Source organism: Klebsiella sp. 2019SCSN059 (assembly GCF_021739525.1).
GTDB lineage: Bacteria > Pseudomonadota > Gammaproteobacteria > Enterobacterales > Enterobacteriaceae > Klebsiella > Klebsiella quasipneumoniae.
Map to the genome: position 1 here is coordinate 1 of NZ_JAKKOM010000037.1, position 46,007 is coordinate 46,007.

Consider the following 46,007-nt stretch of genomic DNA (forward strand, 5'->3'; position numbering starts at 1 on the left):
CGGTAGTTCAGTCGGTTAGAATACCTGCCTGTCACGCAGGGGGTCGCGGGTTCGAGTCCCGTCCGTTCCGCCACTTAATAAGAGCCCTGAGCATCTGCTCAGGGCTTTTTTGTTTGATCTGTTTCCGATTATTGCTAAATCAGCAAAAATCCTCTGCATTAATCGCTCTTTTTCCCCACCACACCATCAGCCATAATTTCATTCGTTAACCGAAATGAACAAATAACGAGGAAAAACATGGCAATCCCTGCATTTGGTCTTGGCACCTTCCGTCTGAAAGATGATGTTGTTATCGCATCCGTAAAAACCGCGCTGGAGCTGGGCTATCGTACTATCGACACCGCGCAAATCTACGACAACGAAGCCGCGGTGGGTCAGGCTCTCGTTGAGAGCGGCGTGCCGCGTGATGAGCTGTTCATCACAACCAAAATCTGGATCGAAAACCTGAGCAAAGACAAGCTGATCGCCAGCCTGCAAGAGAGCCTGCAGAAGCTACGCACTGACTATGTTGATCTGACGCTGATCCACTGGCCGTCACCGAATGATGCGGTAGCTGTTGAAGAGTTTATGGCTGCTCTGATGGAAGCGAAGGCGCTCGGCCTGACCCGTCAGATCGGTATCTCCAACTTCACTATTCCACTGATGGAGCGCGCGATTGCCGCCGTTGGCGCTGAAAACATTGCTACCAATCAGATTGAGCTTTCGCCGTATCTGCAAAACCGTAAAGTCGTCGATTGGGCGCATGAGCACGGTATCCATATCACCTCCTACATGACCCTGGCCTACGGTAAGGCGCTGAAAGATGAGGTGATTGCCCGTATCGCGGCGAAACATAATGCGACTCCGGCGCAGGTTATCCTGGCATGGGCGATGGGCGAGGGGTACGCGGTGATCCCGTCCTCGACGAAGCGTGAGAACCTGGCCAGCAACCTGAAAGCGCTGGATCTGAAGCTGGATGATGAAGATCGCCAGGCGATCGCCGCACTGGATTGCAACGATCGGCTGGTGAGCCCGGAAGGTCTGGCGCCGCAGTGGGATTAATCTCCTGCTTCCGGTATGCCCATCAGAGGGTACTACGACAGCTCCTTCGGGAGCTGTTTTACGTATTCGCTCAGAAAATCAATAAACGCCCTGATACGTGTGCTGACGGCTCTATCGCTGTAGTACACCGCGCTGAAGGGCATCTCCACCGGCAAACGTTTGTCGGCCAGTAGTTCAACAAACTCCCCACTGGCTATCTCTTTATCCACCATATAATCCGACAGGCAGGCAATACCGTTCCCGGTCAGACACAGTTGCTTGAGCGTTTCCCCACTGTTCGATGATACCGCCGCCTCAATCTCTAACAACTGACCATCGCAACAGGATACCGGCCAGGTGTTCAGAGAGACGGGTTCAGTAAAGCCCAGACATTGATGTTGTTTCAGATCTGACGGATGCTGCGGCACGCCGTAGCGCGAAACATACTCTGGCGAGGCGACGATCTTCCGATAGCTGGTGAACAGCGGTCGGGCGCGCAGGCTGGAATCGGTTAAGGTTCCGGCCCGAATAGCCACATCCACTTTTCGTTCAATCAGATTAATAAATGTTTCTGACGACACGAGCGACAGCGTCATTTCCGGGTAACGCTCGCGAAATGGCTTCACCAGCGGCATGAGAAAATGCAGCATCACCGGCGTCGCGGCATCCACCCGCAGCAGGCCTCGCGGCGTCGTGCGCGTTTCCAGCAGGTCGTTTTCTGCCGCCGCCATCTCCTGCAATACCACCTGCATCCGGCGAAAATAGCGCTCGCCTTCCTCTGTCAGACTGAGCTGACGGGTGGTCCGATTGAGCAGGCTAACACCAAGCTTGGACTCGAGCTTTTTGACTGCCCGGCTGACGGCAGAGTTGGCCTGACCCAGCTGTTCGGCCGCCCGGCTGAAACTCCCGCTTTCCACTACCGCCACAAAGATGGCGATCTCCTCGGATGTGGCTCTCATTATTGCACCTGTAGCAAAATTCTATTGATACTTTGATAGTTTTTGTTATTTATACAACCCTTCATACTACGTGTCATCTTAATCCTGATGCTACGGAGTAAATTATGCCACTGGCGCTATTTGCCTTAACCATCGGTGCCTTCGCAATTGGCACCACTGAATTCGTGATTGTCGGCCTGGTCCCGACGATTGCCCAACAACTCTCTATTTCGCTGCCGTCGGCAGGCCTGCTGGTTTCTATCTACGCGCTGGGCGTGGCGATCGGCGCCCCGGTGCTGACGGCGTTAACGGGGCGTATGCCGCGTAAACAGCTGCTGCTGGCGTTGATGGTCCTGTTTACGGCGGGTAATGTGCTGGCCTGGCAGGCCCCGGGCTATGAAACGCTGATCCTGGCGCGCCTGCTGACCGGTCTGGCACACGGCGTGTTCTTCTCTATTGGCTCGACAATCGCCACCAGCCTGGTGGCAAAAGAGAAAGCAGCCTCGGCTATCGCCATTATGTTCGGCGGCCTGACGGTCGCGCTGGTGACCGGGGTGCCATTCGGGACTTTCATCGGTCAGCATTTTGGCTGGCGGGAAACGTTCCTCGCGGTATCGATTCTGGGGGTGATTGCGCTTATCAGCAGTCTGATTCTGGTGCCGAATAATATCCCGGGCCGCGCCAGCGCCAGCCTGCGCGATCAGCTGAAAGTCTTAACCCATCCGCGCCTGCTGATGATCTATGCCATTACCGCGCTGGGCTATGGCGGCGTGTTTACCGCCTTTACCTTCCTTGCGCCGATGATGCAGGAGCTGGCCGGCTTCAGCCCGTCAGCCGTGAGCTGGATCCTGCTGGGCTATGGCGTCTCGGTGGCTATTGGCAACGTATGGGGCGGCAAACTGGCCGATAGGCATGGCGCCGTCTCCGCGCTGAAGTTTATCTTCGCCGCGCTGGTTGTGCTGCTGCTGGTGTTCCAGCTGACCGCCAGCATTCACTATGCCGCGCTGGCAACGGTGCTGGTGATGGGCGTTTTCGCCTTCGGCAACGTGCCGGGCCTGCAGGTGTACGTGGTGCAAAAAGCAGAGCAGTACACCCCCGGGGCTGTCGACATCGCATCCGGCCTGAATATTGCCGCCTTCAACGTCGGCATCGCGCTGGGGTCGATCGTCGGCGGACAGACGGTCGAGCGGTACGGTCTGGCGCAGACGCCGTGGATTGGCGCGGTGATTGTGCTGGTCGCTTTGCTGTTGGTGGCCCTGAGCGGACGTTTAGATAAATTGCCACGCCGTTCGGCAGCGCTTTCTCCCGAAGGCTAAGGGTTTCTTGCAATTTGCATTGAAAGTGTATGGGAAAATCCCTATAACAGAATAACCAGTCGTCGTCGGGCTGGTTTCTGTTATCGAGGATTAATGCCCAAATTGCGAAAGAACACCTACGCCATGCGCTATGTCGCCGGACAACCTGCGGAGAGAATATTGCCTCCGGGGGCGTTTGCGGGCGTGAGTCCGGTTTATCCCGCCGGCACGCCGTTAAGCAGCGATGAGAAAATCCGCGTGCTGGTGTGGAATATCTTCAAACAGCAGCGCGCAGAGTGGCAGTCGGTCCTTAAGAATTTTGGCAAAGACGCGCACTTAGTCCTGTTGCAGGAGGCGCAGACGACGCCGGAGCTGGTCAGGTTCGCGACCACCAACTATCTGGCCGCCGATCAGGTGCCTGCGCTGGTGCTGCCGCAGCATCCTTCCGGCGTGATGACGCTGGCTTCCGCCCATCCTATCTATTGCTGCCCATTGCGCGAACGTGAACCTATTTTGCGTCTGCCTAAATCAGCATTAGTGACTGTCTATCCGCTGCCCGATGCGCGGCTGTTAATGGTGGTCAATATCCATGCCGTTAACTTCAGCCTTGGCGTCGACGTCTACAGCAAACAGCTGCTGCCGATTGGCGATCAGATCGCCCATCACAGCGGGCCGGTGATCATGGCCGGCGACTTCAATGCCTGGAGCCGCCCGCGGATGAACGCCCTGTACCGCTTTGCACGCGAGATGTCGCTGCGTGAAGTTCGTTTCCCGGACGATCAGCGCCGCCGCGCGTTTGGTCGCCCGCTCGATTTTGTGTTCTACCGTGGGTTAAGCGTGCACGATGCTTCCGTGCTGGTAACCCGCGCCTCCGACCACAACCCGCTACTAGTCGAATTCAGTCCCGGCAAGCCTGATTAATTTAAGGTTGGTCAGGCCTGCCATGGGGCAGGCCTGCGCATGCATGGTGCTGCCTTTTATTACTCAAAAAACCGTAAGGACAAGACAACATGACAACACGCTCTCACCATGACAACGTCGAAAAGCAGTTCGGCTCCCAGGCCAGCGCCTATCTGACCAGCGCCGTGCACGCCTCTGGTCGCGATCTGCAGCGGCTGGCGGAACGACTGGCTGATTTTCCTCAGGCGAAAGTGCTGGATATGGGCTGCGGGGCAGGGCACGCCAGCTTTACCGCGGCGGGACAGGTTGCCGAGGTGACCGCCTATGATTTATCGAGCCAGATGCTGGAGGTCGTTGCCGCCGCGGCAAAGGAGAAAGGTTTTAGCAATATCGTGACCCAGCAGGGGTATGCCGAAACGCTGCCGTTCGCTGATGCCAGCTTTGATATCGTTATCAGCCGCTATTCTGCTCATCACTGGCATGACGTTGGCCAGGCGCTGCGCGAGGTGAAACGTGTCCTCAAGCCGGGTGGGGTGATGATCGTGATGGACGTGATGTCGCCGGGCCATGTGGTGCGTGATGTCTGGCTGCAGACGGTGGAAGCCTTGCGCGATACCTCGCACGTGCGTAATTATTCCAGCGGTGAGTGGCTGACGCTGGCGACGGAGGCGGGGCTGGTGATTAATCAGCTGTTGACCGATCGCCTGCCGCTGGAGTTCAGTTCGTGGGTGGCGCGGATGCGTACCCCTGAGCCGCTGGTGGAGGCGATTCGTTTATACCAGCAGAGCGCCTCGGCGGAGGTGAAAGCCTACTTTGAGTTACAGCAGGATGGTTCCTTTACCAGCGATACCATCATGTTTGAAGCGCATAAAGCGGTTTAATACGGACAACAAAAAAGGCACCGGGGGAAGTCGGTGCCTTTTTATCGAACCCTGACGTATCAGGACTCTGGTCGATCGCTGTTTTTCACAAACAGCGTTAGCTGATCGCCAGGCCGCAGATTGTCGGTATCGCTGTTCCAGCGCATGACGTCGCGAATATTAACGCCATGACGTTTGGCGATGCTCGACAGCGAATCACCTTTGCGAACGCGATAGGTGATGCTATCGCTGTTATTCGCCAGACGCTGCGCGCTGCTGCCGGCGCCGATAACCAGGTTCTGTCCAACCTTCAATCCAGAGCCGCGCAGGTTATTCCACTGCTGCAGATCGCGGGTCGTGACGCCGAGACGGGAAGCAATCCCGGAAATGGTATCGCCGGAACGCACCTTATAGCTTCGGCTGGTCAGCGGCGTATTATCCGCGAGCTGCGTCGGCTGTACGGCGGCAATGTCGCCAGAGGCCAGCGATTCACGCAGCTGGGCTGCGTGTTTCTGCGGCACCATGACGTACTTTGGCCCGCTAGCGCCCAGCGTTGATCCCTTTACGCCGGCGTTGAAGGTCTTCAGCTTGCTGACCGGCATACCGGCCATATCCGCGAGCTGAGAAATATCAACCGGACTGTCGAGGCGAACGCGCGCCAGCGCACGGCTTTCATCAGCCGTAGGCAACTTTACGCCGTAACGTTTGCTGTTTTTGAGGATGTCGCTCAATGCCAGCATTTTCGGTACGTAGACTTTCGTTTCATGCGGCAGAGACAGCGACCAGAAATCTGTGGGTTTGCCACGCGAACGGTTCGCTTTCACTGCCTTCATGACCCGACCTTCGCCGCTGTTATATGCCGCAACCGTTAACAACCAGTCGCCGTCGAACATTTTGTTCAGACGTTGCATCATGTCCAGCGCCGCGGTAGTCGATGCGACAACGTCACGACGCGCATCGTAACTGCGGGTCTGTTTTAAACCATAATTGCGCCCTGTGCTCGGAATGATCTGCCAGATGCCTGCGGCATTGGCGCCAGACGTCGCGTGTGGGTCAAAAGCGCTCTCCACTATGGGTAGTAATACCAGTTCCATTGGCATGTTACGTTTCTTAACCTGCCCGGCTATCCAGTACATATACGGCTCTGCCCGTAAAGTTACATCGTGGAGATAGCTCTTATTTCTTAAGTACTTCTGTTTTTGCTCGCGAATCCGGGGGTTATCCGGTATTCCCATCTTTAGCTCGTCGCCTATGGAAGTCCACAGATCCTGGTCTTGCGCGTAGAAGGTTCCATCATCTAACCAGCGCGCTTGACTTGTGAACTTGCCTGCTTCCCCTTGACCAGCCGCAGAAAGGCTCTGTGCTCGCTGTTCGACGGTGCCATCGTGCTTAGACGCCTGGCACCCCACCAGCAGGACAGAGGCGAATAATATCGCTCGTGCCTTCATGTGTGTGTCAATAGTTGCTTAAAAGACGACCAAGGATAACGGCGAAGTTAGCCGATGACAAGAATTAAATATCAGAATTCGTCTTTCTTTGACCTTAACCACGCAAATCGCGCCACAGAGTGTTGCAATTTTGTTTCTTTGTTAATTTTTTCAATTAAATCAACATCATTTACCCGTAAAAATAAATTTATACGCCGCTCGTTTTTCAGAATTACGGGTAGTGTCTTTTGTTTTTTTGCACGTAACTCATTAACTTTATGATAGTAATCTTTTATGTCCCTATCATCAGGCAGGATACTCAACGCAAACTTCATATTCGCTAACGTATATTCATGTGCGCAACATATAAGGGTTTCTTCAGGAAGGGCGTTAATCTTCATAAATGATTGATACATCTGCTCTGCAGTGCCTTCGAACAGCCTTCCGCAGCCGCCGGAGAACATCGTGTCGCCGCAAAACAGATAAGGTTCGCTGTAGTAACAGATATGTCCTAATGTGTGACCTGGCGTGGAGAAAATGGAAAAATCGACCCCGAGAATTGACAGCCGATCGCCATCGTCTACTACCTGAGTAACCCCCTTGTCCTGGGTTTCTGCCGGCCCGTAAACCACCAGAGAGGGGAATTTTTCACGTAATTGTTTTACGCCGCCGACGTGATCCTGATGGTGATGGGTCAATAAAATGGCCTCGGGCTGCCACTGGTTTTCCTCGATTGCCGCCAGAACCGGCGCGGCCTCGCCCGGGTCAACGATGATGCAGCGGCCGTGATTCTCAGTGAGAACCCAGATGTAGTTGTCCTGAAACGCGGGAATACTGATAAGATTCATAAATTACCTCTAAAGCGTAGCGGAAGGTGGCAATGAAGCCGGCAAGGATACCTCATACAGTGACAGCGCCTGAGCATTGGTCCAGTATGCCGTGGGGCGAATACTATCGCGAAACGCTGGAGCAGCAGATGAAGCCGTGGCTGGCTAAATTATATGGCTTTCATCTGCTTAAGATTGGCAATCTGAGCGCGGAAATCAATACCGAAGCTTGCGCCATCTCGCACCAGGTGAATGTCTCGCTGGCGGGAAACCCAATGCAGGTCCGGGCCGACCCGCTGCATTTGCCCTTTGCCGAAAAGTCCGTCGACGCCTGCCTGCTGGCGCATACCCTGCCGTGGTGCAGCGATCCGCATCGCCTGCTACGGGAGGCCGATCGCGTCCTGATCGATGATGGCTGGATGATCCTGACCGGGTTTAATCCTGTCAGCCTGATGGGGTTGCGTAAGCTGGTGCCGGTGCTGCGCAAAGGCACGCCGTACAACAGCCGTATGTTTACGTTGATGCGCCAGCTGGACTGGCTGTCGCTGCTCAACTTTGAAGTGCTGCATTATGGGCGTTATCAGGTTTTACCCTGGTCGCGGCATGGCGGCAAACTGCTGAGCACCCATCTGCCAGCGCTGGGCTGTTTGCAATTAATTGTCGCCCGCAAACGGACTATTCCGCTCACCCTTAATCCGATGAAGTCAGGGAAAGCGAAAACCCAGCTACGGCCGGCAGTCGGCGCCACCCGGCAGTGGCGCAAGGGGCAGAATTAGCTCTCCGGCTGGTAGCCGATGTCGTCCTGAGTGGGATGGGAGGCCGCCGCGCGGGCCAGCTCGTCGCAGCGTTCGTTTTCTGGATGGCCGGCGTGGCCCTTCACCCACTCCCATTTGATCTTATGCTGGCCAAGCGCGGCGTCCAGCCTCTGCCAGAGGTCGACATTCTTTACCGGTTTTTTCTCTGCCGTTTTCCAGCCGCGCTTTTTCCAGTTGTGGATCCACTGGGTGATCCCCTGGCGGACATACTGGCTGTCGGTGCTGAGCACCACCTCGCAATGCTCTTTTAACGCTTCGAGGGCGACGATCGCCGCCATCAGTTCCATGCGGTTATTGGTGGTCAGACGGTAGCCGGCGCTAAAGGTTTTTTCGTGCTGGCGGTAGCGCATAATGGCGCCGTAACCGCCGGGTCCTGGATTTCCCAGGCAAGAGCCGTCGGTGAAAATTTCTACCTGTTTGAGCATCTCTGGTAGACTTCCTGTAATTGAAATCGATTTGTAAACGATAAGTCTGACATAAATGACCGCGATGAGCACTGCAATTACGCGCCAGATTGTTCTCGATACCGAAACCACCGGTATGAACCAGATCGGGGCGCACTACGAAGGACATAAGATCATTGAGATCGGCGCCGTGGAGGTGATTAACCGCCGCCTGACCGGTAACAATTTCCACGTCTATCTCAAGCCCGATCGGCTGGTGGATCCGGAGGCGTTCGGCGTGCACGGGATCGCCGACGAATTCCTGCTGGATAAACCCACCTTTGCCGACGTGGCCGATGAATTTATGGATTACATCCGCGGCGCGGAGCTGGTGATCCATAACGCCTCGTTCGATATCGGTTTTATGGATTATGAGTTCGGTAAGCTGAACCGCGGGATCGGGAAAACCGAGACCTTCTGTAAAATCACCGACAGTCTGGCACTGGCGCGGAAAATGTTCCCCGGCAAGCGCAACAGTCTGGATGCGTTATGTTCGCGCTACGAAATAGATAACAGCAAGCGTACGCTGCACGGGGCACTGCTCGATGCCCAGATCCTTGCCGATGTCTATTTGATGATGACCGGCGGCCAGACGTCGATGGCGTTCTCTATGGAAGGCGAAAGCCAGCAGCAGGCAGGCGAGATGGGGATTCAGCGCGTCGTACGCGCCGCCAGCCAGTTACGGGTGGTTTATGCCTCTGATGAAGAGCTGGTGAACCATGAATCCCGCCTCGATCTGGTGCAAAAGAAAGGCGGAAGCTGCCTGTGGCGTGTCTGATAACCACTAAAATGGATTAAAAGTAGGCGGTTGGGCGATTTTTGCAGCAAACGATTCAAAACGGTAGAAAAAGCGTTGACGGGGTAGAGGGGAATCCGTAATATTCGCCTCGTTCCCAACGGAACAACAACGCGGAGCGGTAGTTCAGTCGGTTAGAATACCTGCCTGTCACGCAGGGGGTCGCGGGTTCGAGTCCCGTCCGTTCCGCCACTATTCAGAAAGCCTGAATCAGCAATGATTCAGGCTTTCGTCGTTTTCGTCGCCGAATTTTAGCGCGCCTCTTGTTCCTCCTGCATACACTGCATGAATACCCGCATCGCCGGACTGATTGCTTTCCCGGCGTGATGGGCGCAGAGCGCATGGATCGTCAGCGGCGTCTCGCTGAACGGCAGCTCGACCAGCGTCCCGCGTTTGAGTTCCTCCTCTACCGCAAAGCGCGGCAGAAAACTCACCCCCAGATTGCCCGCCACGCACTGCTTGATGCTTTCAATACTCCACAGTTCGATGGTGTTCTCCATGGTAATGCCGCGCTGGCGCAGGGTACTTTCAAAAATCTGCCGGAACACGCACTGGGGTTCGTTGATGATAAAGCTCAATGGGATATGCTGCCGCGGGGCTGGCGTGCGGCGGCATGACTATGCAATAAGTTAAGGGAGCGTAACGCTCCCCTGCGGTTATTTATCCTGCGCCAGGGCGGGTTGCCCTTCATTTACCCAGGTCATGAAGATCCGATAACCGATGGCCAGCAGGGTGGCGCCGAGAAACATACCGAGAATGCCGTTAGAGGCCATTCCGCCGAGGGCGCCCAGCAGCACTACCGGCATTGGCGCATCGACTCCGCGCCCCAGCAGCAGTGGTTTGAGGACGTTATCGGCCATACCGGCGACGATCAGCAGGACAGTGTAGAAGATATCCATTCCGGTACTGTGGGTGCCGAGACTCCACATCAGCGCGATGGCCGGGGCCGTCACCAGGATCACCGGCACCTGTGCAATGCCGAGGATCAGGGCAAGTATAAAGAAGATCCCGACGGCGGGGATGCTGGCCATCAGCATGATCACCCCGACCAGCAGCGCCTGGATCAGTGCCACCCCGATGACGCCCTGGGCGACCGCGCGGATGGTGCTGGTGCACAGGCGGGTGAGGGTCACGCCTTTATTCTCATCGGTAATACGGATGGCAATACGCTGCGCGCTGATGGCGCCCGCCGCACCCCAGGCCATCATAATACCCGAGACGATAAACGAAATAATAAAGCCAATCAGCCCGCCGCCCATGCTGGCTAATATGCTGAGCAACTGTTTGGCAATATCGCCAATTTGCGAACGGTAATTGCTGAGCAATCCTGGCAGATCCACGGATGCCCGCATCCACAGAGCGCTAAGCCGTTCGCCAACGATCGGTAAAGAGGCAATTCGTGAAGAGGGTGGGGGAATGGTAAAGCTCTGGCTGCCCATTCGGTCGATCATCGCGCTGGCGCTTTCCGCCAGCGAGGTGATCATCAGCACCGTGGGGATAATAATCAGTAAAATACCTAACAGCACCAGCACCACCGACGCCAGCCCCTGTTTACCGGCGAAAAGCCCGGCAAAATATTGATGTAAAGGATAGAGCGCCACGGCCAGAATCAACGCCCAGAGCATCATATTGACGAAGGGAGAAAAGACGGTAAAACAGAATGAGGCCAGCGCCAGAATAAGACTGAACCGAATAAACATATCGAGAAAGCGGGTGACCAGCCGTTTTTCTATTAACTGAAGATTATTATTATCCATTTTCCATTACGCTCATAAAATATGCATACGCCAACGCTCAGCCGGGTTCAACAAAACAAGCTGGCAACAGAAAAGTCATGCGTTTACAACGCAGAAGTGAATTGAAAATGATCTCCGCCCGTTTGGTTGTGGGCCTGTTAATGAGTGTAGAACAGAAATGAAGGGCGCCTTGTAAATATTCTGCTGGGTGCGGCAAGAGGAAATTCCGCTTTCTTTTCCCGCAGAAGCGGGAAGAAAGCGGAGGGGGATTAATCCAGAGTAAAAGGATCGGCATCGCGCCAGGCGGGGAATTTTTCACGATATTCCTGGAGGGCGCTCAGCGACAGTTCGGCGTCAAGACGAGTGGCCTGATGCGGATCGGCGGTGGCGACAATCTCCCCCTGGGGACTGATAATCCGGCTATCACCGCGGTAATGATGACCGTTGCCGTCGGTGCCGACCCGGTTACAGCCGGCGACGTAGGCCTGGTTCTCAATCGCGCGGGCGACCAGCAGCGACTGCCAGTGCAGCGAGCGCGGCGCCGGCCAGTTCGCCACATACAGCGCCAAATCATAGTCGTTAAGGTTACACGACCATACCGGAAAGCGCAGGTCGTAACACACCAGCGGCAGGATCCGCCATCCGCGCCATTCAAAGACCACGCGCTTGTCTCCGGCCTCATAGTGATGGTGTTCATCCGCCATACGAAACAGGTGACGTTTATCATAATGATGGACCGTGCCGTCAGGCTCGACCAGCAGGAAGCGGTTAACGGCCCCGCGCTCAGTTTGCAGCGCCGCGCTGCCGGCGATCAGCGCCTGGGTTTGCGCCGCCCGGGCATGCATCCACGCTACCACCTCGGCCTCGGGTAAAGATTGTTTTGCCGCTTCCATCGCAAAGCCGGTGGTAAACATCTCAGGTAAAACAATGATATCGCGCCCGACAATCCCTTCCAGTTGGCGATCAAAATGGCGCAGGTTAGCAGGGCCGTCCATCCAGACCAGCGGTTGTTGCAACAGCGTAATTTTCAGGCCAGGCACAATGGTCAACTCCATTCTCATGAGGGGGTTAGGTTAACTGTAACACCTTATCAGCCTCGCGGCGGTCCGCGGAATATTTTGTTAAAAAAATGCTACTAACAGGAACGGCGGGGGAAGGAGAGACGAAAAAAGGCGGGGAAAATTCCCCGCCCGGCGTGTGATGTGGTTGTTGTTATATTATGCGGCTTCAACGTTGCGAACTTTTTCCGGCAGCTTTACCGGCTGGGTAGCCAGCTCCTCTGGCGCAAAGTCGTCAACGTTAATGCTGCGCAAGCGACTGTGCTCTGCTCGGGTCAAAATGGCGGCTTCATCCTGACTGATTAAGCCTTTCGCCAGGGCATGGGCGGCCAGTTCGTCGAGACGGGTGAACGGCAGATTTTTACCCAACTCTTTGCAGATACGCTGGTGGATAGGATCGGCCGCCATCACTTCCAGCAGCGCCTCTTCCAGCAGGCCGACCGGGTTATGCTCGCTCGGCGTCAGGTACTGACCGCGACCGATGCGGGAGCGGGTGGCGCTGGGCACCTGCAGAATTTTAGCGACTTTATGGTCCAGCTTATCCGACGGCGCATGATGATGACGACCGGTCGGGAAGATGACCAGGCGCATTGCGCCAGCCACCAGACGGTTGGGGAAGTTTTTCAGCAGATCGTCGATGGCCTGCTCGGCCTGATGCAGCGCATCCTGCACCCCCCAGTGAACCAGCGGCAGATCGGCTTCATTGCGTCCTTCATCGTCATAGCGTTTCAGCACCGCCGAGGCCAGGTACAGCTGGCTTAACACATCCCCCAGACGCGCGGAGATACGTTCGCGACGCTTGAGACTGCCCCCCAGCACCGCCATCGAGACGTCTGACAGCAGCGCCAGGTTAGCGCTCAGACGGTTCATTTGCTGATAGTAGCGGCGGGTGACGTCGCGGGTCGGCGCGCTGCTGGTGCGTCCGCCGGTCAGGCCCAACCAGAAACTCCGTACTTTGTTACTGCCGACATGGCCGATATGTTTGAACAGCAGCTTGTCATAGGCGTTCAGGTCGTTGTTCTGCGCGGCAGCCATCTCCTCCAGCACGTACGGATGGCAGCGAATCGCACCCTGACCGAAGATCATCATGCTACGGGTCAGAATGTTCGCACCTTCCACGGTGATGGCGATAGGCGCGCCCTGATATGCCCGGGCGAGGAAGTTGCCTTCGCCCAGCATAATGCCTTTCCCGCCGGTAATATCCATTGCGTCGATAATGGAGCGCTGGCCGCGGTGGGTGCAGTGATATTTCACGATCGCGGAGAGCACCGCCGGTTTCTCGCCGAGCATAATGCCGTAGGTGATCAGCGACGCCGCAGCATCCATCACATAAGCATTACCGGCAATGCGCGCCAGCGCCTCTTCAATGCCTTCCATTTTACCGATCGAGATTTTGAACTGGCGGCGAATATGGGCGTAAGCCCCGGTCGCCATAGCCACCGATTTCAGGCCGCCGGTGGAGTTGGACGGCAGCGTAATACCGCGGCCCACCGACAGACATTCAACCAGCATGCGCCAGCCCTGACCGGCCATCCCCGGCCCACCGATGATGTAATCGATCGGCACGAAGATATCTTTGCCGCGGGTTGGGCCGTTCTGGAACGGGACGTTAAGCGGGAAGTGGCGACGGCCAATTTCCACGCCCGGAGTGGAGGTCGGGATCAGCGCGCAGGTGATGCCCAGCTCTTCTTCCCCGCCCAGCAGACGATCCGGGTCAGAAAGTTTAAAGGCCAATCCCAGCACGGTGGCGATAGGCGCCAGCGTAATGTAGCGTTTGTTCCATGTCAGGCGCATACCCAGCACCTGCTGGCCCTGCCAGTCGCCCATGCAGACCACGCCGGTATCCGGGATGGCGCCGGCGTCGGAGCCCGCTTCCGGGCTGGTGAGTGCGAAGCAGGGGATCTCCAGCCCGCGCGCCAGACGCGGCAGGTAATGGTTCTTCTGCTCTTCAGTACCGTAATGCTGCAGCAGCTCGCCCGGGCCCAGTGAGTTCGGAACGCCGACGGTGATCGCCAGAATGCCGGAGACGCCAGAGAGCTTCTGCAGCACCCGCGACTGGGCATAAGCGGAGAATTCAAGCCCGCCATACTCTTTCTTGATGATCATCGCGAAGAAGCGGTGTTCTTTCAGATACGCCCACAGCTCCGGCGGCAGATCGGCCATTTCGTGGGTGATGGCGAAGTCGTTAGCCATCCGGCAGGCTTCTTCCACCGGGCCGTCGAGGAAGGCTTGCTCTTCGGCGGTCAGACGCGGCTGCGGATAGTTATGCAGCTTATGCCAGTCAGGGTTACCGCGAAACAGATCCCCCTCCCACCAGGTAGTCCCGGCGTCGATGGCTTCTTTTTCGGTACGCGACATCGGCGGCATGACCTTGCGGAAGGCGCGAAACGCCGGTGCGGAAATCATGGATTTACGCATAGGCGCAAAGTTAAACGGCAACAGAATGATCGCCAGCGGCAGCAGCAGCCAGATATTCCACAGACCGGCCGCGCCGAGCGCTGCGGTCCAGGCGAGCAAGATCACGCTGCTGAGCAGCAGGCTGACCCGGTGATAGAAGAGCGCACCGAGTAAAACAACGGTTGCAACAATACTCAAAATCATCATAGAGAAATGCTCCCTGTGTTTGTAGGAGGTCTGACCACTTGTGATGTATTGGTTGTAGTGCATGCCTTTTTATTTAGCAATGTGTTTACAAAATAATTACAACCTTGCTCACATTGTTGTATGCAAAAGCGGCACATAAAATCAAAAGGGCGGGGGATAACGCAGCCTGCTGCTTCTCGCTTCGGCGGCTATCCGGTACACTGCCAGGGTTATTCCACTCATACTGAAGGATTATCCTCATGTACCAGGATCTTATTCGTAACGAACTGAACGAAGCCGCGGAAACGCTGGCTAACTTTCTGCAGGACGAAGCCAATATCCATGCTATCCAGCGTGCCGCTGTCCTGCTGGCGGATAGCTTTAAGGCGGGTGGTAAAGTGCTGTCCTGCGGCAACGGCGGTTCCCATTGCGATGCGATGCATTTTGCGGAAGAACTGACCGGACGTTATCGCGAAAACCGCCCGGGATATCCGGCCATTGCGATCTCCGACGTCAGCCATCTCTCCTGCGTGAGCAATGATTTTGGCTATGAGTATGTCTTCTCCCGCTACGTTGAATCCGTCGGCCGCGCGGGCGATGTGCTGCTCGGCATCTCCACCTCCGGCAACTCCGGCAACGTAATCAAGGCCATTGAGGCCGCGCGGGCGCAGGGGATGAAAGTGATCACCCTGACCGGTAAGGACGGCGGTAAAATGGCCGGTAGCGCCGATGTGGAAATTCGCGTGCCGCACTTTGGCTACGCCGACCGCATTCAGGAGATCCACATCAAAGTGATCCATATCCTGATTATGCTGATCGAAAAAGAGATGGCGAAAGGCTAACAGGCAGGTGAGTGTGTACTGTTGACGGCGGCCTCGCTTCGGCGCCGTCGTGATTTGTGATGGTGAGGTGATCTATGTGCGAACTGCTCGGGATGAGCGCCAATGTGCCAACAGATATCTGTTTTAGCTTTACCGGGCTGGTACAGCGCGGAGGCGGGACGGGGCCGCATAAAGACGGCTGGGGCATCACCTTCTATGAAGGCAAAGGCTGTCGCACATTCAAAGATCCGCAGCCGAGCTTTCAGTCGCCGATCGCGAAACTGGTCCAGGATTATCCCATTAAGTCCTGTTCCGTCGTCGCGCATATCCGCCAGGCCAATCGCGGGATGGTGGCCCTGGAGAATACGCATCCGTTCACCCGCGAACTGTGGGGGCGTAACTGGACCTACGCGCACAACGGGCAGCTCAAAGGCTATAAGTCGCTGAAAACCGGCAATTTCCACCCGGTCGGTGAAACCGACAGTGAAAAGGCCTTCTGCTGGCTGCTGCACCGCTTAACCGAGCGCTACCCGCGTACGCCGGGCAATATGCTGGGAGTATTTAAGTATATCGCCACCCTGGCGGGGGAACTGCGTGAGAAAGGGGTGTTCAACATGCTGCTGTCGGACGGACGCTATGTGATGGCGTTCTGCTCGACCAACCTGCACTGGATCACCCGGCGGGCGCCGTTCGGCGTGGCAAAACTGCTGGACCAGGATGTGGAGATCGACTTTCAACGCGAGACCACACCCAACGATGTGGTCACGGTTATCGCCACGCAGCCGCTGACGGCCAATGAGACCTGGCATAAGATCATGCCAGGCGAGTGGGCGTTATTTTGTCTCGGGGAGCGTATAGTTTGAGGCCAGCTGCGGCTGGACAACCTCGTGGCTGAGCGGCTTGCTCACCACATAGCGGCCGTCGGTCACTGATACGACCGGCGGTTTGTGGGTTTGCTGGAAATAATCATAGCCAGGCTTCAGCTGTTTCCAGAAATCCGCATAGTAGGAGTATTTGTGGCGTTCCATATTGACGTTGGTCATGCGGAACGGATAGATACTCACCTGCACGCTTGGCTGACCGAAGACTAAGGCGCCGGTCACGAACTGGAAGATCTCATCGATCCCGCTGTCGGTCATAGCGTAGCAGCCGACAGAGACGCAGTCGCCGTGGATCATCAGGTATTTCCCTTCATAACCATGGGCGCGATCGTAGGCGTTCGGGAAGCCGATATTGATCGCTTTATAGAAGCGGCTGTCGGGTTTGAGCTGGCTGCGGGTGACGTTATAGAACCCTTCCGGGCTCTTGAAATCGCCCTGGCGCTGTTTCGGGCCCAGGCCTCCGGAGTAGTTGCAGATCCGATAGCTGTCGAGGAGCTGGTAGGTCTCACCCATTTTGACGTAAAGGTCGAGCATGCGCTCTTCTTTAAAGATCTCAATGTAAACCGGTGAACCCATTAATTGCTGCTTATATTCTTTGCTAACCGGCGTCGTCGGGCTGTTGCTGCTGAGCAGCCCGGCAAATGACATGCACGGCAGCAGAAGCATCGCAATAAATAATGCGATTTTGCGCATACTGCTTGTTCCTTGATAAAACAAAATAGCCACATTGCCAGGACGGCAAGAGAGACCCGAAATCAGAGTTTTCTGGATTTAGAGCGCTCACATTAGCATCACGGCATTTTTTCGCAAGGGCGACGTGGCGGCGTTTACAATTCCGCCTCACTTTATACCCTGCCAGCGACGAAAACACAGTGAGAACTTTGCGCAATAGCTCGCATTTTAGAAGCACTTATTGCCTCTCGCGCTACAGCCGACGCTCACGAAATGTTACACTTGCGCCGGTTCATCACCAGAGTAAGAAAGGATGCTTCTCTTCCGTCCTGAGCGCATCTGGCGCCGTTTTGCCCTTTCTTCTCTGCCATTCTGTCAATAAGCTGGCCCCGGCCTGCGTCGGGGTTGAGGTTACGGATACCTGCTAACGATATGATTAAAATCACAAAAGGGCTGGATTTGCCCATAGCTGGCATGCCATTACAGCAGATTTCTCCCGCGCCAGCGGTGAAGCGCGTCGCGCTACTCGGCGAAGAGTACGTCGGCATGCGTCCCGCCATGGCGGTCAAAGAAGGCGATCGGGTCAAAAAAGGTCAGATCCTGTTCGAAGATAAAAAGAACCCCGGCGTCTGCTTTACCGCCCCGGCGAGCGGGGTCGTCAGCGCGATCCACCGCGGTGAACGGCGCGTGTTGCAGTCGGTGGTGATTGATATCGAGGGCAATGACGCGGTGGCGTTTACGCGTTACGCCGCGGACGCGCTGGCTGAACTGCCGCGCGACACCGTGCAGCAGCAGCTGCTGGCGTCGGGCCAGTGGACCGCGCTGCGCACACGGCCATTCAGTAAAACGCCGCTCCCGGGCAGCGTGCCGGCCGCCATCTTTGTCAACGCCATGGATACCAATCCGCTGGCGGCGGAGCCGCAGCCGATTATTCTGGCCGAACGGGCCGCTTTCGACGCTGGCCTTACCGTGCTTACGCGTCTGACCGACGGGAAAGTCCATGTCTGCCAGCCCAGCGGCGGCAAGCTCGGCGGTCATCCTGTCGGCCAGGTCAGTTTTAACCAGTTCAGCGGGCCGCACCCGGCGGGGCTGCCGGGAACGCATATTCATTTCCTCGAGCCGGTGAGCCTGAATAAGCAGGTCTGGCACCTCAATTATCAGGACGCGATCGCCATTGGTAAGCTTTTCCTCGACGGGGAGCTCTACTGCGAACGGGTGATCGCGCTCGGCGGCCCGCAGGTGATATCGCCGCGACTGGTCAAGACGACGCTGGGCGCCAGCCTGGACGATCTGCTGGCAGGCGAGTTGCAGGAGGGGGAAAACCGGGTCATTTCCGGCTCGGTGCTCAGCGGCACCCGCGCCCATGGCCCTCACGCCTTCCTCGGGCGCTTCCATCTGCAGGTGAGCGTGGTTAAAGAAGGGCGGGAAAAAGAGCTCTTCGGCTGGGTGATGCCGGGCAAAGAGAAATTCTCGATTACCCGCACCACGCTGGGCCATTTCTTCAGGCGCAAGCGCTTTCATTTCTCTACCGATACCCACGGCGGCGAGCGGGCGATGGTGCCGATCGGCAACTACGAGCGGGTGATGCCGCTGGATATCCTGCCGACCGTACTGCTGCGCGATCTGCTGGCCGGGGATACCGACAGCGCTCAGGCGCTGGGCTGTCTGGAGCTGGATGAAGAAGATCTGGCGCTGTGCACCTACGTCTGCCCCGGTAAGTATGAATATGGCCCTGCGCTGCGCAGCGTATTAACCCGGATTGAGCAGGAAGGATAAGAGATGGGCTTAAAGCATCTGATTGAAAAAATTGAGCCGCATTTCACGCACGGCGGCAAGCTGGAAAAATATTACCCGCTGTATGAAGCGGCGGCGACCATCTTCTATACACCAGGCCAGGTCACCCGCGGCGCGGCGCACGTGCGCGACGCCATCGACCTCAAGCGGTTGATGATCCTCGTGTGGTTTGCCGTCTTTCCGGCGATGTTCTGGGGGATGTATAACGTCGGGCTGCAGACCATACCGGCGCTGCATAAGCTTTACGACGCCGAACAATTGCAGCAGGCGATCGCCAACAACTGGCACTATAGCGTCGCCCAGTGGTTAGGGGTGAGCTTCAGCGCCGACGCCGGCTGGCTGAGCATGATGACCCTGGGGGCGGTCTTTTTCCTGCCGATCTATATCACCGTCTTTATCGTCGGCGGCTTCTGGGAAGTGCTGTTCGCTATCGTGCGCAAGCATGAAATCAACGAAGGCTTCTTTGTCACCTCGATTCTGTTCGCGCTGATCGTCCCGCCCACGCTGCCGCTGTGGCAGGCGGCGCTGGGGATCTCCTTCGGGGTGGTGATCGCTAAAGAGATTTTCGGCGGTACCGGGCGCAACTTCCTCAACCCGGCGCTGGCGGGGCGCGCGTTCCTGTTCTTCGCCTATCCGGCGCAAATCTCCGGCGACCTGGTGTGGACGGCGGCGGACGGTTTTTCCGGCGCTACGCCGCTCTCCCAGTGGGCCAGCGGCGGCGGTGAAGCGCTGGTTAACGTCGCTACCGGCATCCCGGTGAGCTGGATGGACGCCTTCCTCGGCAATATTCCGGGCTCGATTGGCGAAGTCTCCACGCTAATGATCCTGATCGGCGGCGCGATCATCCTCTTTGGCCGCGTCGCGTCCTGGCGCATCGTCGCCGGGGTGATGATCGGCATGGTCGCCACCGCTACCCTGTTTAACGTTATCGGCTCCGACACCAACCCGATGTTCGCTATGCCATGGTACTGGCATCTGGTACTCGGCGGCTTCGCCTTCGGCATGATGTTTATGGCGACGGACCCGGTATCCGCCTCGTTTACCGATAAAGGAAAATGGAGTTACGGCGTGCTGATCGGCGTGATGTGCGTGCTGATCCGCGTGGTGAACCCGGCTTATCCGGAAGGGATGATGCTGGCGATCCTCTTCGCCAACCTCTTCGCACCGCTGTTCGATTACCTGGTGGTGCAGGCCAATATTAAGCGGAGGAAGTCGCGTGGCTGAGAAGAAAAGTAACGATAGCATCGGCAAAACGCTGCTGGTGGTGCTGGTGCTTTGTCTGGTCTGCTCCATCGTGGTAGCGGGCTCGGCCGTGGGGCTGAAATCCCGCCAGCAGGCGCAGCGGGCGTTGGATAAGCAGCGTAATATCCTGGCGGTGTCCGGCCTGATGCAGCCCGGCATGGATGCTGATGCGGTCGCCGACACCTTCGCGGCGCGCATTTCGCCGCGACTGGTGAATCTGGCGACCGGCGAGCTGCTGGAGAAAGACCCGGCAAAATTCAATCAGGCCCAGGCGCTGAAGGATCCGCAGCAGAGTATGGCGCTGGATGCCAGCCAGGATCCGGCGGGGATTAAACGCCGCAGCAATCTGGCGGAAATCTACCTGGTGCGCGACGCGCAGCAGAAGATTGAGCAGGTGGTGTTGCCCATTTATGGCAATGGCCTGTGGTCGATGATGTACGCCTTCGTGGCGCTGGACATCGATGGCCGCACGGTGAAAGGCATTACCTACTATGACCAGGGGGAGACCCCGGGGCTGGGCGGCGAAGTGGAGAACCCGAACTGGCGCCAGCAGTTTGTCGGCAAGCAGGTGCTGGATGACAACGGCATGCCGGCGCTGAGAGTGGTCAAAGGCGGCGCGCGCGCTGGTGACCTGCATGCGGTTGATGGCTTATCGGGCGCCACGCTGACGTCAAATGGCGTACAGCACAGCTTTGATTTCTGGATGGGTGAACTGGGCTTTGGTCCGTTCCTGAAAAAGGTGCGTGAAGGAGGGCTGAACAATGGCTGAACAGAGCGAGATGAAAGAGGTGAAGCGCGTGCTGGTGGGGCCGCTCATCGCCAATAACCCCATCGCCCTGCAGGTGCTGGGCGTCTGCTCCGCGTTGGCGGTCACCACTAAGCTGGAAACCGCCTTCGTGATGACCATTGCGGTGACCCTGGTGACGGCGTTCTCCAGCATGTTTATCTCGATGATCCGCCACCACATTCCCAACAGCGTGCGCATCATCGTGCAGATGGCGATCATCGCCTCGCTGGTTATCGTGGTGGATCAGCTACTGCGGGCTTTCGCCTATGAGACTTCCAAGCAGCTGTCGGTATTCGTCGGGCTTATCATCACCAACTGCATCGTGATGGGGCGCGCTGAAGCTTACGCCATGAAGTCGCCGCCGCTGGCCAGCTTTATGGACGGTATCGGCAACGGTCTCGGCTACGGCGCGATCCTGATTATCGTCGGCTTCCTGCGCGAGCTTATCGGCAGCGGCAAGCTGTTCGGTATCACGGTGCTGGAGACGGTGCAGAACGGCGGCTGGTATCAGCCGAACGGCCTGTTCCTGCTGGCGCCGAGCGCGTTCTTCATTATCGGTTTACTGATTTGGGCCCTGCGTAGCTGGAAGCCTGAACAGCAGGAAAAGGAGTAATCGATGATGGCTCATTACATTAGCCTGTTTGTCCGCGCGGTGTTTGTTGAGAACATGGCGCTGGCCTTTTTCCTCGGGATGTGTACCTTCCTCGCAGTGTCGAAAAAGGTCTCCACCGCCTTCGGCCTCGGCGTTGCGGTGACGGTGGTGCTGGGTCTTGCCGTACCGATCAACAACCTGGTGTATAACCTGGTGCTGCGCGATGGCGCGCTGGTGGAGGGGGTAGACCTCAGCTTCCTGAACTTCATCACCTTTATCGGGGTGATCGCCGCGCTGGTGCAGATCCTCGAGATGATCCTCGATAAGTACTTCCCGGCGCTATACAACGCGCTGGGGATCTTCCTGCCGCTGATTGCGGTTAACTGCGCGATTTTCGGCGGTGTGTCGTTCATGGTGCAGCGTGATTACAACTTCCCGGAATCCATCGTTTACGGCTTCGGCTCCGGCATCGGCTGGATGCTGGCGATCGTGGCGATGGCGGGGATCCGCGAAAAGATGAAGTACGCCAACGTGCCTGCCGGTTTGCGCGGGTTAGGGATCACCTTTATCACTACCGGGTTGATGGCGCTGGGCTTTATGTCCTTCTCCGGCGTGCAGCTATAAGGGCGAATAAGTATGGAAATTATTCTTGGCGTCGTGATGTTCACGCTGATTGTGCTGGTGCTGTCGGGGCTTATCCTGGCAGCGCGCTCAAAGCTGGTGAACGCGGGCGACGTGGTTATTGAGATCAATAACGAAGCGGATAAGCAGATCCGTACCCCGGCGGGGGATAAGCTGCTGAACACGCTGTCCAGCAACGGGATTTTTGTCTCCTCCGCCTGCGGCGGCGGCGGCTCCTGCGGCCAGTGTCGGGTGACTATCAAAGAGGGTGGCGGCGATATCCTGCCGACCGAGCTTTCGCATATTACCAAACGCGAAGCCAAAGCCGGCTGCCGTCTGGCCTGCCAGGTCGCGGTGAAGCAAAACATGAAGATTGAGCTACCGGAAGAAATCTTCGGCGTCAAAAAATGGGAATGCGAAGTTATCTCCAATGATAACAAAGCCACTTTCATTAAAGAGCTCAAGCTGCGGATCCCCGAGGGGGAGGTGGTGCCGTTCCGCGCCGGGGGCTATATTCAGATCGAATGCCCACCGCATAAAGTGGCCTATGCTGACTTCGATGTCCCGGATGAATACCGCTCGGACTGGGACAAGTTCAACCTGTTCCGCTACGTCTCTGAGGTGAAAGAGCCGACCCTGCGCGCCTACTCGATGGCTAACTATCCGGAAGAGAAGGGCATCATTATGCTCAACGTGCGCATTGCGACGCCGCCGCCGAAGGTGCCGGATGCCCCGCCGGGGATCATGTCGTCCTATATCTGGTCGCTGAAGCCGGGCGATAAGGTGACGATTTCGGGGCCGTTCGGCGAGTTCTTTGCCAAAGAGACCGACGCCGAGATGGTGTTTATCGGCGGCGGCGCCGGGATGGCGCCGATGCGTTCGCATATTTTCGACCAGCTCAAGCGCCTGCACAGCACACGCAAAATCAGCTTCTGGTACGGAGCGCGCTCGCTGCGCGAGATGTTCTACGATGATGAGTTTGAACAGCTGGCGCGGGATAACCCGAACTTTACCTTCCACGTTGCGCTCTCCGATCCGCTGCCGGAAGATAACTGGACGGGCCATACCGGCTTTATCCATAACGTTCTGTACGAGAACTATCTGCGCGATCATCCGGCGCCGGAAGACTGCGAGTTCTACATGTGCGGGCCGCCGGTAATGAATGCCGCGGTGATTAAGATGCTGAAGGATCTGGGCGTCGAGGACGAGAATATTCTGCTCGACGACTTTGGAGGCTGACGATGCTGACGGTGTTTGTCGCAACCTTTGTGATTTTTGCGCTGGTGATCCTCGGGATGTCGCTGGGCTACCTGGTGAAGCGCAAGAGCATTCAGGGCAGCTGCGGCGGGATCTCCTCGCTGGGACTGGAGAAAGTCTGCGACTGTCCTGAGCCTTGCGACGCGCGTAAGAAACGTCTCGCCCGCGAGGCGCAGCGCCAGCAGCGGCGCATTTTGTAATCTGTGAGGTTTCCGGGCAGATTACGCTCCCGATATTTCTTTTGCGTGATGCCACTCATGGCGCAGGGAGCGCACCGGGGGCGGCCAGTCGCCGCCACCCCCGGGCTCCGGCCAGCACCGACAGTTTCAACTGCCCCAGGCCCGGCGGTGAGTTAACAGCCAGTCCTGGAAGGGTAGGCCGGGTAAGGCGTAGCCGCCACCCGGCAACAACATGCCAGCAACGTGAGGCCGCTTTCGCGGCCTTTTTTAGCCATTGACTCCCTTACTGCCAGCTTTTCGCCTGCGCCGGGGAATCGACCATCACGCCGTCAGCGCCCAGCTCTTTCGCCGTGCGGTAATCTTCCGCACTGTTGATGCCGAAGAAGATAATGTGCGCTTTACCCTGCGAGCGGAAGCAATCCATCGCCTCTTTATCCCAGGTGAGCGTCGCCGGGGAGACCCCTTCCCCAAGGGTGAATTTCTCCACCACCTCTACCTTGCGCTTCAGCTCCAGCCCATACCACTGCTCGCCTTCGCGCTGGCTGGCAGGCTGGCACTGATGGCTGAGCGAAATGCTGGCAAGTCTGGTGCGGGTTTCGCTGCGGGTGACGAAGCGGGGAATAGCCGGCGGCAGCGCGGCGATATAGCGGTCTTCGGTGGAATAGACCCGCACGCGATCGAGGCTGTGCGTAGCTTTTAACACCGCAAGCAGGCGCTCGCCCATCACGGTCGGGTCGGCATCCGGAGATTTAATGTCGATGTAGAAGAACGTGTGCGGCCATTGCTGCAAAACGGCTTGCAGCGTGGGAATGGTGGCCTGCCTGCCGCGCCAGGGGTGGCTGTCATCACCCCATTTCCAGCCGGCATCGACTTTCGCCAGCTCGGCGGCGGTCAAACTGGAAACGTTGCCCTCGCTATTGGTCAATGCGGAAAGATCGCTTGACCGGTAGAGCACCGGCACGCCGTCGTGGCTTAACTGCACCGTGACCCAGATGGCCTCGGCGTTATTCTCCAGCGCCAGCTTAATGGCCGGCAGGGTATTTTCTGGCGCATCGCCGGTGCCGCCGCGATGGGCAATCAGCTGCGGGGCGGCCCAGGCGCCGGCGGAGGCCAGCAGGCAAAGTGCGGTAAGTATTTTCTTCATGATTATATCTTCCAGATTTATCGGTTAACTTTATGAAAATAAACATAATTTATTGCAGTTTTATGTTTTAGCCGCTTTTCTGGGCGATGAAATAAAAAAAGCATAAAATTCGCAGCGAGTTTTGCTATGCTGTATGGGTATACAGTGTTGAGTCTGACGATGCGTAAAATTATCCATGTCGATATGGACTGTTTCTTTGCGGCGGTGGAGATGCGCGACAACCCGGCGTTGCGCGATATACCTCTCGCGATAGGCGGCAGTCGGGTACAGCGTGGCGTGATTAGTACCGCGAACTATCCTGCGCGTAAGTTTGGCGTGCGTAGCGCCATGCCGACGGCGACGGCGCTCAAGCTGTGCCCGCATCTCACGCTGCTTCCCGGCCGCTTTGATGCCTACAAAGAAGCCTCGAACCATATCCGCGAAATTTTCTCCCGCTATACCTCGCGCATTGAGCCGCTGTCGCTGGATGAAGCCTATCTTGACGTCAGCGACAGCGTGCATTGTCACGGGTCGGCCACCCTGATCGCCCACGAGATCCGCGAAACCATCGAACGGGAGCTGCGCCTCACCGCCTCGGCGGGGGTAGCGCCGGTAAAGTTTCTTGCCAAAATCGCCTCCGACATGAATAAACCCAACGGCCAGTTCGTTATCGCTCCCCATCAGGTGGCTGAGTTTGTACGGGCGCTGCCGCTGGCGAAAATACCCGGCGTCGGGAAGGTATCGGCGGCGAAGCTGGAAAATATGGGCCTGCGTACCTGCGGCGATGTGCAGAACAGCGATCTGGCCATGCTGCTTAAGCGCTTCGGTAAATTCGGCCGTATTTTGTGGGAGCGCAGCCACGGGATTGATGAGCGGGAAATCCATAACGACCGGCAGCGCAAGTCAGTGGGGGTAGAGCGGACATTAGCGGAAGATATCCATGAATGGTCAGAGTGCGAAGCGATTATCGAAAATCTCTATCCCGAACTGGAGCGCCGGCTGGCGAAGGTCAAACCGGACCTGCTGATCGCCCGTCAGGGTATTAAACTGAAATTCAATGACTTCCAGCTGACCACCCAGGAGCACGTCTGGCCGCAGCTGAACAAAGCGGATCTGATTGCCACCGCGCACAAGGCCTGGGATGAGCGCCGCGGCGGACGTGGCGTGCGCCTGGTTGGGCTCCACGTGACGCTGCTCGATCCGCAGCTGGAAAGGCAGCTTTTATTAGGGATTTAACCATGCACATTCGTCCTTACCGCGACAACGATTTACCACTGCTCTGTCGGATATTCCTGCGCGCGGTGCGGGAAACGGCCTGCCGGGACTATACTCCGGCGCAGATTGCGGCCTGGGCGCAGGTGGATGAGACACGCTGGCGGCAAAAGCTGGCTGATGCAAACGGGCTGGTGGCGGAGATAGAGAATCAACCGGTTGGCTTTATCACCGCCATCGGGACGCATATCGATTTGCTCTTTGTCTCGCCGGATCACGGCCGGCAGGGTATCGGCGGCGCGCTTATCGAGGCGCTCTGCGCTCAGTATCCTGCGCAAATCCTGACGGTGGACGCCAGCATTACCGCGAGACCCTGTTTTACGGCCCATGGCTTTAAGGTGGTGGCTGAGCAGCGGGTGGCGGCGCGCGGGGAGTGGTTTATTAACTACCGGATGGAAAGCGCGGGACGCTAAGGTGAGGGGGAGAAACCGGCGGCGGGCTGCCGCCGGTGGTGGTGCTTATTTAGCCGGAATGGCTTTCAGCAGCTCGGTCAGCAGCGTCCAGTACTGGCCGACGCTCTCGATATGGACCTGCTCATCCGGGGAATGCGGACCGGTAATGGTTGGCCCGATGGAGACCATGTCCATTTCCGGATACGGTTTTTTGAACAGGCCGCATTCTAGGCCGGCGTGGATGATCTGGATGTTCGGCGTCTTGTTGAACAGACGCTGGTAAGTCTCGCGCACCAGGTGCATCACCGGCGAGTTGGCGTCCGGCTGCCAGCCAGGGTAAGCGCCTTTGGCTTCGGTTTTCGCCCCCGCCAGTTTACCCAGAGAATCCAGCATGCTGACCACGTAGTCTTTGCCGCTGTCGATCAGCGAGCGGATCAGGCAGTGGATCTGCACGTTGTCATCGGTCATGGTGACGACGCCGACGTTCAGCGAGGTTTCTACTACGCCTTTCGCCACGTCAGAGTTGCGGATAACCCCGTTCGGCGTGGCATTCAGCAGGCGGATGAAACCGTCGCGGGAGGCCTGAGTCAGCGCCGCTTTGTCGTTCTCTACCGCTTCCAGGAGCACCACCAGGTTCTTCTCTTTGGCCGCCAGCTCGTTTTGCAGCAGCGCCTGGTAAGTATTCACCAGCGCTTTCAGCGCATCGGCTTTATCCGCGGCGACGGCGACAGTAGCGTACGCTTCACGCGGGATGGCGTTGCGCAACGTACCGCCGTTGAAATCGACCAGACGCAGATCCAGCTCATCGGCGTGGCCGGCAAGGAAGCGCGACAGCAGCTTGTTGGCGTTACCCAGACCGAGATGGATGTCACCGCCGGAGTGGCCGCCCTTCAGCCCTTTTAAGGTGACTTTAAAGCTCTGGAAACCGGCCGGAATCGCTTCGCGGGTCAGCGCCAGGTTAGAGGTGAAATCGATCCCGCCGGCGCAACCCATATAGATTTCGCCTTCTTCTTCGGAGTCGGTGTTGATCAGGATATCGGCCTGCAGCCAGTTGGCCTGCAGACCGAAGGCACCGTCCATACCGGCTTCTTCGGTCATGGTCAGCAGCACTTCCAGCGGGCCGTGAGCGACGCTGTCGTCGGCCAGTACCGCCAGTGCGGACGCCATCCCGATACCGTTGTCTGCGCCCAGCGTGGTGCCGCGCGCTTTCACCCATTCGCCGTCAATGTACGGCTGGATCGGATCTTTGGCGAAGTCGTGGACGGTGTCGTTATTTTTCTGCGGCACCATATCGAGGTGCGCCTGCAGCGCTACCGGCTTACGGTTTTCCATACCGGCAGTCGCGCCTTTACGAATCAGAATGTTGCCAACCTGGTCGCGTTCCGCGTGTAAGCCTTTTTCTTTTGCCCAACCCATAATGTGCTCGGCGAGCTGTTCTTCGTGATAGGACGGGTGCGGGATGGAGCAAATCTTGGCGAAAATATCCCAAAGCGGCTGCGGGGATAGTTGAGACAGTTCAGACACGGTAAGTCTCCTTACAGACTCCTGCATACAGCGGTTGCAGGACGAGGGTTAGCGTTAAAATACACAACAAGCCCGGGCTTGCGCGATGGGGGTGAGAATACCACTTTCCACCGCCGCAGGTAGTGTAAACAACGCAAAAAGCGTTGCGCAAACCGCTTAACACTGGTTTTTAGTGCGTCAGATCTCTATAATCTCGCGCAACCATTTTCCCCCTCGAACATTATTTAAGCCGTATTACACAGGCTGGGACACTTCACATGAGCGAAAAATACGTCGTCACCTGGGACATGTTGCAGATTCACGCCCGCAAACTGGCCAGCCGTCTGCTGCCGGTTGAGCAATGGAAAGGCATTATTGCCGTTAGCCGCGGTGGACTGGTACCGGGGGCGTTACTGGCGCGTGAACTGGGCATTCGTCATGTTGATACCGTATGCATCTCCAGCTACGACCATGATAACCAGCGCGAGCTGAAAGTGCTGAAACGTGCGGAAGGCGATGGCGAAGGCTTTATCGTTATCGACGATCTGGTGGATACCGGCGGGACCGCCGTGGCGATCCGCGAAATGTATCCCAAAGCGCACTTTGTCACCATTTTCGCCAAGCCGGCAGGCCGTCCGCTGGTGGATGATTACGTGGTTGATATTCCGCAGGATACCTGGATTGAACAGCCGTGGGATATGGGCGTGGTGTTTGTACCGCCTATCGCAGGTCGTTAATTCTTCAGGACAGTGCTATTTACCACGCCCGGCTTGCCGGGCGTGGTTTTTTTTATCCTATAGCAGGTTACAATATCCGGAGTGGCACTACGACGGAGACTGCACATGTCACAGGCTAACCTCAGCGAAACGCTGTTTAAACCTCGCTTCAAACATCCCGAAACCTCTACGCTGGTGCGCCGGTTTTCTGCCGGAAAACCCCAGGCGATGCAGTCAGCGCTGAGCGGCAATCACGTCGAACACTGGTACCGTCTGATCAATCGCTTAATGTGGATCTGGCGCGGCGTAACCCCGCAGGAGATCCTTGATGTGCAAGCGCGCATTGTGATGAGCGAGGCCGAACGAACGGATCCCGAGCTGTTCGATACCGTCATCGGCTATCGCGGCGGCAACTGGATCTTTGAGTGGGCGAAAGAGGCGATGCAGTGGCAGCAAAAGGCCGGGCAGGAAGCCGATCCTTTGCTGAGCGGCCGCCACTGGCTGCATGCTTCGAACCTGTACAGCATTGCCGCTTATCCGCATATTAAAGGCGATGAGCTGGCGGAACAGGCGCAGGCTTTAGCCAACCGGGCGTATGAAGAGGCCGCCCAGCGGCTGCCTGGCGCCCTGCGCGAGCTGGAGTTCACCATCCCTGGCGGTTCGCCGATCACCGGCTTTTTGCATATGCCGAAAGGCGAGGGGCCGTTTCCGACGGTGCTGATGTGCGGGGGGCTGGACTCGCTGCAGACGGATTATTACAACCTGTATGAGAACTACTTCTCACCGCTCGGCATTGCCATGCTGACCATTGATATGCCCTCCATCGGCTTCTCGTCAAAATGGACGCTGAATCAGGACACCAGCCTGCTGCATCAGCACGCGCTGCGCCATCTGGAAAATGTGCCATGGATTGACCATACCCGGGTCGCCGCCTTCGGCTTCCGTTTTGGCGCCAATATTGCGGTGCGTCTCGGTTACCTGGAGCCGCAGCGGCTGAAGGCCGTAGCCTGTCTGGGTCCGGTGGTCCACGGTCTGCTGGTGGATCCTCTGCATCAGGGGCGCGTGCCGGAGATGTACCTCGACGTGCTGGCCTCGCGGCTGGGCATGCATGACGCGTCCGATGAAGCGCTGCGCGTGGAGCTCAACCGCTACTCGTTAAAAACCCAGGGACTGCTGGGACGCCGTTGCCCGACGCCGATGCTCTCCGGCTTCTGGAAGGACGATCCGTTCAGCCCCGAAGAGGAGTCGCGGTTAATCACCTCGTCATCTGCCGATGGCAAACTGCTGGAGATCCCGTTTAACCCGGTGTATCGCAATTTTGATCACGCATTGCGACAGATCGCCCGCTGGATCAACCATAGATTTGGTTAATTTATTGCTAAATTCTATTGGTTTGGTAAAACAGTTGCATCACTAAAGGAGATCGCAATGACGTTACCGAGTGGACACCTGAAAAGTAAGTTGATCAAGAAATTCACGGCGCTAGGGCCTTACATTCGCGAAGAGCAGTGCCATGACAACCGTTTCTTTTTCGATTGCCTGGCAGTTTGCGTCAACGTTAAGCCCGCACCGGAGAAGCGTGAATTCTGGGGCTGGTGGATGGAAATGGAAGCACAAGAGTCACGTTTCACCTATAGCTACCAGTTTGGCCTGTTCAATAAAGAAGGGTCATGGCAGGCGGTCGACATTGACGACCCGGAAGTGAGCGACAGACTGGAAAAAACGCTGCGCGAGTTTCACGAGCGCGCCGCAGCGCTGCTGACCACCTTTAATCTGAAGCTGGAACCGGCCGACGATTTCAGCGAGCCGGTTCGCCTGCGCGCCTGATTGATCTACAGATACGATTTCTCCACGCCCGTGCGGCGTGGAGGAGCGTGACGAAGGCTTTGCCGCCCCACCCGCACTCACCACCCCGCCACCTGACTCACACTGCCTGCGGCTGCAGCTTGCCGGCCATCGCCTGCTGAATAATCGGGATCGGCGTCAGTAAGTGCTCGCGCATCAGCGCGCTGGCCTGCTCGGCGTCGCGCGCCAGAATAGCGTCCACCAGGGTCTGATGCTGGACATGCTTATCTTCCAGCATCTCCACCGACAGGACGGTGGTGCGCAGCCAGATAAAACGGTAGCGGGCCGCCAGATCGAAGAGCCGCTCGCGCATTTGCAGCAGATACTGCGAACCGCAGCCGGCGACGATGGCGGTGTGAAACGCCTGGTGGCGCTGGTCCCACTCATCGAGTAAGCGCTCACTTGCCTCGCACGACTCCAGCTTGTTGAGCAGATGGGCGCGGGCCAGCAGCTCCGCCTCCCACTCATCGCTGCCGCGCTCGATGGCGAGGCGCACCAGCATGGCTTCCATGTTGGCGCGCGCGTCGAAGATATCGAGAAGCTCCTGTTCCGACATGGGCGCCACCCGATAGCCTTTCTGATTGACCACCGTCACCAGCCGCTCGGCCACCAGCTGCGAAAGCGCCTCGCGCAGCGGACCGACCCCCAGGGCATAGCGCGAGGTCAACAGGCTCATCCGCAGCTTCTCATCGGGTTGGTAGACCCCGCGGATGATGTCGTTTTTTAACCAACGGTACCCGTCAATGGCCGTCGCCTGGGAAATGGCGGTCATGATCTTACTCCTGAATACTCTTCCCGGCGGGGGCCGGGAACAGGGTTAACGCGTATTTTGCAGCGGCAGTTTTTGCCACAATACCAGCTTTTTCCAGCGCGACATAATCGGTACCGTACAAATAATTCCCAATGCTAACAGGCCGGTAGAGATCACCTCCAGCTGCTGCGCCGGACGGAACAGCATCACCACCAGCACGAAGGTGATAAAGGCGATCACCAGCCATGTCAGGTACGGATAGAGCCACATTCTGAGACGGATCTCGCCGCCTTGCGCCTGAAGGATTTTACGCATCCGCAGTTGCGAAACGGCAATCACCAGATAGACCAGCAGGGCGATGGCGCCGGAGCTGTCGATGAGGAATTTAAACACCTTGGCTGGCGCGTAGTAGTTCACCACCACGGTGAGGAACGCCGCGCCGGTGGAGAGGAGCACCGCCACGTACGGCGTTTTGCTGCGGTTGGTCCGCCCCATGAAGGCCGGCGCATCGCCGCGGCGGCTCAGGGAGTAGAGCATCCGCGAGGCGGTATACAGCGCCGAGTTCAGACAGCTGGTGACCGACAGGAGGATCACGCCGTCCATAATCAGCTTGGCATAGGGAATATGCAGCAGCTCGAGCACCGAGCGGTAGGAGCCGATGCTCTTCAGCCCCGGCATATTCCATGGGATGAGGGCGACGACGATAAAGATCGAGCACAGATAAAAAATAGAGATACGCCAGATCACCGAGTTGGTGGCGCGCACGATATGTTTATCCGGGGTATCCGATTCGGCGGCGGCAATAGTGACAATCTCCGCGCCCATAAATGAGAACATGGTGATCAGCATCGCGCTCAGCACCGCGCCGAAGCCGTTGGGCATAAAGCCGCCGTGATCCCACAGACGCGAAATGCCGCTCACTTCGGCATACGGATAAAAGCCGGTAATGGCGACCGCGCCCAGTATGATAAACGCCAGAATAGCGACCACTTTGCACAGCGCCAGCCAGAACTCGAATTCACCGTAGTTTTTGACGCTCAGCAGGTTACTGCCGGTGAGGGCGAGGGTGATGACCAGAGAGAACAGCCACACCGGGACGCCCGGCACCCATGAATGCAAAATAATCGCCGCGATATTGGCTTCCAGCGGAATAACCAATACCCAAAACCACCAGTACAGCCAGCCGATGGTATACCCCGCCCAGCGGCCGATGGCTTTATCGGCGTAGGTGGAAAAGGAGCCGGTATCCGGCGTGGCGACCGCCATTTCGGCCAGCATACGCATAATCATCACCACCAGTAGCCCGGCAAACAGATAGGCCAGCAGCACCGCCGGGCCCGCCTCGGCAATGGCGACGCTGGATCCGACAAATAAACTCGCGCCGATCACCCCGGCGATAGATAACATCGTGACGTGGCGCGACTTCAGCCCCGCCCCTAAATCCTGTGATTGCGACAGTTGCCCCATCATTTACCCTCTCGAAGTGTGTCACCTGGGAGAGCGCCCCGACATTCCCGCGCCGGGGCACGCGTATTATTGTTGTTTTGCAGGTCTCGTCTTTATTCCCTTACTAACGTACTTCGTGTCCGCATGTCTGGTGTGCTATGCCTGTTTCGCCTCGGTAAAGCAGTCGGCGATGATCTTCAGCCCCTGCTCGATCTGCGCCTCTTCGATGGTCAGCGGCACCAGGATGCGCAGCACGTTGTAGTACGGCCCGCAGGAGAGCAGGATCAGGCCTTTGTCGCGCGCCCGGGCGACAATATCCGCCGTCAGCCTGGCGTTCGGCCTGCTGTGGTCGCCCTCTTCAAACAGCTCAATGGCGATCATCGCTCCCAGACCGCGCACGTCGCCGATCTCCGGATGATCTTCAGCGATCGCCAGCAGGCCCTGGCGCAGGGTATCGCCGAGCTGGTTGGCTTTTTCCAGCAGATTCTCCTGCTCGAAAATCTGCAATACCGCCAGGGCGGCGGCGCAGGCGATGGGGTTGCCGGCGTAGGTGCCGCCCAGTCCGCCCGGGGCGATGGCGTCCATCACCTCCGCGCGGCCGGTGACGCCCGCCAGCGGGAAACCGCCGGCGATAGATTTGGCGAAGGTGGTGATATCCGCCGCGACGCCCATCTGCTCCATGGCGAACAGGGTACCGGTGCGGCCCGCGCCGCTCTGTACTTCATCGGCGATGAGCATAATGCCGTGCTCGTCGCACAGGGCGCGCAGGCGCTGCATAAAGGCCGGGGAGGCGGCATAGAATCCGCCTTCACCCTGCACCGGCTCGATAATGATGGCGGCGATATCTTCCGGCGCGGCATCGTTTTTGAAGATGCGATGGATGCTGGCGATCGCCTCGTCATCGCTGACGCCGTGCAGCGCGCACGGATAGAGGGCGCGATAGACGTGACCCGGCATTAAGCCCATACCGGCGGAGTATGGATTCACTTTACCGGTCAGCGACAGGGTGTAGTGAGTGCGGCCGTGATAGGCGCCGGTGAAGGCGATCGCGCCGCTGCGCCCGGTTGCCGCGCGGGCGATCTTCACTGCGTTCTCCACCGCTTCCGACCCGGTGGTCACCAGCAGGGTTTTCTTGGCGAAATCACCAGGCACCTTCTGGTTCATCTTTTCGCACAGCGCCAGGTAGGGCTCGTAGGCGAGCACCTGGAAGCAGGTATGGGACAGCTTTTTCAGCTGGTCCTCCACGGCGGCGACAATCTGCGGATGCAGGTGGCCGGTATTGAGCACCGCGATACCGCCGGCAAAATCGAGATATTCCCGCCCTTCGACGTCCCACACCCGGCAGTTTTCCGCGCGCTCGGCGAAGACAGGATGGATCTGGCCGACGCCGCGCGGGACCGCGTCGTTGCGACGCGCCATCATTGCTTTATTGCTGTTCATCCGTCACTCCTGTTAAAGGCCAATACACATGTATTTGATTTCTAAGTAGTCTTCGATGCCGTACTTCGACCCTTCGCGGCCGAGGCCGGAGGCCTTAACGCCGCCGAACGGAGCGACTTCGGTGGAGATAATTCCGGTATTGATGCCGATGATGCCGTACTCCAGCGCTTCGCCGACGCGGAACACACGGCTCAGATCGCGGGCGTAGAAATAGGCGGCGAGACCGAACTCGGTATCGTTGGCCTGGGCAATGACGTCGGCTTCATCTTTAAAGCGGAACAGCGGGGCCAGCGGGCCGAAGGTCTCCTCTTTCGCCACTTTGGCGCTGTCGGGCACGTTGACCAGGATGGTGGGCTGGAAGAAGTTGCCGCCCAGGGCGTGCGGTTTGCCGCCGGTGACCACCTTTGCGCCTTTGGCGATGGCGTCGGCAATGTGTTCTTCAACTTTGGCGACGGCTTTCTCGTCGATCAGCGGGCCGGTCGTGACGCCCTCCTGCAGGCCGTCGCCGATGCGCAGTTTTTCCACCGCCTGCTGCAGCTTCTCGGCGAAACGGTCATACACCCCGTCCTGGACGTACAGGCGGTTGGCGCAGACGCAGGTTTGCCCGGCGTTGCGGAACTTCGACGCCAGCGCCCCCTCGACGGCTTTATCGAGATCGGCATCGTCGAAGACGATAAACGGCGCGTTGCCGCCCAGCTCCAGGGAGACTTTTTTGATATCTTTCGCGCACTGCTCCATCAGCTGGCGGCCAATCTCGGTCGAGCCGGTAAAGGAGAGCTTGCGTACCAGCGGGTTGCTGGTCAGTTCGCCGCCGACCGCGCCGGCTGAGCCGGTGACGACGTTGAACACCCCGGCGGGGATCCCGGCGCGATTCGCCAGTTCGGCCAGCGCCAGCGCGGAAAACGGCGTCTGGCTGGCCGGTTTCAGGACCATGGTGCAGCCCGCGGCCAGCGCCGGGCCCGCTTTGCGGGTGATCATCGCCGCCGGGAAGTTCCACGGGGTGATGGCGGCGGTGACGCCGATGGGCTGCTTAATCACCAGCAGGCGCTTGTCGGCCTGGTGGCCCGGAATGGTGTCGCCGTAAATGCGTTTACCTTCTTCGGCGAACCATTCAATAAAGGAGGCGGCGTAGCTGATTTCGCCTTTGGCTTCCGCCAGCGGTTTCCCCTGTTCGAGGGTCATCAGACGGGCGAGATCGTCCTGGTTCTCCAGCATGAGATCGAACCAGCGGCGCAGAATATTCGCCCGCTCTTTGGCGGTGAGGGCGCGCCAGGCGGGAAGGGCGCGGTTAGCGGCTTCGATCGCTTGTCGGGTTTCGTCAGCGCCCATTTTCGGCACGCTGCCGAGCTGCTCGCCGTTGGCGGGGTTGGTCACCGCAATCACGTCGCCGTTGGGCGCATCGCGCCACTGACCATCAATCAGCGCCTGCTGGCGAAACAGAGTCATATCGTTGAGTTGCATAATCGCTTCCTGTCTTCAGGGGGTTAACGGGTAAAAGCGGCGTGTAGTGTCTCCACGCTACGTGCCGCACGCAGCGTGCGTCCGGGATTGCTCTGGCTGGCCAGCAGGGTCTGCACCTTGCTGACGATATGCGCGCCGATCGGGATAGCCGACGTCGCCGCGGGTGACGGCGCGTTACAGGTGTGAATGGAACGCGCGGTGGTGACGAAGAGAAAATCGTCGATCAGTTTGCCCTGCGGCGATACCGCCTGCGCCCGCACGCCGGCCGGCCACGGGCGCAAATCGCTTAATGTCAGGCTCGGGCAGTATTTCTGCACCAGCCGCAGATAGCCGCTTCGGCACAGCGAATTTTTCATTTCGCCCAGCCCGGAGCGCAGGTTGTTTTGCAGTACCCGGCGAATGCCGGGCGAGGTGAGGATCTCCAGGGTATCGGCCAGCGAAATATCGCGCTTGCGATAGCCTTCGCGCTTCAGGGCCAGCACGGCGTTGGGGCCGACGGTGACGCTGCCGTCGATCATGCGGGTCAGGTGGACGCCGAGGAACGGCATCGCCGGATCGGGGATCGGATAGATCAGATGGTTGACGATCTGATTGTGCTGCGGAGCGAGCTGGAAATACTCCCCGCGGAACGGGCAGATGATAAACCCGGGATCGACGCCGAGCATTTTCACCAGTCGATCGGCCATCAGTCCGGAACAGGTAATCAGCGTCGAGGCCTCATACTCGCCGCCCTGGCGGGTGTGGACGACCACGCCGCTGGCATGTTCTTTCAGGGCGCTGACTTCGGCGTTGTAGACGATGGCGCCGCCTTTCGATTCGAAGTTCTTCGCCATCGCCGCCGCCACGTCGCGGTAGCTGACGATGCCGCTGGAAGGGACGAAGATCCCGCCGAGTCCGCTGATGTTCGGTTCGCGCTCGCGCAGCTCCCCGGCGCTCAGCCATTCCCGCTGCAGGCCGTTGGCGGCGGTGCGATCCCACAGGGCGCGCATCCGCTCCATCTCCAGCGGCGAGGTGGCGACCAGCATCTTGCCGCAGACGTCGTAGCGGATGCCGTTCTGCTCGCAAAAGGCCTTGGTAGCGCGGTTGCCGGCGAGGCAAAACTGCGCCTTGAGGCTGCCGGGCGTGTAGTACACCCCGGCGTGGATCACGCCGCTGTTATGGCCGGTCTGATGGCAGGCCGGGCCGGCCTCTTTTTCCAGCAGCGCAATGCGGGCGTCCGGGTAAATCTCAATTAACTGCATGGCGGTCGACATGCCGATGATGCCGCCGCCGATAATCACGAAATCATACATCCGCTCAATTCCTTCGCCTGAAAACCCTTATTGATGAGTCTGGTAATGATTTGTGGAATACGCAAAGTAGCCGCGCTGGCGCATCAGCTCGCGGCGCAGGTCCGGGTGCGGCGTAAAGCGGTCGCGGCCGTGCAGCCAGAACAGGTTGTTTATCAACAGAAATTTGCCTACCGGAACCGGTACAGAAAGAATGTTTTTGCTGGTTTCCAGCGCGTCGGAGAGGCGGCTCAGCCAGGTGCCTTCTTCGAAATCTTTCGGCTGGACGAACTGGTCGATATAGCGCATCACCGGGCGACCTAACTGGTCGACGTCGAATACCGGGTGGAAGACATCTTTGCTGACGTTTTTGCTCGGCGGCGCGGCCCAGCGCATCGGGCGGCGGGCGAGCGGGTCGCGGAAGAATTCGTCGAGGTGCTCCCAGTCGTCGAGATGCAGCAGCAGGGAATTGCCGCCCTGCATGTTCTGCTCGTCGATCTTCATCATCAGCACATAGTCGGTTTGCTCTTCGACGTAGGTGCCGTCGTTGTGCAGCTCCATCACCCGGTGCGGCTGGCGCAGATAGCTGTCGGAGTTATCGACGTTTTTCACCACGAAACGGGCGTAATACTGGCCGCTCATGGCGTCGAAATTGGAACGGCCAATCAGGTGCGCCACGGCGGTGGCCAGCTTGACCATCTCCTCGGCCTGGCTGACGTGATCGATCCCTTCGCCGTTGATCAGCAGCGCGCCTTCCGCGCGGTCGAGCAGCGTTTTGATCAGCAGCGGCTGCAGCTGGTTGCCGCACAGATCGTCGAGGATCTTGCCCACCTGAAAGCGTAAGAAAGATTTGTACTCCAGCGCCTGCACCGGCCACTGCGCGACCTGCTGCAGAAACTGGGCGGTGGTGTCGGCGGAAAAGGTGAGCTCCAGCAGGCGCGGCGACTGGGCGGAAGGGGCGACGGTAAAGCCAGGGAAGTGTTGAGCTAACGGCGCGGATGTCGGTTTTACTGCGGTCAGGGCGTTCATCAGGATCGTTCCTCGCAATGGAATGGAAGGTCAGGGTGATGTTCATTTCGTAGCCATAAATTAAAAATATCTACATTTTTATAAAATGCGTACGAAATGGCCTTTTTGTTTCTATTTTGTGATCTGCCAACAATTATTTAACAATGCGAGAGAGATAAGGCGGTGGTTAACGTTGAGGAACAAAGCGGGTGGCGGAAAAGGCAAAATGCCGGGAAGGCTGAGGGTAAATCATAACGCCGATCACAGTTTTTAATCTGTGCAATACCCTTACCAGATGAAGGTGTTAACATTCAGCCGGTAAATACCTTTCAATGCTCACCGAGGCTTCGATGCTGGAGAATGTCATTATCAGATAATCAGCTTCCCGACCTGCCCAGGCCGGACTGATTATCGCTGCGCTTAAACCTTACGCACACACCTGCGGGTGTAGGCATGTTTTCGCACATGATAATGAACAGGTTTCAGTATGAATTTATCCCGTCAGGAACAACGGACCTTACACGTACTCGCCAAAGGTGGCCGTATTGCGCACGTCCGCGATACCTCCGGCCGCATTACCGCCGTCGAATGCTACACCCGGGAAGGGCTGTTGCTGAGCGACTGCACCCTCGCGGTCTTCAAAAAGCTCAAAACCAAAAAGCTGATTAAGTCGGTGAATGGCCAGCCGTACCGGATCAACACCACCGGTTTGACCAACGTTCGCGCGCAGGCGGACAACCGCTGATACAGCGACCCGGGCAGGGTCGCTGCCCGGGCGTATGGCTCTCAAGGAGAAAAACCCATGATCGATATCCCTCGCATTTTTACTATCAGTGAAAGCGAACACCGTATTCATAACCCTTTTACCCCGGAAAAGTACGCCACGCTGGGGCGGGCGCTGCGAATGGCGCCGGGCGCTTCCATTCTTGACCTCGGCAGCGGCTCCGGAGAGATGCTCTGTAGCTGGGCGCGCGATCATCAGATCGTCGGCACCGGGGTGGACATGAGCCTGCTGTTCAGCCAGCAGGCGGCCGCCCGGGCAGAGGCGCTCGGGGTGAGCGACCGGGTGACCTTTGTGCACCAGGATGCCAGCGGGTATGTCGCCAGTCAGCCGTGCGATATTGCCGCCTGCGTGGGGGCAACGTGGATCGGCGGCGGCGTGGCAGGCACGATTGCGCTGCTGAAGCAGAGCCTTAACCCAGGCGGTATGCTGCTGATCGGCGAGCCATGGTGGCGCAAACGCCCCGCCACGGCGGAAGAGGCGGTTGCCTGCGGCGCGCACTCTCCCGACGACTTCCTGACGCTGCCGGCGCTGGTCGCCCACTTCGGCGAACTGGGCTATGACGTAGTGGAGATGGTGCTGGCGGACCAGGAGGGCTGGGATCGTTATGAAGCGGCGAAATGGCTGACGATGCGCCGCTGGCTGGAGGCTAATCCGCACGATGACTTCGCGCCGGAGGTTCGCCAGCAGTTGACCACCGCGCCGCTGCACCATGTCACCTGGACCCGGGAATATCTCGGCTGGGGCGTGTTTGTCCTGATGGCGCGTTAACCAGCGTGTCGGTAGCGTCGGGAGGCGCTACCGACCATCTTCAGACCTTCAGCTCCTCGTAGCTGACCATGACGTGTTGGCGAAAGGCGGGCCGTGCGGTTAGCCGTGCATAATAGGCCGCAAGATGGGGGAGGGGACGACGGGTGATATCGATTGCAAAGTAGCGGTACAGCACATGACCAAACTGGATGTCGGCCAGGGTGAGCGTATCGCCCACCAGATAGCGACTGCCGGCGAGACGTGCCTCGGCAATCGCCAGCTTTTGCTCCAGGGCCGTCACCGCCGCGGCGATGGCCTGCGGATCCCGCTCGGCGGCGGGCGTGCGCACCACGCGCCAGAACACCGGCGCCGTAAAGCCGAGGGCAATATTCTGCTTTGACCACTCGGCCCAGCGATCAACCTCAGTACGAGCCAGCAGGTCGCCCGGCCAGAAGGCGTTGTCGGCGTAGCGGCTGGCTAAATAGCGAAGGATCGCGCCGGTTTCCCACAGCGGCGGATTATCGCCATCCTGCAGCACTGGCACCGTACGATTGGGATTGAGCTGATAAAACGCCTCGCTGTCGGTACCGCCATAGCGATGGCCCACGTCGAAGCGGAGATAGTCCAGCCCAAGCTCGCCAACACACCACATCAGCGCCTGCACGTTAGAGGAAGTTTTTCGGCCCCAGATAGTCAGCATCGGGATCTCCTGTGAACAGGGAAAGAAGGAGCATAGCAGGTAGGGTTGAAAACGGGAGGGGTCACAAAAGAAATGAGCCACCTCGCCGCGCAGGGGGCGGATGCGCTGGTCAGATGTTCAAACCAGGAGCGTCGCTGAGCCAGCTATTCAGCGCACAGAATGAGTGGTAGAAACAGAGGGCAACAGTTTGCCCTCTGTTTACTTAAGTGGTCTTGTACTAAGGTGTGGCGCTAAAAAACTCGCCAAATTTGACGGCCAGCCAGCCGACAGGCGTCGTGGCGCCGCCGACGATATTGGTGATCTCGGCCATCCCTTCCGGTACCGGAATATGTGAGTTCACCGCCGCCTGAGTATATTCTTGCGAAATGTCCGTCCCGACATACAGGATGCAGGTCACGATCAGGGTTCCGGTTATGAACATGCGGAACATATTTCGTTTACAGAACGGCGTGACCATTGCCAGCAGGAACATTAACGAAGCCAGATCGACAAAGGGCAGTACGCGGTTGCCGGGCAGAATGATAGACAGCACCACAGCCATAGGGATTAACAGCAGACCGGTCGCCAGTACCGAAGGTTCACCGATCAATAACGCCGTATCCATCCCGATGTAAAAATCGCGCCCCGGAAATTTAGCCTTCAGTTTTGCTTCAGCGGCATCACGAACAATCAACAATCCCTGCACCAGAATTTCAATCATTTTCGGCAGCAGCAGCATGGCGGCTGAAACCTTAATGGCCAGTGAAACGGCAGCGGAAATGTCATATCCAGCCAGGAAAGCCAACAGCAGTCCCAGCACAAACCCCAGGGTAAGAGGCTCGCCAAAAACGCCGAATTTTTTATTAATACTTTCCGGATCGAAATTGATTTTATTGATGAGCGGGATCTTATCAATGATGTAATTACAGGCAATGCCAAACGGCACGTAAGCTATACAGGTAAGATGTGGGAATGATATCCCTTTAAGATTATAGTTTTTTTGTAAATACGGCGCCGTTAAATCTGCGGCCAATAGCGTCAACACAAAAATAGCGAAAGTAATACCGACAGAAAGCCAGTAATTTCCCGTTCCGGCATAGACCACAGACCCCATGATCAGGAAAATCCAGTAATTAAAAATATCGATATTCACCGTTTTGGTTAATTTCAACAGAAGCATGGCCAGGTTGATGACGATAAAGCCCACCACGACGGGCAGCATCAGCGGCGAACCCCAGCCAATAGTCGATGCGGTAGGCCAACCGGTATCAACGACCGTTAACTGCAGGCCGATACGCTCAACCATCGCCTGCGATGCCGGGCCCAGGTTTGTCAGCAGCAGGCCAATCACCAGCCCCACCCCTTCAAAACCAATGCCGACCAGCATCCCTGCTTTAAATGCCGTACCGATTTTAACGCCAAAGCAAAGCGCGATAATAAAGAATATTACTGGCATCATTACTGATGCCCCCAGACTAATAATGCTGTTGATAATATCCATAATGATTCCTTAAAAGGCGGGCGAATTGGGCACGAGTTAACCCGTGCCCATTGGGCCCTGTTAATACCTTTAATGGTTCTTTTAGTATTTAACTGAGTTTCTTTAAAAGGATCTCAGCGAAGCGTTTGGGCGAATTACTGAATGCGTCAATGGTACTCCCGGCAATATGCGGCGTAATGGTCACGTTATTCAGGGTATAGAATGCACTGTCGTCAGGAAGCGGTTCGTCATCAAAGGTATCAAGCGCGGCGCCCATAATTTGCCCGGATCTGAGCGCATCAATCATCTCTTTTTCATTGATTAACCCGGAGCGTGCCGTGTTAACAATGATGGCACTGCGCTTCATCAGCGCGAAATGGTGTGCGTTAATCAGATTTTCGGTTTCCGGCGTCAGGCGAGCATGTAACGAGATAACGTCGGCGCGTTGTACCAGTTCGTCCAGTGAATCGACTTTCTCATAACATTCATGGCCTGCAACGTACTTATCGTAAAAGATAATCTCCGTGCCAAAGCCGCTGAGAAATCCCGCGACCAGTTGGGCAATATGGCCGAGGCCAACCAGCCCCACGACTTTTCCGCCAAGCTCCGGGATCGCCTGATGGTTCGGGCTGTCTTTACGCCAGTATTTGTCACGCAGGGCATCGTGTGACCGGGCGATATTGCGCATTTCCGCCAGGATCATGCCGACCGTGAATTCAGCGACGCTGCGAGCGTTACGCCCCGGGGTGTTCATCACCTCAACGCCCCGGGCGTTCGCCACCTCAAGATTCACGTTTTCCACGCCACCGCGGAGTACGCCTACATATTTCAGCGTGGGTAGTTTATCGAACACCGCAGTATTGACGGGGGCAAACTGAGTGATCAGGATGTCAATATCACCCGCTCCCTGAAGCAGATCTTCCGGTAAGGCCACGGCTTCCGCGCCTTCCTGTTCAACCCGCAGATTATCTTCCTGAAGTTTCTCAATGGAGTCATGTGACCACTCGCGTACTTCGACTTCAATCCCGTTATCCCTGAGCGCTTTCAGTCCTGATTCCATCATTGCTGCATTGATAAACAGATCGGCAATTGCCAGACATTTCATAATGATTCTCCCTCGATTAACGCATCAACATACCGCCGGTAACGTCCAGAGTTGCTCCCGTCATATAGCTGGTTTTAGGAGAAACCATGAAGACACCGATGTCGGCAATTTCCTGAGGCTGGGCCACGCGGCCCACCGGAATACGACTGACGTAATAGTCAGGGTTTTGCTCAATGTTCTTACGGATCATCGCAGTATCCATGATCCCGATGGCGATATTGTTCACATTGATTTTTTGTTTGGCGACTTCCCGCGCCAGAGAGATAGCAAAGGCGACCAGACCGGCCTTACTTGCCGCGTAGTGCGCATGTCCCGTCGTGGAGCCGTGGAACGCGGCCTGCGAGGTAATATTCAGAATGCTGCCCATCCGGTCATGCTGCAGGCAGTGATTTACAAATAGCTGGCTGAGATGGAAGATGGCTTTCAGATTGACATTCATCACCAGATCCCAGTCCTGCGGGCTGATCTCGGTGACGTAGCCGCTCAGCCAGATCCCGGCGTTATTCACCAGAATGTCGGCTTTGCCCAGTCTGTCGATACAGGTGGCAAACAGATTTTCCCGGCTCTGTTCGTCAGAGAGATCGGTTTTAACCGCGATGATCTCTACGTTCGCGCTGGCCTTCACCGTTTCGATCAGCCGTTCGGGATGCTCTTCTTCCCGCATATAGGTAAAGCAGATATTGACGCCTTCTTTGGCGAGAGAAAGAACAAACTCTTTCCCCAGGCCGGTTGCGCCGCCTGTCACGATGGCCGTACGATTCGTTAAATTCAGATCCATTTTTTCCTCACTTAGTGCGCAATGTAGTTGCTGCAGCTTTTCCACGGCGACTGCATTTCTGATAACAGGTTTTTATAAAGCTGGTATTTGGTCTGGTAGACCCGGTGATTTTCCGGATTAGGGGAGACGGTGCGTGAGACATGGACCATTTCGTTTGAGGCAGCAAATACCTCTGCAAACCAGCCCACCATGACGGCTGCGGTCATCGCGGTACCCAGGGTCCCGTGCTCTTTGACGTCAACGATTTCCAGCGTGGCCTGGAAGATATCGGCGAATATCTGTAGCCAGACCGGGGAGTTCGTGACACCGCCGGCAATACGAATTGTGCGGCTTAACTTCGGGTTAATATTGCGCAAGCGCTCGGTGTGGTAGAGATGGCTAAAGGCCACGCCCTCATAAATCGCCCGCAGAAAATGGGCTTTTTTATGAAAGCTGTTTACACCGATAAAGCCGGCCGAGGCGTCGGGAATGGTGTTAGAGCCAAACACGAACGGAAAGAACAGCAGGTGGCTTTCATCCGGCGTCGTTGACGAAACCAGCTTATTGCACAGGTCATAGACCGACGATCCTTGCTCGGCGGAGGTTTTCCGATCGCTCTCCATAAAGTTGTTAATAAACCACTCCAGGTTGCTCGCGGAGGTGGGGCTGGCCTCGGTGATGAGCCATTTACCCTCAATGGGATAAATGGAGGTCATAAACAGATCTTTATCAATAACCGGGTGGTCGGTAACGTATTCGTTTATGCTCCAGGTGCCGGTGACGATCGCCATCTTATCGAGACTGTTGATCCCCGAGGCAATGGAAGAGGCCGAGATATCAAACACCCCGCCAGAAACCGGCGTACCTGCGCATAAACCGGTCAGACGGGCGACATCGTCAGTGATTTTTCCGCAGCATTCCGTTGAGCGTTTGATGGGGGGCAATTTATCCCGCAGTTCATCAAGTCCCCACCATGCCAGTAGTTCATCGTCATACTTGCAGTCACGTACGTTGATCAGGTTGGTGCCTGAGATATCGGTCAGCTCAAGAAAAGCCTCTCCTGTCAGGTAAAAACGGATCAGGTCCTTGACCATAAAAATATAACGCGCTTTTTGCAGCGTCTCGGGCTCGAAGTCCTTCAGCCATGCCAGCAAGGCGACAGGTTGTCCGGCCCAGATGGACTGCATTGTTTTTGGCAAAATGTCGGTAAGGAATTCTGGCGAGCGTTGCCATCTCTCAACGTACTCTTTTGCCCGGCTGTCGGTGGATATAATGCCGTTACGCACCGGGTGACCTTCTTCGTCAACCAGATACAGACCGTTACCATGACCGGTGACGGCCACTCCTTTTATCTGGCTGGCATCAATACCTGATTGCTCAATCGCTTTTTTAATCACTTCGACATTCGCGGCCCACAGCTCATCGATACTGCGCTCTGTGTGGAATTCCCGGGGGGTCAGCATCTGCGTGGATTTTGAGGCGATCGCGAGAACCTGTCCTTTACGGTCATAGATGGCTGCCTTGGTGACGGTTCCACCATTGTCGATGCCCATGACGTATTCATCTTTCATTCGCGTGGACTCCTTATTGGTTACCATAAGCCGGGCTCGCTGGTGGTTATCCCTTTAAATCCGGCATGGAATATTTTATCTACAAGGTATTTGCGCTTAACAAAGCCTCCGGCGATGAATACCACATCAAAGCCTTTCAAATTTCGGCTAATCAACTCCAGACACTGGCAGGCATATTCAGCAGGTAAGATTTCAATTGCGTCCGGTGGACTGTGTTTAACAATATCGAGCGACTGATCAAGCGATCGCGAATCGATAAGTAAAACCCGATATATGGTCAGCAATCCCTCTTTTTTGGCGTAGCGTAGCGCGGAGAGATTGGAAGAAATAACACCATCAACCTTGTAATAATTTTTCAGTAGATTGATCCCCGCCTGATCCGGTTTGAAACCACCCAGTAATTCAAGGTGAACGAGGACCTTCTTACCGCTTTGATGGCATTTGCCAATTAGCGACTGCAGATTGCCGATATTCGCTTCGGATAGCAGCACATATTCTGACTGGCAGGTTAATGCTTTCTCAAAGTATTTATACTTCCTGATGGAAGGGATGATGGTGTTATTTGAAATCATATTAATTTCCGATGTTATTTAGCCATGTAGAGGCTGTATGCATCTTCCGCTGTTGCGTTTTCATGGATGATGGCATTCAGACCTGCTACCACTTTCGCCGGCTGCGGATCCTGGGTAATGTTTCGTCCCACAGCCACGCCTTTCGCACCCATCTGCATACAGTGCTGAACAAATTTGAAGTAACCATCGATGCCGGTTTTTGGCCCCCCTAAGGCAAGCACCGGCACGCCAGCAGCTTCAACGATCAGTCGGTCCTCTGGTGAACCGGTAAAACGCGTTTTGATGACGTCCGCGCCCAGCTCCACCGCTGCGCGGGCCGATGCAGCGATGATCGCCGGATTGTTAGAGTCATCGCTGGTGACGGGATAACCATACGGGAGCGATTCGACAATCAGCGGTACGTTCCAGCGATCCGCTGCCTGCGCGAGCTGCATCGCCATAATGTGGGTTTTTTCTTCATTGAAGGGGCTTTGTTGAATAAATCGAACTTTTGCTGAGTTGAAGGATCAGATCACGCATCCTCCCGACAACACAGACCATTCC

Annotated in this window: 44 protein-coding genes, 1 tRNA gene and 2 pseudogenes; 23 read left to right on the forward strand and 24 right to left on the reverse strand. The window is 57.1% G+C overall.

The annotated features are described in order from the left end of the window. Positions 1-237 precede the first annotated feature (237 nt). Entirely contained in the window at positions 238-1,041 is an 804-nt protein-coding gene (gene dkgB / locus L2I46_RS24915; RefSeq protein ID WP_180264138.1) for a 2,5-didehydrogluconate reductase DkgB, read from the forward strand. 32 nt (positions 1,042-1,073) lie between these two features. Here the strand turns inward: dkgB and yafC are convergent, their stop codons facing one another. Then, positions 1,074-1,979, reverse strand: a complete 906-nt coding sequence (yafC, locus tag L2I46_RS24920; protein WP_032453031.1) for a DNA-binding transcriptional regulator YafC — start codon at positions 1,977-1,979, stop codon at positions 1,074-1,076. A gap of 104 nt (positions 1,980-2,083) precedes the next feature. Here yafC and L2I46_RS24925 point away from each other — a divergent pair, with 104 nt between their 5' ends. From L2I46_RS24925 to L2I46_RS24935, 3 genes are all read left to right on the forward strand, one after another. Continuing rightward, positions 2,084-3,274: an MFS transporter gene (locus L2I46_RS24925; RefSeq protein WP_023288495.1), complete on the forward strand. Its 1,191-nt coding sequence runs from the start codon at positions 2,084-2,086 to the stop codon at positions 3,272-3,274. A gap of 102 nt (positions 3,275-3,376) precedes the next feature. Continuing rightward, positions 3,377-4,174 (forward strand): endonuclease/exonuclease/phosphatase family protein, encoded by a 798-nt coding sequence (locus tag L2I46_RS24930; protein WP_072096514.1) that lies wholly within the window; start codon positions 3,377-3,379, stop codon positions 4,172-4,174. A gap of 89 nt (positions 4,175-4,263) precedes the next feature. Beyond that, positions 4,264-5,034, forward strand: coding sequence for a class I SAM-dependent methyltransferase (locus L2I46_RS24935; RefSeq protein WP_023288497.1), 771 nt, complete (start codon positions 4,264-4,266; stop codon positions 5,032-5,034). 59 nt (positions 5,035-5,093) lie between these two features. Here L2I46_RS24935 and mltD read toward each other — a convergent pair whose 3' ends face one another. Together mltD and gloB are read right to left on the reverse strand one after the other, a co-directional pair. Continuing rightward, on the reverse strand, positions 5,094-6,461 hold the full coding sequence (mltD, locus tag L2I46_RS24940; RefSeq protein ID WP_032453033.1) for a murein transglycosylase D: 1,368 nt from the start codon (positions 6,459-6,461) through the stop codon (positions 5,094-5,096). 71 nt (positions 6,462-6,532) lie between these two features. Further along, positions 6,533-7,288 (reverse strand): hydroxyacylglutathione hydrolase, encoded by a 756-nt coding sequence (gene gloB, locus L2I46_RS24945; protein WP_102002885.1) that lies wholly within the window; start codon positions 7,286-7,288, stop codon positions 6,533-6,535. 32 nt (positions 7,289-7,320) lie between these two features. Between gloB and L2I46_RS24950 the strand changes: the two genes are divergently transcribed. Further along, entirely contained in the window at positions 7,321-8,043 is a 723-nt protein-coding gene (locus L2I46_RS24950; RefSeq protein ID WP_004204619.1) for a class I SAM-dependent methyltransferase, read from the forward strand. On the opposite strand, the gene rnhA is transcribed toward L2I46_RS24950, so the two are convergent. Then, positions 8,040-8,507: a ribonuclease HI gene (rnhA, locus tag L2I46_RS24955; protein ID WP_004204620.1), complete on the reverse strand. Its 468-nt coding sequence runs from the start codon at positions 8,505-8,507 to the stop codon at positions 8,040-8,042. The genes L2I46_RS24950 and rnhA overlap by 4 nt on opposite strands. A 64-nt stretch (positions 8,508-8,571) precedes the next feature. On the opposite strand from rnhA, the gene dnaQ reads away from it, so the two are divergent. Then, positions 8,572-9,303: a DNA polymerase III subunit epsilon gene (gene dnaQ / locus L2I46_RS24960; protein WP_236948296.1), complete on the forward strand. Its 732-nt coding sequence runs from the start codon at positions 8,572-8,574 to the stop codon at positions 9,301-9,303. 133 nt (positions 9,304-9,436) lie between these two features. Next, positions 9,437-9,513, forward strand: a tRNA-Asp gene (locus L2I46_RS24965). A gap of 59 nt (positions 9,514-9,572) precedes the next feature. Here the strand turns inward: L2I46_RS24965 and L2I46_RS24970 are convergent. The 4 genes and pseudogenes from L2I46_RS24970 to fadE all read right to left on the reverse strand — a co-directional run. Then, positions 9,573-9,917 (reverse strand): annotated as a pseudogene (locus tag L2I46_RS24970) (substrate-binding domain-containing protein); the annotation flags it as partial. Between the two features lie 60 nt (positions 9,918-9,977). After that, complete coding sequence (locus L2I46_RS24975) at positions 9,978-11,078, reverse strand: AI-2E family transporter (protein WP_032453034.1); 1,101 nt, start codon at positions 11,076-11,078, stop codon at positions 9,978-9,980. A gap of 248 nt (positions 11,079-11,326) precedes the next feature. Further along, a complete protein-coding gene (locus L2I46_RS24980; protein ID WP_102002140.1) occupies positions 11,327-12,097 on the reverse strand; it encodes an amidohydrolase in 771 nt (256 codons plus the stop codon). A gap of 177 nt (positions 12,098-12,274) precedes the next feature. Next, the gene (gene fadE / locus L2I46_RS24985) at positions 12,275-14,719 is read right to left on the reverse strand and encodes an acyl-CoA dehydrogenase FadE (RefSeq protein ID WP_032453035.1); all 2,445 of its coding nucleotides are present in this window, start codon (positions 14,717-14,719) and stop codon (positions 12,275-12,277) included. 239 nt (positions 14,720-14,958) lie between these two features. Here fadE and lpcA point away from each other — a divergent pair, with 239 nt between their 5' ends. Together lpcA and L2I46_RS24995 are read left to right on the forward strand one after the other, a co-directional pair. After that, positions 14,959-15,540 (forward strand): D-sedoheptulose 7-phosphate isomerase, encoded by a 582-nt coding sequence (gene lpcA, locus L2I46_RS24990; protein ID WP_004145825.1) that lies wholly within the window; start codon positions 14,959-14,961, stop codon positions 15,538-15,540. 74 nt (positions 15,541-15,614) lie between these two features. After that, positions 15,615-16,382 (forward strand): class II glutamine amidotransferase, encoded by a 768-nt coding sequence (locus tag L2I46_RS24995; RefSeq protein WP_004204630.1) that lies wholly within the window; start codon positions 15,615-15,617, stop codon positions 16,380-16,382. On the opposite strand, the gene dpaA is transcribed toward L2I46_RS24995, so the two are convergent. Beyond that, the gene (gene dpaA / locus L2I46_RS25000; protein WP_085551924.1) at positions 16,353-17,093 is read right to left on the reverse strand and encodes a peptidoglycan meso-diaminopimelic acid protein amidase; all 741 of its coding nucleotides are present in this window, start codon (positions 17,091-17,093) and stop codon (positions 16,353-16,355) included. The two genes, L2I46_RS24995 and dpaA, sit on opposite strands and share 30 nt — an antisense overlap. 411 nt (positions 17,094-17,504) lie before the next feature. Between dpaA and L2I46_RS25005 the strand changes: the two genes are divergently transcribed. From L2I46_RS25005 to nqrM, 7 genes are read left to right on the forward strand one after another with little or no spacing between them, the layout of a single operon-like run. Then, positions 17,505-18,848: a Na(+)-translocating NADH-quinone reductase subunit A gene (locus L2I46_RS25005; protein WP_049013284.1), complete on the forward strand. Its 1,344-nt coding sequence runs from the start codon at positions 17,505-17,507 to the stop codon at positions 18,846-18,848. A 3-nt stretch (positions 18,849-18,851) separates the two neighbouring features. Continuing rightward, the gene (locus L2I46_RS25010) at positions 18,852-20,090 is read left to right on the forward strand and encodes an NADH:ubiquinone reductase (Na(+)-transporting) subunit B (protein ID WP_102002138.1); all 1,239 of its coding nucleotides are present in this window, start codon (positions 18,852-18,854) and stop codon (positions 20,088-20,090) included. Beyond that, complete coding sequence (locus L2I46_RS25015; RefSeq protein ID WP_060591684.1) at positions 20,083-20,877, forward strand: Na(+)-translocating NADH-quinone reductase subunit C; 795 nt, start codon at positions 20,083-20,085, stop codon at positions 20,875-20,877. The genes L2I46_RS25010 and L2I46_RS25015 overlap by 8 nt, the downstream gene beginning before the upstream one ends. Continuing rightward, positions 20,870-21,508 carry an NADH:ubiquinone reductase (Na(+)-transporting) subunit D gene (locus L2I46_RS25020; protein WP_023288507.1) on the forward strand — a complete coding sequence of 213 codons (639 nt, stop codon included), beginning with the start codon at positions 20,870-20,872 and terminating at the stop codon, positions 21,506-21,508. The genes L2I46_RS25015 and L2I46_RS25020 overlap by 8 nt, the downstream gene beginning before the upstream one ends. 6 nt (positions 21,509-21,514) lie before the next feature. Beyond that, positions 21,515-22,111, forward strand: coding sequence for an NADH:ubiquinone reductase (Na(+)-transporting) subunit E (nqrE, locus tag L2I46_RS25025; RefSeq protein ID WP_004177335.1), 597 nt, complete (start codon positions 21,515-21,517; stop codon positions 22,109-22,111). A 12-nt stretch (positions 22,112-22,123) separates the two neighbouring features. Further along, entirely contained in the window at positions 22,124-23,347 is a 1,224-nt protein-coding gene (nqrF, locus tag L2I46_RS25030) for an NADH:ubiquinone reductase (Na(+)-transporting) subunit F (protein WP_004204637.1), read from the forward strand. 2 nt (positions 23,348-23,349) lie between these two features. Continuing rightward, positions 23,350-23,565: a (Na+)-NQR maturation NqrM gene (gene nqrM / locus L2I46_RS25035; RefSeq protein WP_004204638.1), complete on the forward strand. Its 216-nt coding sequence runs from the start codon at positions 23,350-23,352 to the stop codon at positions 23,563-23,565. 262 nt (positions 23,566-23,827) lie between these two features. Here the strand turns inward: nqrM and L2I46_RS25040 are convergent, their stop codons facing one another. Continuing rightward, a complete protein-coding gene (locus L2I46_RS25040; RefSeq protein ID WP_032453039.1) occupies positions 23,828-24,688 on the reverse strand; it encodes a glycerophosphodiester phosphodiesterase family protein in 861 nt (286 codons plus the stop codon). Positions 24,689-24,847: 159 nt separating this feature from the next. On the opposite strand from L2I46_RS25040, the gene dinB reads away from it, so the two are divergent. Both dinB and L2I46_RS25050 read left to right on the forward strand, forming a co-directional pair. After that, the gene (gene dinB / locus L2I46_RS25045; RefSeq protein ID WP_085551921.1) at positions 24,848-25,903 is read left to right on the forward strand and encodes a DNA polymerase IV; all 1,056 of its coding nucleotides are present in this window, start codon (positions 24,848-24,850) and stop codon (positions 25,901-25,903) included. Between the two features lie 2 nt (positions 25,904-25,905). Beyond that, entirely contained in the window at positions 25,906-26,352 is a 447-nt protein-coding gene (locus tag L2I46_RS25050) for a GNAT family N-acetyltransferase (protein WP_048296768.1), read from the forward strand. A gap of 45 nt (positions 26,353-26,397) precedes the next feature. On the opposite strand, the gene pepD is transcribed toward L2I46_RS25050, so the two are convergent. After that, entirely contained in the window at positions 26,398-27,855 is a 1,458-nt protein-coding gene (gene pepD, locus L2I46_RS25055; RefSeq protein ID WP_139620631.1) for a cytosol nonspecific dipeptidase, read from the reverse strand. 257 nt (positions 27,856-28,112) lie between these two features. Here pepD and gpt point away from each other — a divergent pair, with 257 nt between their 5' ends. From gpt to crl, 3 genes are all read left to right on the forward strand, one after another. Then, positions 28,113-28,571 (forward strand): xanthine phosphoribosyltransferase, encoded by a 459-nt coding sequence (gpt, locus tag L2I46_RS25060; protein WP_002889733.1) that lies wholly within the window; start codon positions 28,113-28,115, stop codon positions 28,569-28,571. A gap of 105 nt (positions 28,572-28,676) precedes the next feature. After that, entirely contained in the window at positions 28,677-29,921 is a 1,245-nt protein-coding gene (gene frsA / locus L2I46_RS25065) for an esterase FrsA (protein ID WP_023288512.1), read from the forward strand. Positions 29,922-29,978: 57 nt separating this feature from the next. Then, positions 29,979-30,377, forward strand: a complete 399-nt coding sequence (gene crl / locus L2I46_RS25070; RefSeq protein ID WP_002889793.1) for a sigma factor-binding protein Crl — start codon at positions 29,979-29,981, stop codon at positions 30,375-30,377. A 97-nt stretch (positions 30,378-30,474) separates the two neighbouring features. Here the strand turns inward: crl and csiR are convergent, their stop codons facing one another. The 6 genes from csiR to glaH all read right to left on the reverse strand — a co-directional run bounded on the left by csiR (position 30,475) and on the right by glaH (position 37,790). Beyond that, positions 30,475-31,167, reverse strand: a complete 693-nt coding sequence (gene csiR, locus L2I46_RS25075) for a DNA-binding transcriptional regulator CsiR (RefSeq protein ID WP_236948297.1) — start codon at positions 31,165-31,167, stop codon at positions 30,475-30,477. Positions 31,168-31,212: 45 nt separating this feature from the next. Beyond that, positions 31,213-32,613, reverse strand: a complete 1,401-nt coding sequence (gene gabP, locus L2I46_RS25080; RefSeq protein ID WP_032453065.1) for a GABA permease — start codon at positions 32,611-32,613, stop codon at positions 31,213-31,215. Positions 32,614-32,748: 135 nt separating this feature from the next. After that, positions 32,749-34,032 carry a 4-aminobutyrate--2-oxoglutarate transaminase gene (gabT, locus tag L2I46_RS25085; protein WP_032453043.1) on the reverse strand — a complete coding sequence of 428 codons (1,284 nt, stop codon included), beginning with the start codon at positions 34,030-34,032 and terminating at the stop codon, positions 32,749-32,751. 12 nt (positions 34,033-34,044) lie between these two features. After that, positions 34,045-35,493, reverse strand: coding sequence for an NADP-dependent succinate-semialdehyde dehydrogenase (gabD, locus tag L2I46_RS25090; protein WP_023288516.1), 1,449 nt, complete (start codon positions 35,491-35,493; stop codon positions 34,045-34,047). A gap of 23 nt (positions 35,494-35,516) precedes the next feature. Continuing rightward, positions 35,517-36,785 carry an L-2-hydroxyglutarate oxidase gene (gene lhgO, locus L2I46_RS25095; protein WP_048296770.1) on the reverse strand — a complete coding sequence of 423 codons (1,269 nt, stop codon included), beginning with the start codon at positions 36,783-36,785 and terminating at the stop codon, positions 35,517-35,519. Between the two features lie 27 nt (positions 36,786-36,812). After that, complete coding sequence (gene glaH / locus L2I46_RS25100; protein ID WP_048334107.1) at positions 36,813-37,790, reverse strand: glutarate dioxygenase GlaH; 978 nt, start codon at positions 37,788-37,790, stop codon at positions 36,813-36,815. Positions 37,791-38,256: 466 nt separating this feature from the next. Between glaH and L2I46_RS25105 the strand changes: the two genes are divergently transcribed. After that, complete coding sequence (locus L2I46_RS25105) at positions 38,257-38,514, forward strand: YjhX family toxin (RefSeq protein ID WP_032453046.1); 258 nt, start codon at positions 38,257-38,259, stop codon at positions 38,512-38,514. A gap of 57 nt (positions 38,515-38,571) precedes the next feature. Then, positions 38,572-39,321: an SAM-dependent methyltransferase gene (locus L2I46_RS25110; protein WP_050533125.1), complete on the forward strand. Its 750-nt coding sequence runs from the start codon at positions 38,572-38,574 to the stop codon at positions 39,319-39,321. Positions 39,322-39,361: 40 nt separating this feature from the next. Here L2I46_RS25110 and L2I46_RS25115 read toward each other — a convergent pair whose 3' ends face one another. The 7 genes and pseudogenes from L2I46_RS25115 to L2I46_RS25145 form a co-directional block, all read right to left on the reverse strand. Next, on the reverse strand, positions 39,362-40,000 hold the full coding sequence (locus tag L2I46_RS25115) for a glutathione S-transferase family protein (protein WP_236948298.1): 639 nt from the start codon (positions 39,998-40,000) through the stop codon (positions 39,362-39,364). A 217-nt stretch (positions 40,001-40,217) separates the two neighbouring features. Continuing rightward, complete coding sequence (locus L2I46_RS25120) at positions 40,218-41,480, reverse strand: PTS galactitol transporter subunit IIC (protein WP_023288522.1); 1,263 nt, start codon at positions 41,478-41,480, stop codon at positions 40,218-40,220. Positions 41,481-41,568: 88 nt separating this feature from the next. Beyond that, on the reverse strand, positions 41,569-42,564 hold the full coding sequence (locus tag L2I46_RS25125) for a 2-hydroxyacid dehydrogenase (protein ID WP_110211673.1): 996 nt from the start codon (positions 42,562-42,564) through the stop codon (positions 41,569-41,571). A 16-nt stretch (positions 42,565-42,580) separates the two neighbouring features. Continuing rightward, positions 42,581-43,342: an SDR family NAD(P)-dependent oxidoreductase gene (locus tag L2I46_RS25130; protein WP_236948299.1), complete on the reverse strand. Its 762-nt coding sequence runs from the start codon at positions 43,340-43,342 to the stop codon at positions 42,581-42,583. A gap of 11 nt (positions 43,343-43,353) precedes the next feature. After that, positions 43,354-44,892 (reverse strand): FGGY-family carbohydrate kinase, encoded by a 1,539-nt coding sequence (locus L2I46_RS25135; protein ID WP_048296783.1) that lies wholly within the window; start codon positions 44,890-44,892, stop codon positions 43,354-43,356. Positions 44,893-44,912: 20 nt separating this feature from the next. Beyond that, the gene (locus L2I46_RS25140; protein ID WP_102002173.1) at positions 44,913-45,464 is read right to left on the reverse strand and encodes a glycerol-3-phosphate responsive antiterminator; all 552 of its coding nucleotides are present in this window, start codon (positions 45,462-45,464) and stop codon (positions 44,913-44,915) included. A 14-nt stretch (positions 45,465-45,478) separates the two neighbouring features. Next, positions 45,479-45,928 (reverse strand): annotated as a pseudogene (locus L2I46_RS25145) (class I fructose-bisphosphate aldolase); the annotation flags it as partial. Positions 45,929-46,007 lie beyond the last annotated feature (79 nt).

Coding starts and splice junctions, on each gene's coding strand:
- L2I46_RS25130 (WP_236948299.1), bottom strand. CDS start 43,342: ATGGATCTGAATTTAACGAATCGTACGGCCATCGTGACAGGCGGCGCA.
- L2I46_RS24935 (WP_023288497.1), top strand. CDS start 4,264: ATGACAACACGCTCTCACCATGACAACGTCGAAAAGCAGTTCGGCTCC.
- dinB (WP_085551921.1), top strand. CDS start 24,848: ATGCGTAAAATTATCCATGTCGATATGGACTGTTTCTTTGCGGCGGTG.
- gabD (WP_023288516.1), bottom strand. CDS start 35,493: ATGCAACTCAACGATATGACTCTGTTTCGCCAGCAGGCGCTGATTGAT.
- dnaQ (WP_236948296.1), top strand. CDS start 8,572: ATGAGCACTGCAATTACGCGCCAGATTGTTCTCGATACCGAAACCACC.
- gpt (WP_002889733.1), top strand. CDS start 28,113: ATGAGCGAAAAATACGTCGTCACCTGGGACATGTTGCAGATTCACGCC.
- dkgB (WP_180264138.1), top strand. CDS start 238: ATGGCAATCCCTGCATTTGGTCTTGGCACCTTCCGTCTGAAAGATGAT.
- glaH (WP_048334107.1), bottom strand. CDS start 37,790: ATGAACGCCCTGACCGCAGTAAAACCGACATCCGCGCCGTTAGCTCAA.
- L2I46_RS25140 (WP_102002173.1), bottom strand. CDS start 45,464: ATGATTTCAAATAACACCATCATCCCTTCCATCAGGAAGTATAAATAC.
- L2I46_RS25125 (WP_110211673.1), bottom strand. CDS start 42,564: ATGAAATGTCTGGCAATTGCCGATCTGTTTATCAATGCAGCAATGATG.
- L2I46_RS25110 (WP_050533125.1), top strand. CDS start 38,572: ATGATCGATATCCCTCGCATTTTTACTATCAGTGAAAGCGAACACCGT.
- dpaA (WP_085551924.1), bottom strand. CDS start 17,093: ATGCGCAAAATCGCATTATTTATTGCGATGCTTCTGCTGCCGTGCATG.
- L2I46_RS24995 (WP_004204630.1), top strand. CDS start 15,615: ATGTGCGAACTGCTCGGGATGAGCGCCAATGTGCCAACAGATATCTGT.
- L2I46_RS25040 (WP_032453039.1), bottom strand. CDS start 24,688: ATGAAGAAAATACTTACCGCACTTTGCCTGCTGGCCTCCGCCGGCGCC.
- crl (WP_002889793.1), top strand. CDS start 29,979: ATGACGTTACCGAGTGGACACCTGAAAAGTAAGTTGATCAAGAAATTC.
- L2I46_RS24950 (WP_004204619.1), top strand. CDS start 7,321: ATGAAGCCGGCAAGGATACCTCATACAGTGACAGCGCCTGAGCATTGG.
- lhgO (WP_048296770.1), bottom strand. CDS start 36,785: ATGTATGATTTCGTGATTATCGGCGGCGGCATCATCGGCATGTCGACC.
- L2I46_RS25115 (WP_236948298.1), bottom strand. CDS start 40,000: ATGCTGACTATCTGGGGCCGAAAAACTTCCTCTAACGTGCAGGCGCTG.
- gloB (WP_102002885.1), bottom strand. CDS start 7,288: ATGAATCTTATCAGTATTCCCGCGTTTCAGGACAACTACATCTGGGTT.
- yafC (WP_032453031.1), bottom strand. CDS start 1,979: ATGAGAGCCACATCCGAGGAGATCGCCATCTTTGTGGCGGTAGTGGAA.
- frsA (WP_023288512.1), top strand. CDS start 28,677: ATGTCACAGGCTAACCTCAGCGAAACGCTGTTTAAACCTCGCTTCAAA.
- L2I46_RS24975 (WP_032453034.1), bottom strand. CDS start 11,078: ATGGATAATAATAATCTTCAGTTAATAGAAAAACGGCTGGTCACCCGC.
- nqrE (WP_004177335.1), top strand. CDS start 21,515: ATGGCTCATTACATTAGCCTGTTTGTCCGCGCGGTGTTTGTTGAGAAC.
- lpcA (WP_004145825.1), top strand. CDS start 14,959: ATGTACCAGGATCTTATTCGTAACGAACTGAACGAAGCCGCGGAAACG.
- rnhA (WP_004204620.1), bottom strand. CDS start 8,507: ATGCTCAAACAGGTAGAAATTTTCACCGACGGCTCTTGCCTGGGAAAT.
- nqrM (WP_004204638.1), top strand. CDS start 23,350: ATGCTGACGGTGTTTGTCGCAACCTTTGTGATTTTTGCGCTGGTGATC.
- L2I46_RS25005 (WP_049013284.1), top strand. CDS start 17,505: ATGATTAAAATCACAAAAGGGCTGGATTTGCCCATAGCTGGCATGCCA.
- fadE (WP_032453035.1), bottom strand. CDS start 14,719: ATGATGATTTTGAGTATTGTTGCAACCGTTGTTTTACTCGGTGCGCTC.
- L2I46_RS24925 (WP_023288495.1), top strand. CDS start 2,084: ATGCCACTGGCGCTATTTGCCTTAACCATCGGTGCCTTCGCAATTGGC.
- L2I46_RS25020 (WP_023288507.1), top strand. CDS start 20,870: ATGGCTGAACAGAGCGAGATGAAAGAGGTGAAGCGCGTGCTGGTGGGG.
- L2I46_RS25050 (WP_048296768.1), top strand. CDS start 25,906: ATGCACATTCGTCCTTACCGCGACAACGATTTACCACTGCTCTGTCGG.
- L2I46_RS25010 (WP_102002138.1), top strand. CDS start 18,852: ATGGGCTTAAAGCATCTGATTGAAAAAATTGAGCCGCATTTCACGCAC.
- L2I46_RS25135 (WP_048296783.1), bottom strand. CDS start 44,892: ATGAAAGATGAATACGTCATGGGCATCGACAATGGTGGAACCGTCACC.
- mltD (WP_032453033.1), bottom strand. CDS start 6,461: ATGAAGGCACGAGCGATATTATTCGCCTCTGTCCTGCTGGTGGGGTGC.
- nqrF (WP_004204637.1), top strand. CDS start 22,124: ATGGAAATTATTCTTGGCGTCGTGATGTTCACGCTGATTGTGCTGGTG.
- csiR (WP_236948297.1), bottom strand. CDS start 31,167: ATGACCGCCATTTCCCAGGCGACGGCCATTGACGGGTACCGTTGGTTA.
- L2I46_RS25105 (WP_032453046.1), top strand. CDS start 38,257: ATGAATTTATCCCGTCAGGAACAACGGACCTTACACGTACTCGCCAAA.
- L2I46_RS25120 (WP_023288522.1), bottom strand. CDS start 41,480: ATGGATATTATCAACAGCATTATTAGTCTGGGGGCATCAGTAATGATG.
- gabT (WP_032453043.1), bottom strand. CDS start 34,032: ATGAACAGCAATAAAGCAATGATGGCGCGTCGCAACGACGCGGTCCCG.
- gabP (WP_032453065.1), bottom strand. CDS start 32,613: ATGGGGCAACTGTCGCAATCACAGGATTTAGGGGCGGGGCTGAAGTCG.